This window comes from Kribbella aluminosa (assembly GCF_017876295.1).
In the GTDB taxonomy this organism is placed as follows: domain Bacteria; phylum Actinomycetota; class Actinomycetes; order Propionibacteriales; family Kribbellaceae; genus Kribbella; species Kribbella aluminosa.
On the sequence record NZ_JAGINT010000001.1, the window covers coordinates 794,553 to 849,048 of the forward strand.

Here is a 54,496-nt window from a genome sequence, read left to right on the forward strand (position 1 = left end):
CTGGTGCGCGGTCTGGGCGTCGACGACGCACTCGCCACTCTGAAGTTCGCCCCGCAGGCCGCTGCCGCGACCGTGTACAAGGTCGTCGACAGCGCCGCGGCGAACGCCGAGGGCACCGAACACCTGAGCCGGGCCGAACTGATCGTGGTCAAGGCCTACGTGGACGAGGGTCCGACGCTGAAGCGTCACCGCCCCCGTGCACAGGGCCGGGCCACCCGGATCGACAAGCGGACGAGCCACATCACCGTGGTCGTCGGCCCGCGCGAGACCGACGGGCCCGTCGAGAAGGCGTCGGCCAAGAAGGCGGCCGCCAAGAAGACCGCTGACACGGCGGACACGGCCAAGAAGGCTCCGGCGAAGAAGGCAGCCAGCAAGGCTGCCGACGCGCCGGCCAAGGAAGAGGCCGCCGAGAAGCCGGCCAAGAAGGCGCCCGCGAAGAAGGCCGCCAAGAAGGCCACCGCTGAGAAGAAGGAGTCCTGACGTGGGACAGAAGGTCAACCCGCACGGGTTCCGTCTCGGCATCAGCACCGATCACAAGAGCCGTTGGTACGCCGACAAGCTGTACAAGGACTACGTGGGCGAGGACGTCAAGATCCGTCGCCTGCTGAGCAAGGGCATGGAGCGCGCCGGCATCTCCCGCGTGGAGATCGAGCGCACCCGTGACCGGGTCCGGGTCGACATCCACACCGCCCGTCCGGGCATCGTGATCGGTCGCCGTGGCGCCGAGGCGGACCGCATCCGCGGCTCGCTGGAGGAGCTCACCGGCAAGCAGGTGCAGCTGAACATCCTCGAGGTGAAGAACGCCGAGGTCGACGCCCAGCTGGTCGCGCAGGGCGTGGCCGAGCAGCTGTCCGGCCGCGTGGCGTTCCGCCGCGCGATGCGCAAGGCGATGCAGACCACCATGCGTGGTGGCGCCCTGGGCATCCGGATCCAGTGCTCCGGCCGGCTCGGTGGCGCGGAGATGTCGCGGTCGGAGTTCTACCGCGAGGGCCGCGTCCCGCTGCACACGCTGCGGGCCGACATCGACTACGGGTTCTACGAGGCCCGGACGACCTTCGGCCGGATCGGCGTGAAGGTCTGGATCTACAAGGGCGACGTGGCCGGTACCCGCGCGGAGCGCGAAGCACAGGCTGCGGCCCGCGCCGCTACCCAGCAGCGTGGCCGTCCGGCCCGCCGTGACGGTGGCGACCGTGGTGACCGTGGCGGTCGCGGTGGCGACCGTGGTGGCCGTGGTGGTCGTGGCGGTGACCGTCGGGACGCGCGGAACGACAACAACGCGGCCGCGGCGACCGACAAGGCCGTCGAGGCGAGCGCCCCGGCTGCCGGCAAGGCCGCCGAGACGACCGGAACGGAGAGCTGAACAATGCTCATCCCCCGCAAGGTCAAGCACCGCAAGCAGCACCACCCGGGGCGCTCCGGCGCCGCCAAGGGTGGTACGACGCTGGCGTTCGGTGAGTTCGGCATCCAGGCGCTGGAGAGCCACTACGTCACCAACCGGCAGATCGAGGCCGCGCGTATCGCGATGACCCGGCACATCAAGCGTGGCGGCAAGGTGTGGATCAACATCTACCCGGACCGCCCGCTGACCAAGAAGCCGGCCGAGACCCGGATGGGTTCCGGTAAGGGTTCGCCGGAATGGTGGATCGCCAACGTGAAGGCCGGACGCGTGATGTTCGAGCTGTCCGGTGTTCCGGAGGATATCGCTCGCGAGGCGATGCGCCGCGCGATCCACAAGTTGCCGATGAAGTGCCGCTTCATCTCCCGAGAGGCAGGTGAGAACTGATGGCTACCCTGACCGCCGCCGAGCTGCGGAACCTTGGCCGGGACGAGCTGATGACCAAGCTCGGTGAAGCCAAGGAGGAGCTGTTCAACCTCCGGTTCCAGGCTGCCACGGGCCAGCTGGAGTCCCACGGCCGGCTGCGCGCCGTCCGGAAGGACATCGCCCGCATCTACACGGTGCTGTCCGAGCGTGCGCTCGGGATCACCGAGGAGGTCGACGCCCCGGTTGCCGAGGCCGAGACCGAGGCCGACGAGCCTGCGGACGACAGTGAGAAGGCGAACGCATGACCGAGAACACGAAGGACGAGACCGTGAGCACGACCCCTGCGGCGCGCAGCCACCGGAAGACCCGTGTGGGCCTGGTGCTGAGCGACAAGATGGACAAGACCGTTGTGGTCGAGGTCGAGGACCGGGTCAAGCACAAGCTGTACGGCAAGGTCATCCGGCGTACCAGCAAGCTCAAGGCGCACGACGAGCAGAACGCCGCCGGTATCGGCGACCGCGTCCTCCTGATGGAGACCCGGCCGCTGTCGGCGACCAAGCGCTGGCGCATCGTCGAGATCCTCGAGAAGGCGAAGTAGCCCTCCGGGGTCCTGACGGCCCGGCAACCAATCGAAATTATTCGTTCCGCAAGGCTCACGTAAGTGAGAACCAGCGAGACAACCAGGAGATCAACAGATGATCCAGCAGGAGTCGCGACTGAAGGTCGCCGACAACACGGGCGCGAAGGAGATCCTTTGCATCCGCGTTCTCGGTGGCTCCGGTCGGCGCTACGCCGGTGTCGGTGACACGATCGTCGCCACCGTCAAGGACGCGATCCCCGGCGGCGGTGTGAAGAAGGGTGACGTCGTCAAGGCGGTCGTCGTGCGGACCGTGAAGGAGCGCCGGCGTCCGGACGGCTCCTACATCCGCTTCGACGAGAACGCCGCGGTGATCCTGAAGGCCGACGGCGAGCCGCGCGGTACCCGTATCTTCGGCCCGGTCGGCCGGGAGCTGCGGGAGAAGCGCTTCATGAAGATCATCTCGCTCGCGCCGGAGGTGCTCTGAGATGGCTCAGCAGAAGAAGCTGCACGTGAAGAAGGGCGATCAGGTCCGCGTGATCGCCGGTAGGTCCAAGGGCCTCGAGGGCAAGATCATCCAGGTCTTCCCGGACGACGAGAAGGTCATCGTCGAGGGCGTCAACCGGGTGAAGAAGCACACCAAGGTGCAGCAGGCCCAGCGCGGCGGCACCACCGGTGGCATCGTCACCCAGGAAGCCCCGATCCACGTCTCGAACGTGATGCTTGTCGTCGAGGTCGAGAAGGACGGCAAGAAGCAGAAGCTGACCACCCGCGTCGGCTACAACCGCGTCGAGGTGCAGAAGCGCCGTCCGGACGGTTCGACGTACACCGGTTTCCGGAGCGTCCGGATCGCCCGGCGTACCGGCGAGGAGATCTGATGAGCACGGCAGTTTCCGAGACCAAGGTCCAGCCGCGGATGAAGACGAAGTACCGCGAGGAGATCGTCGGCAACCTGCAGGAGCAGTTCCAGTACGCCAACGTCATGCAGGTGCCCGGCCTCACCAAGATCGTGGTGAACATGGGTGTCGGCGAGGCGGCCCGGGACGCGAAGCTGATCGAGGGCGCGGTGAAGGACCTGGCCGCGATCACCGGCCAGAAGGCCCAGGTCACCAAGGCCCGCAAGTCGATCGCGCAGTTCAAGCTGCGTGAGGGGATGCCGATCGGCGCCCACGTGACGCTGCGCGGCGACCGGATGTGGGAGTTCCTGGACCGGCTGCTGGCGCTCGCGCTGCCCCGGATCCGCGACTTCCGCGGTCTCTCGCCCAAGCAGTTCGACGGCACCGGGAACTACACCTTCGGTCTGACCGAGCAGGTGATGTTCCACGAGATCAACCAGGACCGGATCGACCGTGTCCGGGGCATGGACATCACCGTGGTGACCACCGCGACGAACGACGACGAGGGTCGGGCCCTGCTGCGGGCGCTCGGCTTCCCGTTCAAGGAGAACTGACGTGGCGAAGACAGCACTCAAGGTCAAGCAGGCCCGGAAGCCGAAGTTCGCGGTGCGTGGCTACACGCGCTGCCAGCGCTGCGGCCGGCCGAAGGCGGTTTTCCGCAAGTTCGGCCTCTGCCGGATCTGCCTGCGGGAAATGGCGCACCGGGGCGAGCTGCCCGGTGTCACCAAGTCCAGCTGGTGACCGTCTCCACCCCCGAACTTCTCCCTATTCACCACCATCTAGTCACCGTAGGTCGCCGAACGGCGAAACCACGGCGGGAAAGAGGCCCCAGGCCATGACGATGACCGACCCGATCGCAGACATGTTGACGCGTCTGCGGAACGCCAACCAGGCGTACCACGAGTCGACCACGATGCCGTACAGCAAGATCAAGCAGGGCATCGCCGACATTCTCCAGCAGGAGGGCTACATCGCCTCCTACAAGGTCGAGGAGCCCAAGGAGGGCGCCGTCGGCAAGTCCCTGATCGTGGACCTCAAGTTCGGCCCGAGCCGGGAGCGCTCCATCGCGGGTGTTCGCCGGATCTCGAAGCCGGGCCTGCGGGTGTACGCGAAGTCGACCAACCTGCCCAAGGTCCTCGGCGGACTGGGCGTCGCGATCATCTCGACGTCCCAGGGACTGCTGACCGACAGGCAGGCCAAGAACAAGGGCGTTGGCGGGGAAGTCCTCGCCTACGTCTGGTGACGAAGAACCGGAAGGAGGACCACAGAAATGTCTCGCATCGGTAAGCTCCCGGTCACGGTCCCGTCCGGCGTCGACGTCACGATCGACGGCCAGACGGTCACCGTGAAGGGTCCGAAGGGTCAGCTGGCGCACGTCGTCGCTGAGCCGATCACGGTCGGCCGGGACGAGGACGGCGCGATCGCCGTCACCCGTCCCGACGACCTGCGCAAGAGCAAGGAACTGCACGGGCTGTCCCGCACCCTGATCGCCAACCTGGTGACCGGCGTGACGGACGGGTACGAGAAAAAGCTCGAGATCGTCGGCGTTGGTTACCGGGTGATCTCCAAGGGCCCGACCCAGCTGGAGTTCTCGCTCGGCTACAGCCACACCATCACGGTGGACGCGCCGGAAGGCATCACGTTCAACGTCGAGGCGCCGACCCGGTTCTCGGTGATCGGTATCGACAAGCAGTCGGTCGGCGAGGTCGCCGCCAACATCCGCAAGCTGCGCAAGCCCGAGCCGTACAAGGGCAAGGGTGTCCGCTACGCGGGCGAGCAGGTGCGTCGCAAGGTCGGAAAGGCTGGTAAGTAACCATGGCGATCGGACTGCGGCACAACAAGCACTCCGCCAAGAAGACGGCCTCGCGTCTGCGTCGCCAGATTCGGGTTCGGAAGAAGATCAACGGCACGGCCGACCGGCCGCGGCTGGTGGTCACCAAGTCGTCGCGGCACCTGTTCGTGCAGGTCGTCGACGACGTGGCCGGCAAGACGCTGGTGTCCGCCTCCACCATGGAGGCCGACCTGCGCGGCGCGTCGGACAACAAGACCGACAAGGCCAAGACCGTCGGTGGCTTGATCGCCGACCGCGCCAAGGCCGCCGGCATCGACTCGGTCGTCTTCGACCGGGCCGGGAACAAGTACCACGGCCGCATCGCAGCCCTGGCCGACGCCGCCCGTGAGAACGGGCTCGGCTTCTGATGGCGACGTACAAGGAAGAAGGTAACTCGAAATGAGCGGAGGCCAACAGCGTCGCGGAGGCGGCGCCGGTGGTGATCGCCGTGGCCGCGACGGGGGTCGCGGTCAGCAGGCGGACAAGACCGCCTACATCGAGAAGGTGGTAGCCATCAACCGGGTCGCCAAGGTCGTGAAGGGTGGTCGGCGCTTCAGCTTCACCGCCCTCGTGGTCGTCGGTGACGGTGACGGCACCGTCGGTGTGGGTTACGGCAAGGCCAAGGAGGTGCCCGCGGCGATCGCCAAGGGTGTCGAGGAGGCCAAGAAGTCGTTCTTCAAGGTGCCGCGGATCCAGGGCACCATCCCGCACCCGGTGCAGGGCGAGAAGGCCGCAGGCGTGGTCATGCTGCGTCCGGCCGCGCCCGGTACCGGTGTGATCGCCGGCGGTTCGGCGCGCGCCGTACTGGAGTGCGCCGGGATCCACGACATCCTCAGCAAGTCGCTGGGCTCGTCCAACTCCATCAACGTGGTGCACGCCACGGTGGCGGCGTTGCGCAGCCTGGAGACCCCGGAGGCCGTGGCCGCGCGCCGTGGGCTCACGGTCGAGCAGGTCGCTCCGGCGGCGCTGCTGAAGGCGCGGGCGGAGGCGGCTTCCTGATGGCACGCTTGAAGGTGACCCAGGTCCGTTCGGGCATCGGTGGCAAGCAGAACCAGCGCGACACGTTGCGCACCCTGGGCGTCAAGCGGATCGGCGACAGCTCGGTCCACGAGGACAAGCCCGAGGTCCGGGGCATGGTTCGTGCGGTTCGCCACCTCATCACCGTCGAGGAGGTCGACTGACATGGCGCTCAAGGTTCACCACCTGCGCCCGGCGCCCGGCGCCAAGACCGCCAAGACCCGCGTGGGTCGTGGTGAGGGCAGCAAGGGCAAGACCGCCGGCCGCGGTACCAAGGGCAGCAAGGCGCGGAACAACATCCCCGAGTGGTTCGAGGGTGGCCAGATGCCGCTGCACATGCGGCTCCCGAAGCTGAAGGGCTTCAAGAGCAGGAACCGAGTGGAGTTCCAGGTCGTTAACCTGGACAAGCTCGGACAACTGTTCCCCGAAGGTGGCGAGGTCGGCGTTGCCGAACTGGTCGCCAAGGGCGCGGTACGTCGTGGTCAGCCGGTGAAGGTGCTGGGTGACGGCGAACTGACCGTGGCACTGCAGGTCTCGGCACACAAGTTCTCCAAGTCAGCCACGGACAAGATCCAGGCGGCCGGGGGAACCACGACCGAGGTGTGACACGAGGTTCAGGGCTCGTAACGGCCGGCGCTTGATATCCTGCGCCGGTCGGACGGGCCCTGGCTCGTCTCTTGCCCAGCGGCTCAGCTAGGCCCCTGCCGTGCCCGCGGCAAGGGAAACTTGTGGGAGGACAAGGTGTTAAGCGCCTTCGCCAACGCGTTCAAGACGCCGGACCTGCGCCGGAAGATCTTGTTCGTGCTCTTCATCGTCGTGATCTTCCGGATCGGCTCTGTGGTACCGGCCCCGGGTGTGAACGTTCAGTCGCTGCACACTTGTATCAAGATCTCCCAGGGCGGCCAGAACGCCAACCTGTACAACCTGATCAACCTGTTCTCCGGTGGGGCACTGCTGCAGCTCGCGATCTTCGCGCTCGGCATCATGCCGTACATCACGGCCAGCATCATCCTGCAGCTGCTCACCGTGGTCATCCCGCGGCTGGAGTCGCTGAAGAAGGAAGGCCAGGCGGGACAGTCCAAGATCACCCAGTACACCCGGTTCCTGACCGTGGGGCTGGCGATCCTGCAGTCGACCGCGTTCGTGGCGCTGGCCCGGACTCCCGGCCGGCTGTTCCAGGGCTGCACCGAGCCGCTGCTCTACAAGGACGACTGGTTCACGATCACCGTCATGGTGCTGACCATGACCGCCGGCACCGGCGTGATCATGTGGCTGGGCGAGCTGATCACCGACCGTGGTGTCGGTAACGGTATGTCGATCCTGATCTTCACCCAGATCGTCGCGACCTTCCCGACCCAGCTCTGGAGCATCCGCAAGCAGAAGGGTGTCAGCACCTTCGTCGTGGTGATCGCGATCGGTCTGGTCATCATGGCCGCGGTCATCTTCATCGAGCAGGCGCAGCGCCGGATCCCGGTGCAGTACGCCAAGCGGATGGTCGGCCGGAAGATGTTCGGCGGTACGTCGACCTACATTCCGCTGAAGGTGAACCAGGCCGGTGTCATCCCGGTCATCTTCGCCTCCAGCCTGCTGTACCTTCCCGTCCTGGTCAGTCAGTTCCAGCAGGGCAAGAGCTGGTCCAACTGGATCCAGGGCAACCTGGTCAAGGGCGACCACCCGATCTACATGGTGACCTACGTCGCCCTGATCATCTTCTTCACGTACTTCTACGTCTCGATCACCTTCAACCCGAAGGAAGTCGCGGACAACATGAAGAAGTACGGCGGCTTCATCCCGGGCATCCGGGCGGGGCGGCCGACCGAGGAATACCTGAAGTACGTGTTGGACCGCATCACGCTGCCGGGCGCGATCTACCTCGCGGCGATCTCGATGATCCCGCTGGTGGCTCTCGTCCTGCTGAACGCGAGCCAGAACTTCCCGTTCGGTGGTACGTCGATCCTGATCATGGTCGGCGTCGGGCTCGACACGGTGAAGCAGATCGAGAGTCAGCTGCAGCAGCGTAACTACGAAGGGTTCCTGCGCTGATGAGAATGTTGCTGATGGGTCCGCCCGGGGCGGGCAAGGGTACGCAGGCAAAGGTGCTTGCCGATCGCCTGAATATCCCGGCCGTGTCCACCGGCGACATCTTCCGTGCGAACGTGAAGGACGAGACGCCGCTCGGTGTCGAGGCGAAGCGCTACATGGACGCCGGCGACTACGTCCCGGACGAGATCACGAACGCGATGGTGCGCGACCGGCTGTCCGAGGCCGACGCCGGCGAGGGCTTCCTGCTCGACGGGTACCCGCGGACGCTGGCCCAGGTCGGCACGCTGGACGAGATCATCGCCGACCACGGCCACAAGCTGGACGCCGTGGTGGCGCTGGTCGCGGACACCGACGTCCTGGTCGGCCGGATGCTCAAGCGGGCCCAGTCGGAGGGTCGCTCGGACGACTCCGAAGAGGTCATCCGGCACCGGCAGGACGTGTACGCCGCCGAGACCAAGCCGCTGCTCGCGGTGTACGGCGAGCGCGGCCTGCTGGTCGAGGTCGACGGCGTCGGCGAGATCGACGAGGTCAGCGAACGTGTCCTGGCCGCGCTGAAGTCGATCACGGAGTAACGAACGCACGTGATCTTCAAGGACCGCGGTATCGAGATCAAGACCCGCGAGCAGATTCTGGCGATGCGCACGGCCGGCCTGGTGGTCGGCCGCACGCTGGAGCTGCTCCGTGGTGCGGTGCAGGCCGGCATCACCACCGGCGAGCTGGACGCGATCGCGGAGGACAACATCCGGTCGTCCGGCGCGACGCCGTCGTTCAAGGGGTACCACGGGTTCACCGGGTCGATCTGCGCGTCGGTGAACGACGAGATCGTGCACGGCATCCCGGGCGACCGGGTGCTGGCCGACGGCGACCTGATCTCGATCGACTGCGGTGCGATCGTCGACGGCTGGCACGGCGACGCCGCGATCACGGTCCCGGTCGGCGGTCCGGACGCGGTGGCCGACGAGCTGCTCGACCTGGCCCGGATCTGCGAGGAGTCGATGTGGCGCGGGTTCGCGGCCGCACGGCTCGGTGGACGGCTGTCCGACATCTCGGCGGCCGTCGAGGCGCACGTCCGCGCGAACTCGCCGTACGGGATCGTCGAGGACTTCGTCGGGCACGGGATCGGCTCGGCCATGCACCAGCCGCCGAACGTGCCGAACTTCGGCCGTCCCGGCAAGGGGCCGAAGCTGGTCGAGGGACTGGCGCTCGCCGTCGAGCCGATGCTCACCCTCGGCAAGCAGGAGAACCACACGCTCGAGGACGACTGGACCGTGGTCACCGACGACGGCGAGCCCGCCGCACACACCGAGCACACGTTTACTCTCACTCCGCAAGGACCGTGGGTGCTGACTGCCCTGGACGGCGGCGAGGCAAAACTCGCGGAGCTCGGCGTCACGTTCGGCCCGCTCGCCGACTGACAGGCCCAGTGCGTCCACCCGTTGGGGGACGCGGAGCGGACCGGGGCTGAGGCACACTTGAGGCATGCCCCAGTACCAGCCGCATCAGCGATTCACCGAAGCCGACCGCGACAAGATCGCCGGGCGGTTGCGGGACGCGTTCGCGGACGGGCGGCTGGACCAGCCGGAGTTCTCGTCGCGTCTCGACCAGCTGTACGCGGTCCAGACGTACGGCGAGCTCGAGCCGCTGGTGCGTGACCTGCCGCCGGTACGGACGTACCAGACACCCGAGGTGGTCAAGGACACCAAGCCCGCGCCGGAGCCGGGCAGCTTCCCGGAGCGGAAGAAGGAGAACCACCCCGGTCGTCGTGGCGGCGCGATCGGCGGTTTCACCGGTGTGGTGGCGATCAACGTCGTGATCTGGTTCGTGATCGGGCTCGGCAACGGCGGGCACTGGCCGCACTTCTGGCCGGTCTGGCTGCTGATCCCGTGGGCGATCATCGCCCTCGGCGGCCTCGGCAGACGCCGTTGACAGCAAGGGCACCTCTCCCGATCCCGCGGCTGCGGCCGGTGTGGGCGTGGCAGCTGCATCAGGGGGGCCGCCGTCGTCTATGTGGTCTGGTTCGTGGTCGCCGTACCGCTGGCGATCGTCGGACTGTTGCTGGAGCCGCGCTGGGTCGGGTGGTTCGTACTGGTCTGGTTCCTGGCCCTGGTCGGGCTCACGCTCGGCCTGCGGATCGGGGAGAACCGCCGGCGGCACGCGTGGGCCGACGCCGCGGGGCAGCTCGGCTGGCGGCTCAGTGCGTCCGGCGACGAGCTGCTGGATCGTTGGCCGTTCCCACCGTTTGACGTTGACCGGGAGGCCGAGGTCACGGAGGTGACGTCCGGCCGGCATCGCGGGCGGGAGTTCTGGACGGGGCGGTTCCGGTACAAGGTACGGCGGCGTGAGCTCGGCTTCGACTTCCTTGATCTGCAGGTGGATCGGCCGCTGCCGCCGTTGCAGGTGCTACCCGCGCAGCTGGCTCCGGTCGCGGCGGCGAGCCTGTTGCCGTTGCCGATCACCGTCGACGGGCTGTCCACACAGTACCGGTTGTTCAACGGGCGTGAGGATCATGCGCTGGCGGTCCTGCATCCGCGGGCGGCCGAGGCGCTGGCCGGCGTACCGGAGTTCGGCTTCAGCTGTGAGGGGCGGCGGTTCGTCGCGATCCTTCCGGCGTACCGCGATTCCGGCACCGCCCTCGCCCAGCTCGACGCGGCCTGCGATCTGCTCGACCTGATGCCCGAGCAGCTCTGGCGCGCCGGCGAACAGTGGGCCGCTACGCGCTCCTGAGCAGTCCCACGAGCGCGGACAATCCCTCGTCCCCATGCCCGGCAGCAACCGCCTCGGCCAGCAATTCACCCATCGGAACCAGGAGCCTGGGATCGACGCCTTGTGTTTGTGCTGCGGTGACCAGGTTCTCGTAGGCAGCTGCCTGCATCGCGAGATTCGACCCGGCCGTATCCACAGGGCCGTTGTCGAGTTCCCCGGCCATGCGAGGGATGCTGGCCAGCATTGCCGTCAGCCACGGGGACAGGAACTGCTCGGTGAAGGCAGTCGCAGGCACGCCCGCGTTGGCCATCAGGGCGAGTGCGTGCTGGGCGCCGCCGAACATCCCGTACATCGCGCTCAGCAACGCGATGTCGTACAGCGCCGCCAGCCCCGGATCCTCCCCGACGTACGCCGGTCGGGCAAGCACCGACAGCTCCGCGCGGTACTTCTCGAACGCTTCCGGTACGCCGCTGTAGAAGATGAACGCCCCGGGCGTGCCGATCATCGCGGGGACGGCCATGATGCCGCCGTCGAGGTACGAAGCGCCGAACCGTTCCGCGGTGGTCCTGGACTGTTCCGGGGTGCTGTTGGTCAGGTTGACGACCGTCCGGCCGGTGAGATCGACGCCGTCCAAGGTCGCGCGGACCGTCGCGTCGACGAGCAGGCAGACGATGACCAGCGGACTGGCGGCGACGGCGTCCGCCGGAGTGCCGGCGCGGGTGGCGCCGAGCTCGTCGAGTTCGGGGGAGCGGCCGGGGGTGCGGTTCCAGACGGTGGTCGGGTGGCCGGCGGCCAGCAAGGCGCGGGCGAGGGCGGTTCCCATCGCGCCGAGCCCCAGGACGGTGACAGGTGTCTTCATGCCGTCCACCCTGGCGTCAACGCTTTAAGATGGACAAGTACCCACTAAATAGTCAGGTACTGACAGAAAGGTAAGTATGCGCCCGTACACCTGTGGCCTGGACGCCGCGGCCGACGTGATCGGCGGGAAGTGGAAGCCGCGCATCCTGTGGGCGCTGCACCACGGGCCGATGCGGTTCGGGGAGCTGCGCCGGGAGATCTCCGGGGTGACCGAGAAGATGCTGATCCAGCAGTTGCGGGAGCTGGAGTCGCGGGCCATCGTGCACCGCGAGGTCTTCCACCAGGTGCCACCCAAGGTCGAGTACTCACTCACCGGACTCGGAGTGTCACTCAATGCGGCGTTGATGCCGCTGGACTACTGGGGCGCCGAGCACATGGCGGAGCTGGAGAGTACCCGCTGAGGGCTCAATTGGGCTCAATCGCGCGCGTGGCGTAGACTCTTTCCTTGGCTCTTTGTAGCCATAGCCAGTCACGTCTACAGAAGTGCGAGGACATGCCCAAAAAAGAGGGAGTTATCGAACTCGAGGGCACCATCGTCGAGGCCCTGCCGAACGCGATGTTCCGTGTTGAGCTGTCCAACGGGCACAAGGTGCTCGCGCACATCAGCGGCAAGATGAGGCAGCACTACATTCGGATCCTCCCCGAGGACCGGGTCGTCGTGGAGCTGTCGCCGTACGACCTCACCAGGGGTCGGATCGTCTATCGGTACAAGTAACACCCACCAACACCTGTCGAAGAAAGTAGCTCGATGAAGGTCAATCCGAGCGTCAAGAAGATCTGCGACAAGTGCAAGGTGATCCGCCGGCACGGCCGGGTCATGGTGATCTGCGAGAACCCGCGGCACAAGCAGCGGCAGGGCTGACAAAGCCTCTCGCAGTAACACGGCACTTTCGCACCACAGCGCGCATGCTCGTCCGGGATCCGTTCTGGACGTCGCCCCCGGAACAGAGGCCGGGGCCCTGCCGGTGAATCGTCACAGAGACACCGAGGCGGGCGGGGACGCAGCGCGCCGCCACACCTCTGCCGACGAAAGGAACACCGCCACATGGCACGCCTCGTAGGAGTGGACCTGCCGCGCGACAAGCGCATCGAGGTCGCTCTGACGTACATCTTCGGTGTGGGCCGCACGCGCGCCCTGGAAACGCTGAAGAACACCGGGGTCTCCCCGGACAAGCGCGTCCACGAGCTGGGCGACGACGAGCTGGTCAAGCTCCGGGACTGGATCGAAGGCAACTACAAGATCGAAGGTGACCTCCGTCGCGAGGTGACCGCGGACATCCGCCGCAAGATCGAGATCGGGTCGTACCAGGGTCGCCGGCACCGCAGCGGGCTTCCGGTGCGCGGTCAGCGCACGCGGACCAACGCCCGTAGCCGCAAGGGCCGCCGTAAGGCGATCGCCGGCAAGAAGAAGAAGTGACCCGGATGACTTTCGACCACCCCAGGAGCAACTGAATGCCTCCCAAGAGCCGCACGGCGGCCGGCGCGAAGAAGGTGCGCCGCAAGGAGAAGAAGAACGTGGCCGCCGGCCACGCGCACATCAAGAGCACGTTCAACAACACGATCGTGACGATCACCGACCCGACCGGCGCGGTCATCTCGTGGGCCTCCGCGGGCACCGTCGGCTTCAAGGGTTCGCGCAAGTCGACCCCGTTCGCCGCGCAGATGGCCGCCGAGGCCGCTGGGCGCCGGGCGATGGAGCACGGCATGCGCAAGATCGACGTGTTCGTCAAGGGTCCCGGCTCCGGCCGTGAGACCGCGATTCGTTCGCTGGGTGCGGTCGGCCTCGAGGTCGGCACCATCCAGGACGTCACCCCAGTCGCCCACAACGGTTGCCGCCCGCCGAAGCGGCGCCGGGTCTGATCCAGAGAGGTAGGTAGCGAACCATGGCCCGTTACACCGGACCTATGACCAAGAAGTCGCGCCGTCTCGGGGTCGACCTCGTCGGTGGCGACAAGGCGTTCGAGCGTCGTCCGTACCCGCCGGGTATGCACGGCCGCGGCCGCCCGAAGGAGAGCGAGTACCTGCTCCAGCTGCGCGAGAAGCAGAAGGCGCGTTACTCGTACGGCGTTCTCGAGAAGCAGTTCCGCCGGTACTACGAGGAGGCCTCGCGGCGCTCCGGCAAGACCGGTGACAACCTGCTGCAGATCCTGGAGTCCCGGCTGGACAACGTGGTGTACCGCTCCGGTCTCGCCCGTACCCGCCGCCAGGCCCGCCAGCTCGTCGTGCACGGTCACTTCACCGTGAACGGCGTCAAGGTGAACATCCCGTCGTACCGTGTCTCCGCCCACGACATCATCGATGTCAAGGGGAAGTCGGTCGAGACGACGCCGTTCATCATCGCCCGCGAGACGCACGCCGAGCGTGTCGTCCCGGCGTGGCTCGAGGTGATGCCCGAGCGGCTGCGGATCCTCGTCCACCAGCTGCCGACCCGGCAGCAGATCGACACCCAGGTCGCCGAGCACCTGATCGTCGAGCTCTACTCGAAGAACTGACCCGGTGCCGGCCGGCGGTCCACGGACCGCCGGCCGGTCCGGTGCGTTCTTCACCACTCGCGGCCTCAAATAGTGGTCGTCGCGACGAAAGAAGGAACCAGAAGTGCTTATCGCACAGCGCCCATCCCTGACCGAAGAGGTCGTCGACGAGTACCGCTCGCGGTTCGTGATCGAGCCGCTGGAGCCGGGCTTCGGTTACACCCTCGGTAACTCGATCCGCCGGACCCTGCTGTCCTCCATCCCGGGGGCGGCGGTCACCAGCATCAAGATCGACGGTGTCCTGCACGAGTTCTCCACCGTGGCCGGGGTGAAGGAAGACGCCACCCAGCTGATCCTGAACCTGAAGGACCTGGTGGTCTCCTCCGAGCACGACGAGCCGGTCACCATGTACCTGCGCAAGCAGGGCCCCGGTGACGTCACCGCCGCCGACATCGCGCCGCCGGCCGGTGTCGAGGTGCACAACCCGGACCTGAAGATCGCCACCCTGAACGAGAAGGGCCGGCTCGAGATGGAGCTGGTCGTCGAGCGCGGCCGCGGCTACGTGTCCGCCGTACAGAACAAGTCCGCGGACGCCGAGATCGGCCGGATGCCGGTCGACTCGATCTACTCGCCGGTCCTCAAGGTCACCTACAAGGTCGAGGCCACCCGGGTCGAGCAGCGCACCGACTTCGACCGCCTGGTGGTCGACGTCGAGACCAAGCCGTCGATGCTGCCCCGCGACGCCGTCGCGTCGGCCGGTAAGACCCTGGTCGAGCTGTTCGGGCTGGCCCGCGAGCTGAACGTCGAGGCCGAGGGCATCGACATCGGCCCGTCGCCGGTCGACGAGCAGATGGCCGCCGATCTGGCGCTGCCGGTCGAGGACCTGCAGCTGACCGTCCGGTCGTACAACTGCCTGAAGCGCGAGGGCATCCACACCGTGGGTGAGCTGATCTCGCGCAGCGAGCAGGACCTGCTGGACATCCGGAACTTCGGCTCCAAGTCCATCGACGAGGTCAAGCTGAAGCTGGCCGAGATGGGCCTGTCGCTGAAGGACTCCCCGCCCGGGTTCGACCTCCGCGCCGCGTCCGGTGCCTACGGCAACGAGGCGGACGACGAGGACGAGAGCTTCGCCGAGACCGAGCAGTACTGAGCCGACCTTGCACCCGTCGGGCCCTACATCCCTTCGGCCCGACGGGCCTTAGATTCCTGGAGTTACGAGATGCCAACCCCCACCAAGGGTGCCCGCCTGGGCGGCAGCCCGGCGCACGAGAAGCTGATCCTCAGCAACCTCGCGACGTCGCTGTTCGAGCACGGCGCGATCACCACCACCGCGGCCAAGGCCAAGCGCCTGCAGCCGCTGGCGGAGCAGATGATCACCAAGGCCAAGCGCGGTGACCTGAACTCGCGCCGCCAGGTGATGAAGCGGATCAAGGACAAGAGCATCGTGCACGTGCTCTTCACCGAGATCGGCGAGCGGTACGCCGACCGTCCGGGCGGCTACACCCGGATCACCAAGCTGGGCCCGCGCAAGGGCGACAACGCCCCGATGGTGAAGATCGAGCTGGTCGAGGCGCTGTCCGACTCGCCGAAGGCGAAGAAGACCGACGCCAAGAAGGCCCCGGCGAAGAAGGCCGCCGCTGCCGAGACCAAGGTCGAGGACAAGGTCGAGGACGCTCCGGCGGAGGACGCCAAGGTCCAGGACGTCGTGGCCGGCAAGTACGACAACTCCGCTGCCCCGAACGCCGACGGCTCCGCGCCGGAGGGCTACACGGTCAAGGGCAACGAGGACTCGATGAAGTACCACACCACCGAGTCGCCGTGGTACGACAAGACCGTCGCCGAGGTCTGGTTCAAGACCGCCGAGGACGCCGAGGCGGCTGGTTTCGCCAAGGCCGGCGGTTCGGACGCCGACGACAAGTAAGTCTGCTGACGAGGCCCCCGCACCGGACGGTGCGGGGGCCTCGTTGCGTTAGATTGGCGTGTGCGCTGGCGGATTGATCTTCGGTACGACGGAGCGGCCTTTCACGGGTGGGCCCGTCAGGAGGATCTCCGTACCGTGCAGGGCGAGCTGGAGGAGGCGCTGCGCGTCGTACTGCGCTTGCCGGAGTCGCCGACCGTGACCTGTGCCGGGCGGACGGACACCGGCGTACACGCGCGCGGGCAGGTCACTCACGTGGACCTGGAAGGCCCTGTGGATCCGCTACGGCTCCTCAGGGGGCTGAACGGCGTACTCCCCGCGGACGTGGCTGTTACAGCCCTGACGGCGGCTCCAGAGGGTTTTGACGCCCGGTTCTCGGCGCTGGCCAGGCGGTACGTGTACCGGCTGTGCGACGACCCTGCCGGCTGGGACCCGCTGACGCGGGGTCATGTGCTGCGGGTGGGACGGCCGATGGACGTGGACCGTATGAACGCTGCCGCGACCAGGCTGCTCGGAGAGCACGACTTTGCCGCGTTCTGCAAGAAGCGGGAGGGCGCCAGCACCGTCCGGGCGTTGCTGGAGTTCTCGTGGCGGCGGACGGGTCCTGGGCTGCTGGAGGGCACTGTGATCGCGGACGCGTTCTGCCACTCGATGGTGCGCGCACTTGTGGGTTCCATGCTCCCCGTGGGGGACGGGCGGCGGGAGGTGGCGTGGCCGGGCGCAGTACTGGCCGGCAAGGTGCGGGACTCCGCTGTGTCCGTGCTGCCGGCGCACGGGTTGACGCTGGAGGAAGTGCGTTACCCGGCGGACGACGAGCTGGCCGCGCGGGCGTTGCAGGCGCGGCAGGTGCGAGGAGAGGTACATCAGCGTGGGTGACCACTTCTTTTCGGCGGAGCCCCAGTCGGCCGACGTACGGCGTACCGTCGAGGCCAGGATCTGGGACAAGCCGTATGTGTTCACAACGGCGACCGGGGTGTTCTCCCGGGACCGGTTGGACATCGGTACGTCGGTTCTGTTGCGTTCGGTGGACGCGCCTACGGGGCCGGGGACGTTCCTGGACCTGGGGTGTGGGTACGGGCCGATCGCTTGTGCGCTGGCGGTGGAGGCACCGGAGGCGACCGTGTGGGCGGTCGACGTGAACAACCGCGCGCTGGAGCTCGCCGAGCTGAACGCGAAGGCCGCTGGGGTCGGGGACCGGGTACGTGCCGCGTTGCCGGACGACGTACCCGATGACGTGCGGTTCGACCAGCTCTGGTCGAATCCGGCGATCCACATCGGCAAGGCCGAGCTGCACAAAATGCTGCTGCACTGGCTCGGCCGGCTTGCCCCCGGCGGCGTGGGATGGTTCGTCGTCGGCAAGAACCTGGGCGGCGACTCCCTGCAACGCTGGATGACCGATCAGGGCTACCCGTGCACCCGGGTCGCCAGCGCCAAGGGTTTCCGGGTCCTGCGTGCAACGAACGCGGGTCCGGCACCGTCCTGAGGACATGGAGGCAGCCTTGGCGGCAGCGGAGGTGCGGGTCGAACCGGTCGACTTCGAGGTGTGGGTCACCGCCAAGGCCGACGCGTTGCTGCGGTTCGCCTATGTGCTGACCGGAGACGCCAACCTGGCCGAGGATGCCGTACAGGATGCGCTGACGACCGCCTGCGCGCGCTGGGGGCGGGTGAGTCGTGCGGACGACCCCGAGGCGTACGTGAAGCGGATGGTGGTGAACGCGCACATCTCCTGGTGGCGGCGGTTCCGGCGGCGGGAGGCTCCTGTCGACGACCCGGTGCGGACGGCCCGTGCGGTTCCGGACGGTACGGCGCAGCGGGCGGAGGCGGACGCCATCTGGGACCTGTGTGCGACCTTGCCGGACAAGCAGCGGGCTGCCGTCGTACTGCGGTTCTACGAGGAGCTGTCGTACGCCGAGATCGCCCAGCTGCTGCACTGTGCGGAAGCAACGGCACGGTCGCACGTACATCGAGCCCTGGCCGCTCTGAAGACCACACTGGGCCAGCAGGAGAGCACGGAAGGAGCCGAGGATGCCTGAGCACGACCCTGAGCAAGAGCTCGGCCCCAAGATCACTTCGGCGCTACAGGACCACGCTGGTCTCACAGGCACCCAGAAGACCGGGCTGGCACGTGAGGCGCGTCGCCGCGTGCACAGGCGTCGGCAGACGTGGTCGGTGGCCGCTGGTGCGGTGCTGGTTGCTGCGGTGGCAGGTGGTGTGTGGGGGGTCGTGGGTAACGAGTCCCCGGTTTCTTCCAGTCACAGCGATGCTGGCTTGGCTCCTGCTGCCGGTACGGCGCAGGGCAGCAACGGAATCGCCGAGCCGAAGGTAGCCGGCGTCGGCTGCCCGTCGGTGCCTGCCATCCAGCGGGCTGGCGGGCCGAACGCGTTGCCGGCTGGTACCGGTCTTGACGTGAGTACGCCGGTCACGGGCTTGAAGGCATGCCGCTACAAGATGTCCGACGGCACATTGCTCGGGCAGCAGGTGTTTGACGCCACCGTGGCGCAGCAGGTGGTCGACGCGATCAAGGTCCTCCCGGAGCGCAACCCGGCGCTCCCGGTCTTCAAGTGCGCCCCCCAGACCGCGAAGCCGGCCGAGGCGATCGTCCTGCGCTTCGACACGGCGGACGGCGTACGAGAGATCTGGGTCGAGTACGACGGCTGCATGTCACCCGGCTTCTTCACCGGCACGCACACGTACGGCCTGTACGCCGCTCCCTTGAAGCTGTTCATGACCGGCGAGGTCCGCCCGTCCGGCAGCACCTACCTGAACGCCCTGCAAGGCTGGTAGTCAGTCGAGCTCGTTGGTGGTCCTGTCCGGCCGAGCCAGCGGCCGGACATTGTCGGGCCGCTCGCCCGTCCCCTTGTACACACCAGGACGGTCGGCGTCGGTGTGAACGCCCAGGAACTCCCGGAGCTTGGCGATCTCCGCGGCGGTCGGCGCATTCGCCTGTCTCATGGCACCGTCCGCCTGCTGCCCGTCCATCCGCACCTGTTCCTCACCTAGGCCCGCCCCGATCATAGGGACACCTCAGGTCCGCAACCCCCACCTACCGCGCAGGCGCACCACCCGTACGTCGACTCCCGGCCCGCCATCCCTCCCGAGCCGCGGCCGAACCCCGCCCACCCACACCAACCCCCGAAGTACGCGCCGACAATAACGGTTCGCCCGGATCAGGGCGGGCCGTCAGACTGGGGGAATGGGTCACGTGGATGTCGCCGGGGTCGGGTACGAGTTGCCGGACGGGCGGGTGTTGCTGGACGACATCACGTTTCGGGTGGGGGACGGGGCGAAGGTCGCGCTGGTCGGGGCGAACGGGTCGGGCAAGACCACGCTCACGCGGATCATCGCTGGTGACCTGAAACCGCACAGTGGCAGCATCGCGCGGTCCGGTGGGCTGGGGGTGATGCGGCAGTTCGTCGGCTCCGTGCGGGACGAGTCGACGGTTCGGGACCTGTTGCTGGGGGTCGCGCCGCAGGCGATTCGGGAGGCGGCGGCCAAGCTGGACAAGGCCGAGCTGGCGATGATGGAGGCCGACGACGAGAAGACCCAGCTCAGGTACGCGCAGGCGGTGGCGGACTGGGGGGAGGTCGGTGGGTACGACGCCGAGGTGCTCTGGGACGTCTGTACGACGGCCGCGCTGGGTATCCCGTTCGACCGGTGCCGCTGGCGTGCGGTGAAGACGTTGTCCGGTGGTGAGCAGAAGCGCCTGGTCCTGGAGGCGTTGCTGCGCGGGCCGGAGCAGGTGCTGATGCTGGACGAGCCGGACAACTACCTCGACGTACCAGGGAAGCGGTGGCTGGAAGAGCAGCTGCGTACCTCTGACAAGACCGTGCTGTTCATCAGCCACGACCGGGAGCTGCTGGCCAACACCGCTACCCGCATCGTGACGGTGGAGCTCGGCGCGGCCGGCAACAACGCGTGGACGCACGGTGGGGGCTTCGCGACGTACCACGAGGCTCGGCAGCACCGGTTCGAGCGCTTCGAGGAGCTACGGAAGCGCTGGGACGAGGAGCACGCGAAGCTGCGCGCACAGATGCTGATGTACAAGCAGAAGGCGGCGTACAACTCCGACATGGCGTCGCGGTACCGGGCCTCGCAGACACGGCTGCGCAAGTTCGAAGAGGCTGGTCCGCCGCAGGCGCTGCCGCGCGAGCAGAAGGTCAGCATGCGCCTCACCGGCGGCCGTACCGGTAAGCGGGCGGTCGTGTGCACAGCACTCGAGCTGACCGGGCTGATGAAGCCCTTCGACCTGGAGGTCTGGTACGGCGAGCGTGTGGCCGTGCTGGGGTCGAACGGCTCCGGGAAGTCGCACTTCCTCCGGCTGCTCGCTACTGGCGGCTCTGACCCGGACGTGGAGCACCAGCCGATCGGCGCCACCCAAGAATTGCAGAGCCCGATCGCGCCTGTGGCGCACGCGGGCAAGGCGAAGCTCGGTGCGCGCGTAAGGCCCGGCTGGTTCGCGCAGACGCACGAGCACCCGGAGCTCCTCGGTAGGACCTTGCTGGAGATCCTGCACCGTGGCGACGACCACCGTGACGGCATGGGGCGCGAGTTAGCCTCACGGAAGCTGGACAGGTACGAGCTGGCGCATGCGGCCGAGCAGACCTTCGACAGCCTGTCAGGTGGTCAGCAGGCCCGTTTCCAGATCCTCATGCTCGAGCTGTCCGGTGCAACCCTGCTCCTGCTCGACGAGCCCACCGACAACCTGGACGTCGAGTCCGCCGAGGCCCTGGAGGAGGGCCTGGACTCTTTTGACGGCACGGTCCTCGCCGTCACCCACGACCGCTGGTTCGCCCGCGGCTTCGACCGCTACCTCGTCTTCGGCGCCGACGGCTCCGTCTACGAACCGGCCGAGCCCGTCTGGGACGAAGGCCGCGTCGACCGGGCCCGCTAGGGCTGGAGGCACCAGCCGTCGCGGTAGGCGGCCCCAGTGGGCGGCGTTGTTCTCCCAGTACGCCGGGAGTCCCATCAGCAGGTCCGTGTCGGCGGAGTGATCTCCAGCGCCAGCTGGGTACGACATCACGGCGAGCTGGTTGACGCGCTCGGCGACCTGGCGGAAGTAGTCCTCCCGAGCGGTACGACGACCAGCAGGACGACCGTGAGCCGGCGCCGGCGGGACCAGGATCGCCGGCGGCGTCTCACCCGCGCGGCTTCAGACCGTCGTACACGATCCCCAGCATCCGGTCCCGTACGTCGGGTTCGAGGCCGGCCGCGGTGGCACCGCGGGACGCGCCGATCAGCAGCGCGTAGACCTCGGCGAACCGGACGTCCGGACGGACCGCGCCGGTCTTCTGCGCCGCGGTGAGCAGCCCGTCGAACGCCTCCCGCATCCCGCGCCCGGCCGCCCGCGCCTCCTCGCCGGCTGCCGCCCCGGACGCGGTCAGCGCCTCGGCGATCGCCAGCTTCGACGCCGACTCCGAGACCACCTGGGTGAAGAACTCGTAGAACGCCGCGCCCGGATCCGCGCTGCCGGCCAGCTGCAGCGCCCGGTCCCGGAGCCGCTCCAGGCGCAGCGTCAGGACCGCCTCGAGCAGCTCGGTCTTGGTCGCGAAGTGCCGGAACACGGTGGCGATCCCGACCCCGGCCAGCTTCGCCACGTCGTCCGTGGACGCTCCCGGCGACCGCCCGAAGACGTCGTCCGCCGCCGTCATGATCCTGGCCCGGTTGTCCCGCGCGTCTGCCCGCACCCCAGCTCCCCTCCGTCGCCCCTCCGAAGCCATCAGCCTAGAAGACGCCGGGAACCCTGATCCGGTTGTAAACGAAGTTACAACTCCATATATTCGATAGTCAGTACTCCGTTTAACTCCTGTGAGGATTCCGATGACTCCTGAAGAGGTCTTCCTGAAGCTGGTCCAAGGCGTCGCCGACCGCGACTTCGCCGCACTGCCGGAGCTGTACGCCGAGCAGACCGACGTCCGGCACCCGATGCACCCGTACGGCGACCGCCCGCTGCTCAGCCGGGACGCGCTCCGCGAGCACTTCGGCGGCGTCGGTCCGCGGGTCACCGAGGTGGTGCGCTTCCAGCCGGACAACATCCGCGTGCACCGGACGACCGACCCGGAGGTGATCGTCGCCGAGTTCGAGTACGCCGGGACGATTCTCGCCACCGGCGAGCCGTTCCGGGTGCCGGCGATCTTCGTCCTCCGGGTCCGCGACGGGCTCATCGTGGAGTCCCGGGACTACATCGACCACCTGGCGATGATCCGCGCCCGCGGCCAGGTCGACGAACTGGTCGCCCAGCTGATGGAACCGGCGGGCGCCGAGGCCGCGTCCTAGTCCGCAGAGGCGCCGGATGGCCCCGGACCGAGGCACCAAACCCCGCCCGGGGCCATCTCCAATTTCAGTACTCCAACCGCCGGCGCCCAGCCTCACCCGCGCCCGGCGAGTGCAGTGGGGGAGCGGGTCAGCGGTCGCCCATCGGGACGTACTGGGCGCCGCGTTCGCCGGTGTAGATCTGCTTCGGGCGGGCGATCTTCTGGTCGCTGTCGCCGAGCATCTCCAGCCATTGTGCCAGCCAGCCGGACGTCCGCGGGATCGCGAACAGCACGGTGAACATCTCCGGCGGGAACTGCAGCGCCTCGTAGATCAGGCCCGAGTAGAAGTCGACGTTCGGGTAGAGCTTGCGGGACACGAAGTACTCGTCCTCCAGCGCGATCTTCTCCAGCTCGACGGCGATCTTCAGCAGCGGGTTGATCCCGGTCACCTCGAACACGTCGTCGGCGGCCCTTCTTGATGATCTTCGCCCGCGGGTCGTAGTTCTTGTAGACCCGGTGGCCGAAGCCCATCAGCCGCTCTTCGCCGTTCTTCACGCCCTCGATGAACGCCGGCACGTTGTCGACGGTGCCGATCCGGCGGAGCATCTTCAGCACCGCCTCGTTGGCGCCGCCGTGCAGCGGTCCGTAAAGGGCGGCGATGCCGCCGGTGACCGCGCTGTACGGGTCGACCTGCGTCGAGCCGATCGCGCGAACCGCGTTGGTGGACGCGTTCTGCTCGTGGTCGGCGTGCAGGATGAACAGGATCTCCAGGGCCCGCACCAGCCGGTCGTCGGCGGCGTACTTCGGCTCGCTCATCTTGAACAGCATCGACAAGAAGTTGGCCGCGTAGCTGAGCTCGTTGTCCGGGTAGACGTACGGCTTGCCCTGCGCGTGCCGGAACGCGAACGCGCCCAGCGTCGGCATCTTCGCGATCAGCCGGCGGATCTGCAGCGCCCGCGACTCCTCGTTGAAGATCTCCCGCGACTCCGGGTAGAACGTGGACAGCGCGCCCACCGAGGCGAGCAGCATGCCCATCGGGTGCGCGTCGTACCGGAAGCCCTGCATGAAGGTCTTCAGGTTCTCGTGCACGAACGTGTGATACGTCACGTCGTGCGCCCAGGCCTCGTACTCCGCCTTGTTCGGCAGCGAGCCGTTCACCAGCAGGTACGCGACCTCGAGGTAGTTCGACTGCTCGGCGAGCTGCTCGATCGGGTACCCGCGGTACTCGAGGATGCCCTTGTCGCCGTCGATGAACGTGACGGAGGAACGGGTGGAGGCGGTGTTGACGAACCCCGGGTCGTAGGTGGCCAGGCCACCGTCGCCGTCGGTTGCACTGATCTGCTTGAGATCTGCGGCACGGATGGTGCCATCGGTGATGGCAAGGTCGAAGTCCTTGCCGGTCCGGTTGTCCCGGACGGTGAGCGACTGTTCGGTCACGATGCCCTCTTCGGAAGCTGGCGTCATCGCCTGGTTGAATGAGGGTAGATCAGCCGGCGGGACGCGGGTCTGGACTGCAATCTTCACCGCTAAACTAGTGCGGTCCTCAGCTCGTTCCAAGCCGGGGTCGGTTCGGCGGCGTTGGCTCACTTTGACCGCTGCGTGCCGTCGCCGGTATTCTGGGCTGCTGTTGTGCGTTTCAGGTCCAGTACAGGCTCATGTCTTGTCGGCCGACCGCTCGCCGACGTCCAGTTCTGTTCAACCTCTGAGAAACGAAGGTCAACGACCGTGCGCACGTACAGCCCGAAGCCTGCTGACGTCACCCGTGAGTGGCACGTGATCGACGCCACCGACGTCACGCTCGGTCGGCTCGCCGTCCAGATCGCAACCCTGCTGCGCGGCAAGCACAAGCCGACGTTCGCCCCGCATGTGGACGGTGGGGACTTCGTCGTCGTCGTCAACGCCTCCAAGGTGGCGCTGTCCGGCACCAAGCGGACCGACAAGCTTGCCTACCGCCACTCGGGTCACCCGGGTGGTCTGACCGCCACGCCGATCGGCGAGATCCTCGACAAGGACCCGCGCAAGGCCGTGGAGAAGGCCGTCTGGGGCATGCTCCCGAAGAACCGCCTGAGCCGGAAGCTGCTCACCAAGCTGAAGGTGTACGCCGGCCCGGAGCACCCGCACACGGCCCAGCAGCCGAAGCCGTTCGAGATCACCCAGATCGCCCAGTAAGCGATCGACGAACCAGGTAAACGAGGATTCACAGCGTGAGCGACATCACCACCGAGACCGAAGAGCTCGACACCGAGGTCCCCATCGACACCGAGGGCCCGGTCGCCTACACCTCCGAGACCAACCCGGCTCCGGAGCAGCGCGCCGAGACGGGTCGGGTCGCGGTCATCAACCCGGCCGGCGCCACTGGTCGCCGCAAGGAGGCCGTCGCCCGCGTGCGGATCGTCCCGGGCACCGGCAAGTGGAAGATCAACGGCAAGGACCTTGACGTCTACTTCCCGAACAAGGTGCACCAGCAGCACGTGAACGAGCCGTTCGTCGTCGCAGGCCTCGAGGGCTCGTACGACGTGATCGCCCGGATCAACGGCGGCGGCATCACCGGCCAGGCCGGTGCGCTGCAGCTCGGCGTGGCCCGCTGCCTGAACGCGGCGGACCTCGAGGCCAACCGCCCGGGTCTGAAGAAGGCCGGTCTGCTCACCCGCGACGCGCGGATCAAGGAGCGCAAGAAGGCCGGTCTCAAGAAGGCCCGTAAGGCGCCTCAGTACAGCAAGCGCTGATCACCTGATGGGGCGTTTGTTCGGCACGGACGGATTCCGTGGCCTGGCGAACGTGGACCTGACCGCGGAGCTGGCGCTCGACCTCTCGGTCGCGGCAGCTCACGTACTCGGCGAGGCCGGTGCCTTCGAAGGGCACCGGCCACGCGCCGTTGTGGGCCGGGATCCGCGTGCCAGTGGTGAGTTCCTGGAAGCCGCCGTGGTGGCCGGTCTGGCCAGCGCCGGCGTCGACGTCGTCCGGCTCGGCGTGCTGCCGACCCCGGCCGTCGCGTACCTGACCGGCTCGACCGGCGCCGACCTCGGCGTGATGCTGTCCGCCAGCCACAACCCGATGCCGGACAACGGCATCAAGTTCCTGGCCCGCGGTGGGATCAAGCTCGACGACGCGATCGAGGACGCCATCGAGGCCCAGATGGGCGAGGAGTGGCAGCGCCCGACCGGCGCGGACGTCGGCCGGGTGAACGACGACGGCCAGGGCTTCGGGACGTACGTCGCGCACCTGGTCCGCTCGGCGCCGAACCGGTTCGACGGGCTGAAGGTCGTCATCGACTGCGCGAACGGCGCCGCCTCGGAGACCGCTCCGGAGGCGCTCCGCCGGCTGGGCGCCGAGGTGATCACGGTCGGCGCCGCGCCGGACGGCCTGAACATCAACCTGAACTGCGGATCCACGCACATCGAGGGTCTGCAGCGCGAGGTGGTCGGGCACCGCGCCGACGTCGGCATCGCGCTCGACGGCGACGCCGACCGCTGCCTGGCGGTGGACGCGAACGGCGAGCTCGTCGACGGCGACCAGATCCTCGCCGTCCTGGCGCTGGCGATGCGGGACAGCGGCCGGCTGTCGAACGACACCGTGGTCGCGACCGTGATGAGCAACCTGGGCTTCGTCCAGGCGATGGTCCGGGAGCGGATCGCGGTCGAGCAGACCAAGGTCGGCGACCGGTACGTCCTGGAGGCGATGAAGGCCGGCGGCCACAAGCTCGGCGGCGAACAGTCCGGCCACGTCATCCTCTCCGACCACGCCACCACCGGCGACGGCACCCTCACGGCGATCAACCTGCTCGCCCGAGTAGCCCAAACCGGCAAGAGCCTGGCGGACCTGGCCGGGGCCATGACCCGCCTCCCCCAGGTCCTCGTCAACGTCAAGAACGTCGACAAAACCCGCGCCGGCACCGACCCGGCCGTCCAGATCGCCGTCACCGAGGCAACCACCCGCCTGGGAGACACCGGCCGAGTCCTGCTCCGCCCCTCCGGCACCGAGCCACTCGTCCGGGTCATGGTCGAAGCCGAGTCCTCGGACACCGCCCACGAAATCGCCCACACCCTGGCCGACGTGGTCGCCTCTTCCCTGAAGCTCTGAAATACACCAAGTGCGCCGGATCTCACCGGCGCACTTGCTGTTACGGCTGGCAGAGAGCCCGGGACTCAGGCCGCCTTTGCGGAATTTCTTCGTCGCCGGTTGCAGGATTTGTTCCGGTGAACCGCCCCTCCGGCTGGCGTTTTGCTCACGGCCGGAGTTCGGCGAGCCGCCGCTCAGGTGCTGGCGCGGCTTCGGCGAGCAGCTTCGTGTACTCGTGCTGAGGGTTCAGGATCACGGCGTCGGCGGGGCCTTGTTCGACCACCTGGCCGTCGTACAGGACCATGATTTCGTCGCTGAAGTGGCGGGCGGTGGCCAGGTCGTGGGTGATGTACAGGACGCCTAGGTTTTCCTCGCGTTGGAGGTTCGCGAGGAGGTTGAGGACTCCTAGGCGGATGGATACGTCCAGCATCGAGACCGGTTCGTCGGCGACGAGGATTGCTGGTTCCGGGGCGAGGGCTCGTGCGATTGCTACTCGTTGGCGTTGGCCGCCGGAGAGTTCGTGGGGCTTGCGGTGGGCGTAGTCCTCGTCGAGGCGGACTCGGCGGAGTAGTTCGAGGACGCGCTCGCCGACCTGGTCCTGGTTGAAGCCGGGGTGGTGGAGCTTCACGGGCCGGGCGAGGTGGTGGGCGATCGAGTGGTACGGGTTCAGCGAGGCGAAGGGGTCCTGGAAGACCATCTGGACGGCTTTGCGGTACGTCGCTGCCGCCGCGCCGCGGTACCGCATCGGCTTGCCGTCGACCAGGATCTGGCCGGAAGTCGGCCGCTCGAGCTGGAGGAGGAGCTTGGCGATCGTGGACTTGCCGGAGCCGGACTGGCCGACCAGCGCGATCGTCCGGCCGGGCTGCAGTTCGAAGCTGACCTGGTCGACCGCGCGCAGGCGTGTTGTCCGCAGCCCGTTGCGCAGCCGGTACTCCTTCACCACCTCACGCATCTCGAGCACACTCACACCTGCACCTCGCTTCGCTCGGCTCCGGTGCCGGCTGTTGATCGCTCGCTCACAGCGCCTCCTGGTCGGTCTCGTCCAGAGCGAGCTCGCCGCTGCGGACGAAGCTGCCGCGTTCGCCGGTGAGGCTGGGGAACGACGACAGCAATCGCTTCGTGTACGGGTGTTTGGGCTTCGTGTAGAGCGTGAGCGCGTCGTCGAGCTCGACGATCAGGCCGGCCCGCATCACCGCGATCCGGTCGCTGATCTCCAGCAGCAGCGGAAGGTCGTGGGTGATGAAGACGACCGCGAACCCGAGCTCGGACCGCAGCCGGGTGATCTCGCGGAGGATCTCCCGCTGTACGACGACGTCCAGGGCGGTGGTCGGCTCATCCATGATCAGTACCTGCGGTTCGAGCGCGAGCGCCATCGCGATCATCACGCGTTGCCGCATGCCGCCGGACAGCTCGTGCGGGTACGCGCGGAGCCGGTCGCGGTCGACGCCGACCAGTTCGAGGAGTTCGCCGCAGCGCTCCCGGCGGTCGGCCTTGCCGAGCTCCGGCCGGTGTGTGATGAAGACGTCCTCGAGCTGTTCGGAGATCCGCAGTACCGGGTTGAGCGAGTTCATCGCGCCCTGGAAGACCATCGCGATCTTGTCCCAGCGGAACGCGCGCAGGTCGTCGCCGGTCAGCGCCGACAGGTCGATGTCGTACCCCTCCCGGGACGAGAACAGCACCCGTCCGCCGGTGATCCGCGCCGGCGGCTTGAGCAGCCGGGTGATCGCGTACGCGAGGGTCGACTTTCCGCAACCGCTTTCCCCCGCGAGGCCGAGGATCTCGCCGCGCTCCAGGGTCAGCGACACGTCCCGGACGGCGTGCACGGTGGTCTCGGCCAGGTAGTCGATGCTCAGGTCCTCGATACTCAGGACCGCGTTCATGCCGGCACGCTCCACTGGTTGCGTTCGGCCCGGGTCTGCGAGCGCAGTTTCGGGTTGATGATCTCGTCGATCGAGAAGTTGATCAGCGACAGCGCCGCGCCGAACAGCGCGATCGCCAGCCCCGGCGGCGCGAACCACCACCAGGCGCCGAGCCGGAGCGCCAGCCCGTTCTGGGCGTAGAACAGCATCGTGCCCCAGGTGAACGAGCCGGACGCGCCGAGCCCGAGGAAGGACAGCCCGGCCTCGCCGAGGATGGCGAAGATCACCGCGAACACCACCTGTGAGGCGAGCAGCGGGACCAGGTTCGGCAGGATCTCGACCAGCAGGATCCGCCAGCGTTTCTCGCCGCCGATCCGTGCCGCCAGCACGTAGTCGCGGCTGCGCACGCTGAGCGTGAACCCGCGCAGTACCCGGGCGGACCCGGCCCAGCTGGTGATCGCGAGTACGGCGGCCACCAGCCAGATCGACTTGTTCGGTACGTAGCTGGAGATCACGATCACCAGCGGCAGCCCGGGGATCACCAGCATGATGTTGGTGAGCAGCGAGAACGCCTCGTCCGTCCAGCCGCCGACGAACGCGCCGACGACGCCGAAGAACGAGGACAGCAGCAGCGTGATCGCACCGACCACGACGCCGATGATCAGCGAGCCGCGGGTGGCGTACGCGAGCTGGGCGAAGACGTCCTGCCCGCTCTGCGTCGTACCGAGCAGGAAACCGTTCCCCGGCCCGGTCAGCCCGATGTCGCGGACCGTCGACGGATTGCCGACCAGCAGCGGGCCGAGCACGCCGAACAGGATGATCAGCCCGGCGATGCCCAGACCGACCGCCAGCTTGAGGGTCATCGGAGGCAGCCGGCGCCGGGACGGGGTCGCGACGGCGACCGCCCCTTCAGTAGTGACAGTCATGGAGCCCTTCCTCAGGACCGCGCACGCGTGCGGGGGTCGATGACGCCGTACAGGAGGTCGACGAGCAGGTTCGCGCCGAGGACGGCGAGCGTGATGATCAGGAAGACGCCCTGCATCAGCGCGTAGTCGTTGTTGCCGACGGCAAGCAGCAGCGCGGACCCGATCCCCGGGTAGGAGAACACCGCCTCGGTCACGATCGACCCGGCGACCACGAACCCGAGCGAGATCGCGAATCCGGAAACCGACGGCAGAATCGCGTTCCGGGCGACGTACCGGGACCGGATCCGGCGAGGCGTCAGGCCCTTCGCCTCCGCGGTCACGACGAAGTCCTCGGACAACGTCGAGACCATCATGTTCCGCATCCCGAGCATCCAGCCGCCGATCGACGAGATGACGATCGTCAGCGCGGGCAGCGCGCCGTGGTAGAGCACCGACTGCAGGAACGGCAGGCTCCAGCTGGGCGTCACGGAGTACACGTCGTACCCGCCGCTCAGCGGGAAGACCGGCCAGGTGCTGGCGAGCAGGAAGAGCAGTAACAGCGCCAGCCAGAAGTACGGGACCGACTGCAGCATCGTGGTGAACGGGATCAGGTTGTCGATCCAGGATCCGCGCCGCCAGCCGGCCGCGCGGCCGAGCAGGATCCCGATCGCGAACGAGATCACGGTCGCGATCCCGATCAGCCCGACGGTCCAGGGCAGCGTCTGCCCGATCACCTGGGAGACCGGCGCCGGGAAGTACGCGATCGACGTACCGAGGTCGCCGGTGACCAGGTGGTGCAGATAACGCCAGTACTGCGTCCAGAGGGACGAGCTGGTGTCCGTGCCGAGCAGCGCCTGGATCGCCGCCCGGGTCGTCGGCGTGACCGGGCCTTTCGTCGCGAGCTTGGACAGCATCAGGTCGACCGGATTCCCCGGCATCAGCCGGGGAATCAGGAAGTTCAGCGTCAGCGCCGCCCACAGCGCGACCACGTAGAAGGCGAGTTTCCGCAGCAGATAGCGCACGGCCGCGCCTCAGCCGGCGGCGGGCTTGATCGTCTTGAGGACGATGCCGGCGTCCCACGCCTTCCAGGCCGCGGGCAGAACGTACAGGTTGTCCTTGGTCGGCCAGCCGGTCGCGCGGGAGGTGTTGAACTCGGTGAGCATCGAGTTCACGTACACCGGGATGTACGGCAGCTGATCCGCGACGATGCCCTGGATCTTCGCGTACGCCGCCTTCTGCGCGGCCTGGTCCGTGGTCCCCGCGGCCGCCGTGAGAGCGGCGTCGACGGCCGGGTTCGAGAACCGGGACTGGTTACCGGCCGAGGCGCTCTTGCCGACCGGCGCGGTGTTCGTGGTGGCGAGCTTGCTGTCGTAGGTGAAGTACGGGTTCGTGGACGCACCGAGGCCGACCGAGTCCAGCGACAGCTGGAACTTGCCGTTGGTCTGCGCGGCGTTCCACTCGTTCCAGGACACCTGGCTGGGCTTGAGCTCGATGCCGATCGCGGCGAGCTGCTGCTTGAGGGTGTCGTTGATCAGGATGTAGTCGCTCCACCCGGTGACGGTCTGCACGGTCAGCGAGAGGCGTTTTCCGTCCTTCGTCCGTACGCCGTCACCGCCCTTCGTCCAGCCGGCCGCGTCGAGGGCCTTGTTCGCCGCGTCGGTGTCGGCGCTCTGCGGGAGCTTCGCCGTACCGGCGTCCGCGATCCAGTTGTCGTCGCGGCCCGGGAGCAGCATCGTCGGCGACCCGACACCCGCGACACCACCGCCGGCCAGCTTCGCCAGCTGCTCGCGGTTCATCGCCAGCGAGATCGCCTTGCGTACGGCGGGATCCGTCTGCGGGCCGGTGCAGCCGAGGGCGGGGTTCGAGCAGGTCACGATGACGGTCGTCATCACGGGCGTGTTCACGTAGGTCAGGTTCTTGCCGGACTTCATGATGTTGTCGATGCCCGGCAGGTACGCGCTAGCCCAGTCGACCTTGCCCGCGACGAGTGCGGCGCTCGCGGCGTCCGCGGACGTGACCGGGAGGTACCGCACCTCCTTGATGGTCGGCTTGCCCGCTTCCCAGTACTGGTCGTTCTTGGTCAGTACGAAGCTCTGCGGCGTGTAGGACTTCACCTTGAACGGGCCGGTGCCCACCGGGTCCTTGTTGAGGTTCGTCGTCGGGTCCAAGATGTCCTTCCAGATGTGCTCGGGCACGATCGCCTGGTTGGCGAGCACGGCCGGCTCCTGCATCAGGGACTTGGACTTGAAGGTCAGTACGGCGGTGTCGTCGGAGGTCGCCTTCGCGATGGCGGCGAGCCCGGACGGGTTCAGGGCGGGCGTCTTCGCGACCAGGTTGAACGTGAAAGCTACATCCTTCGCGGTGAACGGCTGGCCGTCGTTCCACTTCACGTCGTGCCGGGTCTTGATGGTGAGCTCGGTACCGGCGGCGTTCCAGGAGAAGCCCGACGCGAGGACGGGCGTCGGCTCCGACTGCTTCGCGAAGTTGTACCAGTACAGGGGCTCGTAGATGACGCCTAGCGTCGGCTGCAGCGCCGTACTGCTGAACGGGTTGAAGTTCTCGGTAGTGATGTCGCCGGCCGCGACCGTGATCGAGGCGTCCTTGGCGGCGCCCTGGTTGCCGGTGGCGGCGCCGTTGCAGGCGGCGAGCAGCAGGGCGGCGACGGTCGCGACGGCAGCGGCGCTCACCAGGCGCCGTCCGCGGGTACCTCTCGTCGGGTTCCGGAGCATTGATCGATTCCTTTCCAACGCGGTCTTCGAACGCGTCACCCGGCACCCGCCAGGGAAGCTGGCCGTAACTTAGTTCGCCTAACAAAGAAGGCGCAAGAGGTCAGTGCGGTAACGATTCGGACAGCCCGGGCTGCGGAAGGTGACCGGCTACGCGGAGATCGCGCGCCCGGAGCGGAGCATCATCAGCGCGGCGCCGATCGCGGCCGCGTCGTGACCGCGCTCGTCCAGCACCACCTCGGTGTTCACGGCCCGCCCGAACGCGGAGCTCATGATCCGGTCCTGGATGATCGGCAGGTAGATCGTCCCGGCGACGGCGAACGCCGGCCCGGTCAGCACCAGCAGCTGGACGTCGTACATGTTGGTGATCGTCTGCGCGCCGAGCGCCAGCCAGGACGCCGAGTCCTTGAGGATCGCCTCGGCCCGCGAGTCCCCGGTCAGCGCCAGCCGGGCGATGGCGGCGAACGCCGCGACCCCGGTACGTCGCTGTGAGCCGAGGTCGAGGCCTGCGGCCCGCGCCTTCGCGACGACCGTGGCGGGACCGGCGATCGCCTCCAGGCAGCCGGTACTCCCGCACCAGCACCGCGGGCCGCCGATCTGCACGCAGACGTGGCCGACCTCGCCGGCGTTGCCGTGCGCGCCCTGGTAGACGTGGCCGTTCAGCCGCAGACCCGAGCCGATGCCCTCGCTCATGAACAGCCCGGCCATCACCGACACGTCGTGGCTGGTGGTGAGCCGGGTGCCCGCGGCGGCCGCGGTCGCGTCGTTCTCGAGCAGCGCCGGCAGACCGAGCCGTTCCTCGAGGCGCTGGTGGATCGGGAAGCCGATCCAGTTCGCCATGCTCGGCGGGGCCGAGGTGACGCCGAGGTTGCGGATCAGCGGGCCGGGGCAGACGAACCCGAGCCCGAGGATCAGGCCCGGGTCGACGCCCGCGCGCTCGATCAGCTCGGTGGTCTCGGTGCCGATCCGTTCCACCACCTGCGCCGGGTCGCTCTCGTCGCCGGGCCCGTCCCGCCGCCAGCGCGCCAGTACCCCGCCGGCGTAGTCGACCAGCACGTACGTCAGGCTGTCCGGGCTCAGGTGGACGCCGACGACGTACCGGGCGGCGGCGCGGATCCGCAGCAGCGTGCGAGGCTTGCCGCCGGTGGACGAGCCGCGGCCGGCCTCGTCGACCAGGCCGTCGTCGATCAGCCGCCGGACCAGCGTGGTGACCGAAGGGGCGGTGAGGCCGGTGATCTGGGTGAGTTCCACCCTGCTGACCGTGCCCGCGGAGCGGATGCTGTCCACGATGAGGGCACGGCTGTTCGTCGGTGCCGGGTCGTAGCCCGGCGATCGCGACGCGTCGCTGACCTGCTGCATCGGAACATCCGCAATCTGTCGAGTTTGTTAGGTCTGTGAATATAGTGGCTTCGGTCTTGGAGGGCAGTGTATGCAGCAGCAGACGGCGCGCGAGCGGATCGCGGGGCTGGTACTGGCGCGTCCCGGGCGGTTGCTCGGGATGGAGCCGTTCATGGCCGACGTCGTCCAGGGGATCGAGGAGGTCTTCGCCGGACGCGGCTGCAGCCTGCTGATCGAGTTCGCCGCGGACATTACCGCCGAGCTCGAGATCTGGCGGCGCTGGGTGCCGAACCGGCACGTCGACGGCATCGTGATGGTCGACCTGCGGGCCACCGACCCGCGGCTGGACGAGCTGCAGCGGCTAGGCGTACCGGCGGTGCTGCTCGGCGGCCCGGAGCTGAAGGTGCCGATCACGAACGTACTGGTCGACAACGCCGAGGGCGCCCGCGCCGCGGTCCGGGCGCTGGCAGACCTCGGGCATCGTGACATCGCCCGGGTGAGCGGCCCGCGGGACATGCTGCACTGCCAGGCGCGCGACGACGCGTTCATGGCGACCTGCGCGGAGCGGGACGTGCGGGGGCGGGTGATCGAGGGGGACTACTCGGAGGACTCCGGGCGGGACGCCATGCACCAGCTGCTCACCGGCAGCCGGGTCCCGACGGGCGTCGTCTACGACAACGACCTGATGGCGATCGGCGGCCTGGCGGCGGCGAAGGAGCTGGGGGTGGCGGTTCCCGAGCGGCTCTCGGTGATCGCCTGGGACGACACCGCGGTGGCGCGGCTGGCCACGCCACCGCTCAGCGTCGTGACAGTCGACGTCCACGGACTGGGCACGATCGTGGGTGAAGCGATCCTCAACGTGATGCAGGGAGCGGCGCCGACGACGTACCAGCTCCCCAAGCCGACGATCCGCCTGGATCGCTCCACCGCGAGATCAGTCCAGGCCGACCGCCGCTAGCGGGTTGGTCCAGGACTTCAGGGCTGCCAGTAGGTCGGGGTTCTGGGTCGTCGAGAGCGCCTCGGTGTGGGCCTCGCTGATGATGTCGGTGATGCGGATCGGTACGCCGGTGTTCGCCGAGCGTACGGCGGCTTCGACCATCGCGATGCTGACCACGTTCGAGTGGACCTCGGACTGGGGTGTGGTCGACGTACGGACAGCGTTGACGAACTCCGCGAGGGAGCCGGCGATCTCCTCGGGTTCTTCCCCGAGGGAAGCCGGTACGTCGGGTTCCGCGACCGGGGGGTTGTCGCCGTCCCAGGTCGCCGTACCGCCTGGGGTGCTGGCGCGCCAGAGGCCGTTCCAGGACGTCTCGAGGCCGGGGGCGCACCAGCTGCCGACGAAGGTGAAGCGGGTGCCGTCGGCGTACGTGAAGATCGCGGACGCGGCGGCGTTGCCGTCGAACCAGCTCCAGGACGGGTTGTACGAGTCGCAGTACACCGACACCGGTTCGGACCCGATCAGCTTGCGGGACAGGTCGAACTGGTGGATCGCCATGTCGACGAGCAGCGGCTCGGCCATCCGCTCGCGGAAGCCGCTGAAGTGCGGGGCCTTGTAGAACTCGCAGGACAGCGTGCCGATCGGTCCGAGCTCGGCGAGCTGCCGCTGGAACGCCTCGACGGCGCGGAAGTACCGCCGGGACTGCGACACCATCAGCAGCTGGCCGCTCACCTCGGACGCGGCCGCCATCTGCAGACACTCGCGGACAGTTTCCGCCAGCGGTTTCTCGCACAGCACCGGAAGTCCGCGCAGCAAGGCATCCACGCTGACCTTCGGATGCGCCACCGGGACGGTCACGTCGATCACCGCGTCCGCCCGATCGGTCAGCTCGTCGATCGAGGCCGCGACCGGCACGTCGGGGTGGCCGTTCTCGGCGGCTGCCGTGCGGGCCACGTCGACGTCGAGGTCGACCAGGCCCACCAGTACGACGTCGGGGTTGGCGGCGATGGTGCGCAGCCAGGCGCGGCCCATCCCGCCGGCTCCGACCTGCAGCAGGCGTAGGGGTTCAGGCATCGGCAGGCTCCTCGATGGGTCCGGTGTACCCGTGTCCGTTGAAGAAATCGTCGGTCTCGTAGCGCAGCAGCGTCGGCAGTTCACGCTTCGGCAGGTCCGTGCGGGCCCAGGCGACGCCGTTCGCGATCACCTTACGGATGTCCTTGTGGTGGTACACCGGGTAGTCCTGGTCGCCGGGGGAGAAGTAGAAGATCTTGCCGTGCCCGCGGCGGAACGTGCAGCCGGAGCGGAACACCTCGCCGCCGGAGAACGAGGACACGAAGACCAGCTCGTCCGGCACCGGGATGTCGAAGAACTCGCCGTACATCTCCTGCTGCTCGATCTCGATCGGGTGCGGTACGCCCTGGGCGATCGGGTGCGTGGGGTTGACCGTCCAGACCAGTTCGCGGTCCCGCTCGCTGCGCCAGCGGAGCGTGCAGGTGGTGCCCATCAGCTTGCCGAAGATCTTCGACCAGTGGCCGGAGTGCAGCACCACGAGGCCCATCCCGGCCAGCACGTGCTGGTACACGCGCTCGACCACCTTGTCGTCGACCTCGCCGTGTGCGGCGTGGCCCCACCAGACCAGGACGTCGGACTGGGCCAGCACCTCTTCGGTGAGGCCGTGCTCGGGTTCGTCGAGGGTAGTGGTGGAGACCTTGACGTCGGGCAGGTTCTCGGCGATCCCGGCCGCGATGGCCGAGTGCATGCCGTCGGGATAGATCTCCCGGACGTGCGGCTCGACCTGCTCGTGCCGGTTCTCGCCCCAGACAAGTACGTTCATTTGTTGGTATCCCCAATGGTCATTTGACGGCGCCGCCGATCGCACCGGCGGCGATGTACTTCTGCGCGGCGATCAGCAGCACGACGGCCGGGATCGCCGAGAGCACCGCGGTCGCCATCACCGCGTTCCAGTTCTGCACCTGGGTGCCGAGGTACTGGTAGATCCCGAGCGTCACCGGCCGGACGCCGCCCTTCGTGGTCAGCGTCAGCGCGAACAGGAAATCGCTCCAGGAAAACAGGAAACTGAACAGTCCGGCGGTGATCAGCGAGTTCCTGCTGATCGGCAGCACGATCGCCACGAACGCCCGGAACAGGCCGGCCCCGTCCACCCGCGCGGCCTCCACCAGCGACGGCGGCAGCGAGAGCATGAACGACCGCAGGATCAGGATCGCGAACGGGATCCCGCTGGCGCAGTTCGCGATGATCAGGCCCGGGATCGAGTTCAGCAGCCCGATCCGCTCGTACGCCGTGTAGAGCGCGTTCGCGATCACGATGCCGGGGATCATCTGCGAGATCAGGATCGCGAGCAGCCCGACCGACACCCAGCGGGACCGGAACTGGGAGAGCGCGTACGCACACGGCGTCGCGATCGCCAGGCTCAGGACCACGGTGCCGGCCGCGATGATCATGCTGGTGACGAGGTTCCCGCCCTGCTCGTCGAGCGCCCGTTTGTAGCCGGAAAACGTTGGATGCAACGGCAGGAAACCGGCCGTCAGCGTGTTTCCGGACGGCTGCAGCGAGGCGTTCAGCATCCAGTAGACCGGGAACAGCATCACGCACAGGATCAGCACCCCGATGACGGTGTACGCCGTACGTCGCATCGTGCCCCTCCTACTCGTCTGTTATTCGTCGACAGCGCGACGGCTGCCGCGCAGGTAGAAGATCGCGAACACGAACGAGATCGCGATCAGGATGTTGGACAGCGCCGCGCCCTGGCCGAACCGGAAGTCCACGAACGACTTCTCGTAGGACTGGGTGGCCAGCGTCTGGGTCGCGTTCGCCGGGCCGCCGCCGGTGAGGCCGAGGATGATGTCCAGGACCTTGATCGTGTAGACGACGCCGAGCATCAGCAGCACGCTCGCCACCGAGCGCAGGTTCGGCCAGGTGATGTACCAGAACGAGCGCCACCCGGTCGCGCCGTCCAGCTGGCCGGCCTCGTAGAGCTCGTCCGGGATCTCCGAGAGACCGGAGTACAGCAGCGTCACGTTGAACGGGATGCCGATCCAGATGTTCACGCCGATCACCGCGATCAGCGCGACCGACGGCGAGTTCAGCCACGGCACCGGGTCGTTGACGACGTGCAGCCCGATCAGCGTCCGGTTCAGGATGCCGCTGTCCTGCTCGAGGATCGACCGCCAGGTCGCGCTGGACACGATCAGCGGCAGCAGCCACGGCAGCAGCAACAGCGACCGGAGCAGGCCGCTCAACGGAAAACGGTTTCGGAAAAACAGCGCGAGCCCGAGCCCGATCGCGAACTGGAAGGCGATCGAGCCGATCGTGAACAGCGCGGTGTTCAGCATCGCGTCCGAGAACAGCTTGTCGGTCACGACCGTGCGGTAGTTCTGCAGCCCGACCCACGGCGCGACGCCGGTGAAGAACGTCTTCAGCCCGTAGTCCTGCAGGCTCATCAGCAGGTTCTTCACCACCGGATAGCCGAACAGTCCGAGCATCGCCACCGCGGCCGGCAGCACGAACAGCACCTTGGTGAGGCTTTCGCCCCGGTGGTGCCGGCCGCGCACCCGCGCGCGGCCGGCCGTACTGGTACGCGTCGTACGTGTGAGTGTCGCCATCGCCGATCAGCCGCCGGAGGCCTGCTTGAAGGCGTCCTGGGCAGTGGCCTTACCGGTCAGCGCCAGCTGGATCGCCTGATAGATCACCTTGGCGGCGTCCGGCCACTTGTCGCCGAGCTTGCCGGTCCGCGAGCGGGCGGTCTTGACCTGCTCCGTGAAGGCCTTCATCGACGGGACCTGCTTCACGTACTCGTCGAGCAGCGCGGTCTTGGTCGGGATGGTGTACCGGGCCTTCGCCCAGGCCAGCTCGTTCGCGTCCGAGTTCAGGCACTTCACGAAGTCGGCGGCCTTCTGCTGCTTGGCCTGGTCCTTGTTCAGCGGGACCGTCCAGGCCTCTCCACCCAGCGGCGCGACCGGCGTCTGATCCGGCTTGTTCAGCGGGAACGTGACCACGTCCCACTTGATCTTGGGATTCTTCTCCAGCGCCGGGATCTGCCACGGGCCGTTGACCATCATCGCGGTCTTGCCGGCGATGAACTGGTCGTTGACGTCGCCCTGGGTCCAGTTGATGACGCTCTTCGACGCCGACCCCGACTTCACCAGGTCGACCCACAACTGCAGCGCATCGGCCACCTGCGGGCTGTTCAGGTTGGTCTCGTCGCCGCCGTTGGTCCACATCGCCGGCAGGAACTGCCAAGACCCTTCGTACGTCGCGTTCGCGTTGAACGCCATCCCGTACCGACCGGGCTTGGTGAGCTTCTTGGCCGCTGCCTTCAGCTCGTCCCAGGTCTTCGGCGGTTGGACGCCGGCCTCGGCCAGCATGTCCTTGTTGTAGAACAGCGCGATCGTGTTCGTCACCGGCGCCAGCCCGTAGAGCTTGCCCTGGTACGACGTCGCGTCGACCATGCCCTTGATGACGCCGTCCCCGTTCAGACCCAGGTCGTTCAGCGGTGCCAGCGCACCGGTCGCCGCGATCTGCTGGACGTCGGGGTTGTCCAGCATCAGCACGTCGGGAAGCGTTTTCGACGACGCCTGCTGCAGCACTTTCTGGATCAAGGTGTCACCAGGCACCGTCTCCCGCTGGATCGTGATGCCGAGCTTCGACGCGCAGCCGTCGAGTCCCTTCTGTACAAGGGATTTGTCCGGCTCGTTGTTGTAGTAGTCCAGGATCGTGAGGCTCTTGACACTGTCGCCGGAGCTGGACGACTGGCCGCCGCCGTTGCTGCCGCAGGCGCCCAGCAGGAGCGACACCGTCGTCGCACCCGCCAGCGCGGCGGCGATCCGCTTGCTGATCATGACATCGGACTCCTTCAAAGCGTTTAACCGATGGACGAGGGGCGGGGAGAGTTCCTTGTGGATTTGGCGGTAAACCGCTTAACTGAGGTGTTGAAGGACTATGTTCCCTACGTCACACACCTGTCAAGGGCTCAGAGGGGGTCGATCGATGGTCACGATGAAGGACGTCGCTCAGCGTGCCGGTGTCTCGATCGCGACTGTCTCGTTCCTGCTGAACGACACCAAGCCCGTGACCGCCGCGACCCGGGCCCGGATCGAGCAGGCGATGCTCGACCTCGGGTACCGCCGCAACATGGTCGCCCGTGCGCTGGCGTCCCGGCGGACGCACATCATCGCGATGGCGTACCCGGCACTCGAGCACAAGTTCGGGATGTCGACCGCGGAGTTCTTCACCAGCGCGGCCGAGGCCGCGCGCAAGGAGGACTACCACCTGGTGCTGTGGCCGGTCGGCAACGACGGCGTCGAGCTCCGGGAGCTGCTCGGGCAAGGTCTGGTGGACGGCGTCGTACTGATGGAGGTGCAGCTCGACGACCCGCGGATCGACGTACTGCGGAAGTCCGCGACGCCGTTCGCGCTGATCGGGCGGACGACCGAGCTCGACGGGTTGTCGCACGTGGACATCGACTTCGACACGACGGTCGAGGACGCGGTCCGGCACCTGTACGAGCTCGGGCATCGGCAACTCGCCTTGATTTCGGGCGATCTGGACGACCCGCGGTTCCACGCGTACGGGCCGTGGGTGCGGGTCGAGGCGGCGTACCGGCGGGTCGCGGCGGCGTACGACCTGCCGGTCGTGGTGCTGCCGTGCTCGGACACGACCTCGGCGGGGAAGGCCGCGGTGGCGCGGTTGCTCGCGGACTACCCGGAAACGACGGCAGTGCTGGTGCTGAACGAGTACGCCGCGCTCGGGGTGGTGTCGGGGCTCAAGCGCGCGGGGTACGACGTACCGGGGGAGGTGTCGGTGCTGTCGCTGCTGATGGTTCCGGAGACCGCGGCGATGGCGGATCCGGAGCTGACGATGATGCGGACGCCCGGTCCGGAGCTGGGGCAGCTCGGCACCGAGGCGTTGATCCGGCAGCTCGAGGGCGCCGATCCGCTGCCGCCGCAACTCGTCCCCGCGAAGCTGTCGCCGGGCGCTACGGTCGCAGCGCCCAGAGCGCCGCGACCAAAGGCCGGTGCAGGTCGGCGCGGCGCGCGCAAAGCCCGATCGTGAGCGGCTCGAGGTCGGCCGGTAGTTCTTCCAGCTGATCGCGGACGACGGACGAGTCGAGCACCAGCCGCGGTACGACGCCGACGCCGCAACCCAGCGCCACCAGCGCGAGCAGCGCCTCGTGCCCGTCGGGCTCTGCGGCAATCGTTGGCCTCACCCCCGTTCTCCGAAACCACCGAAACGCCGCTTCCCGAACCAGCCCCCGCGCAGGCACAACGTACGGCCCGTCACTAGGCAGACCGGGCGGAGTTGCGGGCAGACCGGCGGCCGGCTTGGCGGACGGACCGTCGGGTCGATTGGCGGGTGGGTTGTTGGTGGCGCGGACGAGGACCAGATCGGTGACGGCCACCGTGCGGGTGACCAGGGTCTGCGGGAGGCGCTTCGGGATGCCGGCCACCGCGGCGTCGACCTCGCCCTCGTCGAGCCGAGCCAACGCGGCCGCGGCGTCACCCGTACGGATGTCCAGGCGGATCTGCGGGTGCTCGTCACGCAACGGCCGGAGAAGGTCCGGCAGCAGGGTCTGGCAGGCGGTCACCGTCGCAAAGATCCGCAGCTCACCGGCCAGACCGGTCGGCTCTTCCGAGGCAGCTCTGTAGTCGGCCCACAGCTCCAGGGCCTTCTCCGCGTACGCCGTGAACCGCCGCCCCTCCGCCGTCAGCATCACGCCCCGCGGCCCCCGGTCCAGCAACCGCGCTCCGACCCGCACCTCGAGGCGCTGAATCGTCCGCGTCAACGTCGCCGCACTGACATGACACTCCAGACTCGTCCGCCCGTAGTTCAACGTCCGCCCCAGATGCAAAAACAGCTCCAGCTCCCGCTGCTCCACCCCAACCTCCGCTCGTCTTCCCCGTACCGAACAACGGGCAGTGGTACGCCTCCCGCCCGGCGACCCGCCGTCCTCACACCTACCCGGCACGCCGCCCGGCCACCACTACCCGTCCGTCGGTACGCAACCCCACGCCGCGCCGACCCACGCCCACGCCGCGCCGGCCCCAGCCCCACGCCGCGCCGGCCCCAGCCCCACGCCGCGCCGGCCCCAGCCCCGCGCCGGCCCCAGCCCCGCGCCGGCCCCACGCCGCGCCGGCCCTGCGCCGCGCCGGCCCTGCGCAGGCGCCGCGTGCTGCCGGTGCCTGGGGATGTGGACACTTCGTGGGGTCTGGCGACAGGTAATTGCTTGTTCACGGGCACCGCCGTTTGTCGTTAGAGCCCCAGTGTTGCAGATTGTGGAGCGGCGCGGTGCGGAGGTTGCGCTTGCTGCAATGGGTGGGGCCGCCGTTGACTGGAGGCATGGAGAGTTCGGTGTTTCGGGTCGAGGCGATGGACGTGCCGGGTGGGACCGAGGCGATCGTGCGGGGTGGGCGGGATCTGTTTCCGCTGCTGCCGGATGCGTTGTACGGGGTGGAGCGCATCGGGGTGCTCGGCTGGGGACCGCAGGGCCGGGCACAGGCGCTGAACCTGCGGGACTCACTCGCCGGGACCGGGATCGGCGTCGCGGTGGGGCTCCGGCCGGGATCGCGGTCCGCGGAGAACGCGCGGCAGAACGGGTTCAGCGAGGACGACGGGACGCTGGGCGACTGGCTCGAGGTGGCGGCGAGTGCCGACCTGGTGATCCTGCTGATCGCGGACGCGGCGCTGGCGGCGCATCACGAGGAGATCTTCGCGGTCCTCAAGCCCGGCGCGACCATTGGCCTGTCCCACGGTTTCCTGCTCGGCCACCTGCGCGAACTCGGCAGCGCGTTCCCGGACGGCCACCCGGTGATCGCCGTCTGCCCGAAGGGGATGGGAGACTCGGTACGCCGCCTGTACCAGCAGGGCGCCACCGTCAACGGCGCCGGCATCAACGCGAGTGTCGCCGTCCACGCCGACCCGGACGGCCGCGCGTGGGACCGGGCGCTGGCGTGGTCGATCGCGCTCGGGTCGCCGTACACGTTCGCGACCACCCTCGCCGCCGAGTACCACTCGGACATCGTCGGCGAGCGGGCGATCCTGCTCGGCGCGGTGCACGGCCTGGTCGAGGCGCTGTACCGGTACTTCCGGATCGACGGCGCGGACCCGGTGACGGCGTACGAACGATCGACCGAGGCGATCACCGGCCCGATCGCGCGGACCATCTCGAACGACGGCCTCGTGGCGGTACGGGCGGCGTCCGGTGACGAGGACCTGTTCGACCGGGCGTACTGCGCGACGTACGGACCGGCGCGGGACCTGGTCGCGGAGATCTACGACGAGGTTGCCGACGGCACCGAACTGCGCAGCGTCGTCCTCGCCGAGCAGCGGCTCGTGGACCGCCCGATGACCGTGATCGGCGGCAGCCCGATGTGGTCGCACAGCGCCGAGGTGCACGCCCGCCGCGGGACACCGGACCATACCGTACGGTCTGCCCGGGACGGCGGCGTCGATGCGGTGACCGCGGGACTGTTCGTCGCGACGATGATGGCGCAGGTGGACGAGTTCGCCGCCCGCGGGCACGCCTGGTCGGAGATCGTCAACGAGTCGGTGATCGAGGCGGTCGACTCGCTGCTGCCGTACATGCACGCCCGCGATGTCGCGTACATGGTCGACAACTGCTCCCGGACGGCACGACTCGGCACCCGTCGGTGGGGCCCGCGCTTCCAGGCGGCGTACGAACAGATCGCCCTGCCCCACCTCGACCAGCCCGCGGATCCGTCCCACATCAAGGGCTTCCTCGCCAACCCGGCCCACGAAGCCCTCGCCGCGGCCGCCGAGCTCCGACCATCGGTGGACATCTCCGTTTAGCCTATGGGCCATGACGCCCGAGACGACGACTCGCTCCCGGCTGGTTCCGATGCGGCCGCGGGATCCGCACGAGACCGGCCGGGTCGCGTCGTCGCTGGAGCTGTTCTTCGACCTGGTCTTCGTGATCGCGGTCAGTGTCGCGGGCGCGCAGTTGCACCATGCGCTCTCCGAGCAGCACATCGGCGGCGGCGTGCTGTCGTACGCGATGGTGTTCTTCGCGATCTGGTGGGCCTGGATGAACTTCACCTGGTTCGCCACCTCGTTCGCCACCGACGACTGGCTGTACCGGCTGCTCACGATCGTGCAGATGAGCGGCGTCCTGGTGCTCGCCGCGGGGATCGAGAAGATCTTCAGCGACCACGACTTCACCGTCGGGGTGCTGGGGTACGTCGTGATGCGCGTCGCGATGATCGCGCAGTGGTTGCGGGCCTCCCGGTCGGCCGGCTCGAGCCGCCGCGCCACGCAGTTCTATGCGGCTGGCATCGCGATCGTCCAGGTGCTCTGGCTGACCACGCTCGTGCTGCCGCAGACGGTGCTGCTGGTCGTGTTCCCGGTGTTCGCGGCCGCCGAGCTCGCGGTACCGGTGGTCGCCGAGCGGCGCGGGATCACGCCGTGGCACCCGCACCACATCACCGAGCGGTACAGCCTGTTCACGCTGATCCTGCTCGGCGAGAGCCTGCTCGCGTCCGCGAACGCGATCATCGAGGCGGTGCACGTCCACGAGTCGCTCGGCCCACTGGTCGCGCTGTCGGTGCTGACGCTGGTGGTCACCGCGGCGCTGTGGTGGATCTACTTCTGGCCGCCGCACCACACCGCGATCACGACGCTGTGGCGGTCGCTGCGGTACGGGTACGTGCACTACTTCGTGTTCGCCGCCGCCGGTGCGTTCTCGGCGGGTATCGAGGTGGAGATCGACAGCATCACCCACCACACCGAGCTGAGCGAGGTGGCCGCGTCCTACACGGTGACGATCCCGATCGCGATCTTCGTCCTCGGCATCTGGTGGATCGCGATCCGGGAGAACGCCGACCGGGTGGTCAACCTCGTCGTACCGCTGGGCGCGGTGCTGGTGCTCCTGGACCCGCTGATCCCGGTCCCGTTCGCGCTGACCGCGGTGTTCATGGCGGCGATCGTCGCGACACTCGTCCTCCGCCCGCCGGTGGAACGCGCGCCGAGCTGACGGGGCTGGTGTCAGGCGGGGTTGCCGAGTTCGGCCAGGGCGGTGGCTACCCGGCCGTGGGCTGCTTCGAGGGCGGCTCGTGCAGCCGGGATCGGGGTGCCGGTCAGGAGGTGGACCAGGGCGGGCTTGAGCTCGCCGTCGGCCCCGGCCAGGGCGGTCTCGCAGGCGGCCTCGTCGGCGCCGGTCGCCTCGGCGAGGATCCGGAGCATCCGTCCGCGGAGCTTCTTGTTGGTCGCGACCAGGTCGACCATCAGGTTCGACCAGGTGCGGCCGAGCTTGATCATCAGCGTGGTGGAAAACGCGTTCAGAATCATTTTCTGCGCGGTTCCGGCCTTCAGCCGGGTCGAGCCCGCGATCACCTCGGGGCCGGTGTCCGCGGCGACCACGATGTCGGCCAGCGGGGCCAGCGGGGCGTCCGGGTTCGAGGTCACCAGCACGGTGGTCGCCCCGGCGGCACGGGCCGCCTTCAGTGCACCGGCGACGTACGGCGTACTCCCGGAAGCAGCGAGGCCGACGACGAGGTCCTGGCCGGTGACGGCGGTCGCGTCGGAGGCGCCGCCCTCCTCGGAGTCCTCGACGTTCTCGACCGCGCGGAGCAGCGCCTGCATGCCGCCGGCGTGGTGGGCGACCACCAGCCCGTCGGGGACGTGGAACGTGGGCAGCAGTTCGGCCGCGTCCAGGACCGCGAGGCGTCCCGACGTACCGGCGCCGAAGTAGTGCACCCGGCCGCCGCCGCGGATCGCTTCGACCGCGGCGTCCACGGCCTTGGTCAGCTCGGGGATCACAGCGCTGACGGCCCTGGCGACCAGGGCGTCCTCGTTGTTCACCAGTTGCAGGATCTCGGACGTGCCCACCGCGTCGATGGCGAGCGTCCGGGGGTTGCGCTGCTCGGTCGGTGAGGTCACGGGATCGATGTTAGTTTTCTACTGAAGGTTTTTCAATTCCGTTCATCGTTGACGGAAACGGTTGACGTCACTCGGAACCTTTGAGCCGGTGCCCGCGGACCGACGTGGCGGTCTCCTCGAGCGCCTTCCGGGCGTCCGGCAGCACCTGCTGCGCGACCCCGATGAACAGGCAGTCGATCACCGTCAGTTGCGCGATCCGGCTCGACATCGCGCCCGAGCGGTACGTCGTCTCGCGCGCGGCCGTGGTCAGTACCAGGTCGGCCGTCTTCGCCAGCGGGGACCGCGGGAAGTTGGTCACCGCGACCGTCGTGGCGCCGTGCTTGGCCGCCTCCTCGAGGGCCTCGACGACCTCGACCGTCGTACCGGTGTGCGAGATCCCGATCGCGACGTCACCGTCGCCGAGCAGGGCCGCGCTCGGCAGCGCCACGTGGACGTCGTTCCAGGCGAAGGCGACGCGGCGGATCCGGTGCAGCTTCTGCTGCAGGTCCATCGCCACGAACGCGCTCGCGCCGAAACCGTACAGGTCGACCCGCGGCGCCTTCGCCACCGCGTCCACGACCTTCGCCAGTGCGTCCACGTCGATCTGCTGCGCGGTCTCCCGGACCGCGCGCTCGTCCGCGAACGACACCTTGCTGACCACGTCCGCCAGCGAGTCGCCGGGCTCGATGTCCCCGCCGACCTCCGGTCGCATGCTCTCCTGCGCCGACTGGGCCGCCAGCTGCAGGCGGAGCTGCGGATAGCCAGGGACGCCGATCTGCTTGCAGAACCGGATGACCGTGGTCTCCGACGTGGATGCCACCTCGGCCAGTTCGGAGATCGTCATCGCCGCCACTCCGCCCGGGTCCGCGAGGACCGCGTTCGCCACCCGCTGCTCGGCCGGCGCCAGCGCGGGCATCACCGCGCGGACCCGGACCAGCAGCGGCCCCGTGGGTTCTGGAGAGGTTGTTGAATTCATGACAGCCACGGTACGGCGCCCATGCACGAGATGGGGTCACCGACGCGAAAGTCTCCAACCTGTTGCGGTAAATGATTCAGGCGTTCGTTCACCGTCGAGAAGAAGACCACTCTTGCTCGTGATCTTCACACCGTCGACGTACACCCCGCGACCCTGGTACAGCGGGTCGCTCGTGTAGCGCCAGCGGATCGTCTGCGGTCCTGCCGCCAGCTCGGCGGTGACCTGATGCCAGTGCCGATCGCCGGAACCGCTGATCGAGCCGTCGGTATCGGTCACCGAACCGCGATCCCGTACGGCGAACGGCACCTTGGTCCAGGTCGTGCCGTCCGTGGACGTCTCCAGATACAGCAGATCCGAGTCCTCCGTGTCCACGAACAGGTCGAACGCGAGCTTCGCACCGCCCGCCGGTACGTCGACCTTGGTGGCGAGCGTGGACGTCGCGTTGTCCGTCGTACCGGAGAACCAGGCGTCCTTGCCGTGCCGCGGGCCGACGCCGAGCGCCAGTGCGAGCCCCTGGGCGACAGCGCGCCGGGCCGGGTTGTTGCTGCCCCAGTCGCGGCTCGGGTGCACGCGGTTCGTGAGCAGGATCGCGAACGAGCGGGAGTCGAAGTCGATCACGATCGACGTACCGGTGTAGCCGGTGTGGCCGGCCGTGCGCGGGCCGGACAGGCCGCCCATGTACCACCGCTGGTTGAGCTCGAAGCCGAGGCCGTGGTCGTTGCCCGGGAACGCCTGGTTGAAGTTCGTGATCATCGCGGTGACCGAGGATTCCTTCAGGATCCGGGCACCGCGGTAGCTGCCGCCGTTCAGGAAGGTCTGGGCCAGTACTGCCATGTCGTCCGCAGTACTGAAAACGCCCGCGTGGCCGGCGACACCGCCGAGCGACCAGGCGTTCTCGTCGTGCACCTCGCCCCACACCATCCCGCGCGGCGGGGAGGACTGGTACTCCGTCGCAGCGATCCTCGGCTTCTTGCGAGGGTCCGGGTTGTAGCCGGTGTCGCGCATCCGCAGCGGTTTGGTGATCCCGTCCGCCACCAGCTTGTCGAGCGTCTTGCCGGGGACCCGGTGCGCGAGCTCGCCGAGCGCGATCAGGTTCAGGTCGCTGTAGAGGTACTTCGTGCCCGGCGGATCCTGCAGCTTCGCCGTCAGCGCCATGTGCAAGCGGGACGCCGGATCCGGCTGCGAGCTCCACAGCGGCAGCCAGGACGGAAAGCCGCTCGTGTGCGTGAGTGCCATCCGGACGGTAACGTTTTCCTTGCCGTTTTCCGCGAATTCCGGGATGTACGTCGCGATCGGCGCGTCGAGGTCGACCTTGCCCTTCTCGACCAGCTGGAGGATCACGATCGACGTGAACAGCTTCGACACCGACGCCATGTCGAAGATCGTGTCGGTGCGCATCGGGATCTGCTGGTCCGGCGGCAGCTCGGTGCCGGCGCCGTCGGCGTACTTCAGCGCGAGACCGGTGGCGGTCCTGGTGACGATCTTCCCGTCGTGGCCGAGCAGCGTGACCGCCCCGGCGTACAACGGTTTCGTCGTAGCGCTGGGCTGTGTCCAGCCGGCGACCTGGGCCAGCGCGGCGTCGATCGGCGCCGGGTCCAGGCCGGCCTTTGCCGGGGTCTCGTCGCGGAGCAGCGTGCTCTTCGGCGCGTACCCGTCGTACGGGTGGTCGAACCGGCCGGAGTCGTTGCCGCTAGCAACTGCAGGGGTGGCCATCGTGAGTATCACCGCAGAGATCGTCGTGACCGTGCATATTGTCAGGGAGGCCCACCGCTTCATCGGTGAGCTCCCTTGTACAGCAGGTACTTCGCCCGCCGGGCCGTCCAGGCCGCGGTTTCGGACCTCCAGGCTGCCACGATCTCCGCGGCGGTCGCATCCGCCGAAAGCATGGTCCGGAACCGATCGGATCCGGTCAGCAGGTCGATCCACCGGCCGGGTGGGGTCTCCGCCCGCCAGGTGAAGTCCGGGTAGAGCTTACGGGCCTCGACGATCATGTGCGTCGCCGCGGTGATCGCCTCGACCCGGTGCGGGTCGGTGATCTGTACCTGGACGCCGCCGCACAGGACTCCTCCGTTCTTGCTGATCGACGGCGTGAAGTACGCCTCGCGGAACGCGACGCCCGGGATGTCCTTGGTCTGCAGCGCCTGCGCCCAGCGGTAGTCGACGTACGGCGCGCCGATCAGCTCGAACGGGCGCGTGGTGCCGCGGCCCTCGGACATGTTGGTGGCCTCGAACAGGCACAGGCCCGGATAGAGCAGGGCGGTGTCCGGGGTCGGCATGTTGGGGCTCGGCATCACCCAGGTGAGATCGGTGCCGGAGTACAGCTGGTCGCGTTTCCAGTTCTTCGCCTCGATGACGGTGAGTTGCCGGAGACGCCCACCGTTCGGTTCCAGCGGGAGATACTCGGCGTCGAACATCCGGGCCAGCTCGCCGACCGTCATGCCGTGCTGCTGGACGATCTCCTTCTTGCCGACGCCGGACGTGTAGCCGGGCTTCAGCATCGGGCCGCGGGCGTACCCGCCGACCGGGTTCGGGCGGTCCAGGACGACGAACCGTGCACCGGTCCGGACGGCGGCCAGCATCGCCTCGAACATCGTCCAGATGTAGGTGTAGAACCGGGCGCCGACGTCCTGGATGTCGAAGACCACGGTTTCCACGCCGGACTTCGTGTAGAGCGCGGCCAGCTTGTCCGCGTTCGCGCCGTACGCGTCGTACACCATGATCCCGGTCCGCGGGTCGACGTGGTCGCCCTCCGAACCGCCGGCCTGTGCCGTGCCGCGGAAACCGTGTTCTGGACCGAACACCGCGACCACGTCGACCGCGCCGGACGCGTGCATGGTGTCGACGATGTGCTGCAGGTCGGGCAGGATCCCGGTCGGGTTGCTGATCACGCCGACCTTCTGCCCGGACAGCGCCCGCCAGCCGTCGATCGCCAGTACCTCGGCGCCGGTCAGCACCTTCCGGTTCGAGACGGCCTGCGCGGCCGGTACGTCGATCAGTGGGGCGGCGGCCAGTGCCCCGGCGCCGGCCAGCAAACTGCGTCGCTTCATGAACTCTCCTCGGGACGGGGACGGGGACGGGGACGGGGACGGGTCAGCGGCCGGCCGGTCAGTGGCCGGCGGGTCAGCGGCGGAAGGACAGCTGGGCGATCAACGCCCGGTGGTCGCTGGCGGCCTCGGCCAGTGGAACCTCGGCCGGCACGGCGGCGCTCCGCACGCTCAGCCCGGCGCCGACGGTGACGAAGTCGATCCGCTTGTTCGCCGCCACCGCCGGATAGGTGAACGGCCCACCGGTGGTCTTGGCAGCCGCAGTCCACGAATCGGTCAGCCGCGTCCACAACCCTGCCAGTTCCGGCGCTCCTGCCTCGGCATTGAAATCTCCCACCAGGATCTGCAGGTCACTTGATCGGTCCTGCGCAAGTATCCCGAGAGTGTCCGCGACCTGCATCCGCCGCACCGTCGGGTCGCCGCGATAGTCAAGGTGCGTGCAGTAGACGTGCAACCGCCGCCCCCGCACCTCGACCTGCACCTCGAGGAAGCCAGGCGCCGGCGCAGGTACCGGGTTGGGATCCTGCGTGGAAAGCCGGGTGATCGCATGGTTCTCGACGCTCACCAACGGGAAGCGGGAGAGTACGCCGACGCCGTACTGCCGCCGCGGCTGCCCGGCCGCCGGCGGATCGAAGTCGTAGATCGGCGCGAACGCCGGGTACATCCCGAGCTTCGCCGCCAGCTCCGCGATCGTGTCCAGCCAGTCACTGCGCTTGTCCCAGTGGACGTCGACCTCCTGCAACCCGATGATGTCCGCGTCCAGCGCTTTCAGCGCCTGCGCGGTCCGGTCCAGGTCGAAGACGTTGTCCTCACCGGCACCCGCATGAATGTTGTACGAGGCAACGGTCAGCCGGGTGTCCCGCGGATCGAACGTCAGCCCGTGCCCGAACGGAAACAGCGTTTCCCCGGTTTCCGAATGCGCTGGAATCGCCACCGGCAACTTGCCGGCCGGCGCGATCTCGCCGTACAGCACCTTCGCAAGCGCCTCCATCGACACCACGGTGCTGCCGTAGGTGACGAGCGCGGTCGGCGGCGCGTCGAAGTACGCGACGTCGTACGGATCCCGGACCGGAACGACGATCACCGGGCGTCCGGTCGCGAGCAGGCCGTTGACGAGCTTCTGCTGCTTGGCCAGCTTGTCGGTGACCGCGGTGTCCCACGCTTTGTTGGTCAGCACAACGGTCAGGTCGACGGTCCCGGCGGCGACCAGCGCGTCGGTGATCTTGGCGTCGGTCGGTGTGGTGCCGGTGTCCTTCACGACCGTCGTCGCGCCACGGCTCTGCAGCGCGGTCGCGAGCGCGGCCGGGCTGTACCCGGTGACGAGGACCTTGCGCGGTGCGGGGGACAGCGGCAGCAGCTCGGCGTCGTTGCGGAGGAGCGTCGTACTGCGGTCCGCGATCCGCTGGGCCTCCGCGTAGTTGGCCGGCGTACCGACGATCTTCCCGATCCGGGACACGTCGACGTACGGGCGCCCGACCAGCCCGGTGTCGTACTTCAGTTTCAGAACACGTGTGACGCTTTCGTCGATCCGCGCCTCGCTGATCCGGCCGCCGCGGACGGCGTTCAGCACCGAGTTGTACGCCAGACCGGGATCGACCGGCATCAGCAGCTGGTCGACGCCCGCCTCGATCGCGCGCAACGGGATCTCCGCGTCGCCGTACTTGTCCCGGACGCCCTGCATGCCGAGCGAGTCGGTGATCACCACACCGTCGAACCGGAGCTGCCGGCGGAGCACCCCGGTCAGGATCGGCCGGCTCAGCGTCGCCGGGTCGCCGGACGGATCCAGCGCCGGGACCACGATGTGCGCGGTCATGATCGACCGGATCCCGGCCCGGATCGCGGCCTGGAACGGCGGCAGGTCGATCCGGGTCCACTCCTCGCGCGTGTGGTCGATGACCGGGATACCGGTGTGGCTGTCGGTCGCGGTGTCGCCGTGACCGGGGAAGTGCTTCGCGGTCGAGACCATCCCGCCGTCGCGCTGGTACCCCTTGACCTGGGCGCTGACCAGTTGCGCGACCAGCGCCGGGTCGGAGGAGACCGACCGGACGCCGATCACCGGGTTCAGCGGGTTCACGTTGACGTCCGCGTCCGGCGCGAAGTCGGTGGTGATGCCGAGCGCCTTCAGCTCGCGGCCGGCGATCGCACCCGCGGACCGCGCGAACGCGGGGGAGCGGGTCGCGCCGAGCGCCATCCCGCCGGGGAACTGCGTGGCCGGCGGCCCGACCCGGACCACCGAGCCGTACTCCTGGTCGGTGCCGATCTGCAGCGGTACGCCGGTGCTCGCCAGCGCGGCTGCCTGCAGGCCGTTGGACAGCCCGGCGATCTGCGCCGGGTCGCGGACCGAGTCGGTCCAGGTGAAGTAGATGACGCCGCCGAGGTGGTACTTCGCCACCACCTCGGCCGGCGTGGCGACGCCGTACAGGCTGGTGTTGCGGGCGTCGGCGGTGGCGGCCGTCGGCCCGTAGGCGTAGCACACGAACAGCTGGCCGATCTTCTGCTCGAGGGTCATCCGGCGCAGCGTGTCGCGGACCCAGCGATCGGGGTGCGCGGCTGCGGCCGTGGCGGCGGAGGTTCCGGCGACCGTCGTTCCGGCGACGGCGGCCGCCGCGAGTCCGAGAGTCTGGCGTCGGGTCAGTTCCATCGGTGTCACCAACTCAGTCCGGGCGGGCAAGGGCGAACGCCAAGGTAATTGAATTACTTATACTCCCCCGAAACGGGAAAGTTACCCACGTGCGCACGGTGGGTCAAGAGTCAGTGACGCGCCGCGGGCCGGTGTCGTGAGTGGCGAGCGCGACCGCAAGCACCGCGGGCTCGGTTGTCGGCAGGTGGACCACGGTGAGTCCGGGCGGTGTCCGGCGACGAAGGCCGCCGTTCGCCAGGCCTCGGCCGAGGGCTTTTCCTACTGCTTCCTTGGCTGTCCACAACTGCAGGAACGCCAGTAGCCGGTCCGGCTGGCGCTCCATCCACTCCAGCTCTTGTGGGGCGAACCAACGGTTGGCGAGCGGGTCCACCTCGCGCAGGCGGATCTCCTCGAGGTCGATGCCGAGCGGACCGTCGTGCGACGCGGCGACGGCGACGAGTTGGTGGCTGTAGCTGATGCTCACGGCGAGACCGGGGATCTGCGGGCGGCCGCTGTCGTCGTGGGTCAGTACCGGGTCGTCCACGAGGGTGCTCGCGAGCTCGAGCAGCAGAGCGTGGGCTGTCGGTCGGGGCTTGGTGCCGCCCGGTGCCAGTCGGAGGTGTACCTGGCCAGCCACCCCAAGAAGATAACTTGTCGACAAATATCCTCGGGAACTGGTCCCCTGCGCCGCTCCGCGACTGGACCTGTAGCGCGTACCGGTTGAGCTCTAGCTTCGAGCTATGACCGCCGCTTGCGAGATCCCCACCGTCCGACTCGTCGACACCAGCTTCGCCAGGTTGCTGGCGATGGTGTTCGGCTCGGGGCTCAGCATGTACCTGCTGACCTCCGTCGTACCGCTGTACCTCGCGGCCAGCAGTGCAGACAGACACGGTGCCGGCGGGATCGGCGCCGGGCTCTCCACCGCCGCGATGATGTTCTCCGCGGTCGCCGTCGAGCTGCTCGTACCGCGGATGCTCGCCCGCTGGGGTTACCGGGTCGTCCTCGGCCTCGGACTGGTCCTGCTCGGCGCCCCGGCGCTCGTGCTGCTCGCCACCGCGTCGCTCCCGATCGTGCTCGCGGTCTGTGCCGTCCGCGGCGCCGGACTCGCGATCCTGGTCGTCGGCGCGGTCGCGCTGGTCGCGGACCTGACCCCGGCCGCCCGCCGCGGCGAGGCGCTCGGGGTGTACGGCGTGGCGGTCGGTGTTCCCGCGGTGATCGGTCTGCCGCTCGGCGTGTACCTGACCCACGTGGTCGGGTTCGCCGCGCTCTTCGTACTCGCGGCGGTGAGCTCGCTCGCCGGGCTCGTCGCGCTCGTCGGTCTGCCCGCCAAGGTCGGCGCCGAGGAGCAGCACGTGCGGGTGCTCGGCGGCGTACGGCGGAACGGGCTGCTGATGCCGTCGCTGGTGTTCGCTGCGGTCACGGTCGCGGCCGGGATCAGCGTCACCTTCCTGCCGTTGGCGGTTGCCGTCGGCAAGCAGTCGATGGTGGCGACAGCCCTTCTGCTGCAGGCGATCGCGGCACCGCTCGCCCGCTGGGTGGCCGGGCGGTACGCCGACCGGGTCGGTCCCGCGAAGCTGCTCGGGCCCGCGCTGATGTTCGCCGCCGCCGGCGCCGCCGCGCTCGTCCTCCTGCCCAGCGCGGTCGCGGTCCTGATCGGCTCGACCTGCTTCGGCATCGGCTTCGGCGCGGCCCAGAACCTGACGCTGACGCTCATGTACAACCGCGTCGACCGGAGCCGCTACGGTCAGGTCAGCGCCCTCTGGAACCTCGCGTACGACGGCGGCTGGGGACTGGGCGCGCTGATCTTCGGCGCGGTCGTCGCAGGCATCGGCTACCCGACGGCCTTCGCTCTCACCGCAGCGGTCGTCGCGCTGGCCGTCGTACCGGCGGTCAGAGCTTCCGTAGCCTGACCCAGCGGACTGCGTGGTCGGGGCCTTTGCGGAGGACCAGGGTGGCGCGGGGGCGGGTGGGGAGGATGTTCTCGCGGAGGTTCGGGCCGTTGATGCCGTCCCAGAGGGACTCGGCCTTCTTGACGGCCTCTTCGCGGCTCAGCTCGCCGTACCGGACGAAGTACGACTCGGGATTGCGGAACGCCGTTTCCCACAGTTTCAGAAAACGTGCGACGTACCAGGAGCGGATGTCGTCCGCGGCCGCGTCGACGTACACCGAGAAGTCGAAGAAGTCGCTCACCGCGAGGCCGCTTTTGCCGTCCGCGTGCCGGGGCGCCGGCTGCAGGACGTTGAGACCCTCGAGCAGCAGGATGTCGGGCTGCTCGACGGTGGTCCGGACGCCGGACATCCGGTCGTAGTGCAGGTGTGAGTAGACCGGCGCCTCGACCGTGTCCATCCCGGACTTCACCTCGACCACGAAGCGCAGCAGCCCCTTGCGGTCGTACGACTCCGGGAAGCCCTTGCGTTGCATCAGGTTGCGGCGCTCGAGCTCGGCGTTCGGCCAGAGGAAACCGTCGGTGGTGACCAGCGCGACCCGCGGGTGCTCGGGCCAGCGGGCCAGCAGTTCGCGCAGCAGCCGGGCGGTGGTGGACTTGCCGACGGCAACGGATCCGCCGATGCCGATCACGAACGGGGTCCGGGTGGCGGCCGGTTTGCCGAGGAAATCCTCGGTGTCGGCGTGCAGCGCGCGGGCGTGCCGGACGTACAGCGACAGGATCCGGGACAGCGGCAGGTACACCTCGCGGACCTCGTCCATGTCGATCTCGTCGCCGAGGCCGCGCAGTCGTTCCACCTCGTCCGCCGTCAGCGGGGAGATCGTGGTCTCGGCCAACTGCGCCCAGGTGGCCCGGTCGAGCTCGGTATAG

63 protein-coding genes and 2 pseudogenes (2 of these 65 only partly in view) are annotated in these 54,496 nt (G+C 68.4%); 42 read left to right on the forward strand and 23 right to left on the reverse strand.

The annotated features are described in order from the left end of the window. The 20 genes and pseudogenes from rplV to JOF29_RS03970 form a co-directional block, all read left to right on the forward strand. Positions 1–330: pseudogene (gene rplV / locus JOF29_RS45150) on the forward strand (50S ribosomal protein L22) (its annotated part extends 126 nt beyond the left edge of the window); the annotation flags it as partial. Between the two features lie 151 nt (positions 331–481). Continuing rightward, on the forward strand, positions 482–1,360 hold the full coding sequence (gene rpsC / locus JOF29_RS03880; protein WP_209692843.1) for a 30S ribosomal protein S3: 879 nt from the start codon (positions 482–484) through the stop codon (positions 1,358–1,360). 3 nt (positions 1,361–1,363) lie between these two features. After that, positions 1,364–1,783, forward strand: a complete 420-nt coding sequence (gene rplP, locus JOF29_RS03885) for a 50S ribosomal protein L16 (protein ID WP_209692844.1) — start codon at positions 1,364–1,366, stop codon at positions 1,781–1,783. Continuing rightward, positions 1,783–2,067, forward strand: a complete 285-nt coding sequence (gene rpmC, locus JOF29_RS03890; protein ID WP_209692845.1) for a 50S ribosomal protein L29 — start codon at positions 1,783–1,785, stop codon at positions 2,065–2,067. Before rplP ends, rpmC begins: the two co-directional genes overlap by 1 nt. Further along, positions 2,064–2,360 carry a 30S ribosomal protein S17 gene (gene rpsQ / locus JOF29_RS03895; protein ID WP_209692846.1) on the forward strand — a complete coding sequence of 99 codons (297 nt, stop codon included), beginning with the start codon at positions 2,064–2,066 and terminating at the stop codon, positions 2,358–2,360. Before rpmC ends, rpsQ begins: the two co-directional genes overlap by 4 nt. Positions 2,361–2,457: 97 nt before the next feature. Continuing rightward, the gene (gene rplN, locus JOF29_RS03900) at positions 2,458–2,826 is read left to right on the forward strand and encodes a 50S ribosomal protein L14 (protein ID WP_012923677.1); all 369 of its coding nucleotides are present in this window, start codon (positions 2,458–2,460) and stop codon (positions 2,824–2,826) included. 1 nt (position 2,827) lies between these two features. After that, positions 2,828–3,217, forward strand: coding sequence for a 50S ribosomal protein L24 (rplX, locus tag JOF29_RS03905; RefSeq protein ID WP_209692847.1), 390 nt, complete (start codon positions 2,828–2,830; stop codon positions 3,215–3,217). After that, the gene (rplE, locus tag JOF29_RS03910) at positions 3,217–3,789 is read left to right on the forward strand and encodes a 50S ribosomal protein L5 (protein WP_209692848.1); all 573 of its coding nucleotides are present in this window, start codon (positions 3,217–3,219) and stop codon (positions 3,787–3,789) included. Before rplX ends, rplE begins: the two co-directional genes overlap by 1 nt. 1 nt (position 3,790) lies before the next feature. Next, positions 3,791–3,976 (forward strand): type Z 30S ribosomal protein S14, encoded by a 186-nt coding sequence (locus tag JOF29_RS03915; RefSeq protein ID WP_012923674.1) that lies wholly within the window; start codon positions 3,791–3,793, stop codon positions 3,974–3,976. A 94-nt stretch (positions 3,977–4,070) separates the two neighbouring features. Further along, positions 4,071–4,478: a 30S ribosomal protein S8 gene (rpsH, locus tag JOF29_RS03920; protein WP_209692849.1), complete on the forward strand. Its 408-nt coding sequence runs from the start codon at positions 4,071–4,073 to the stop codon at positions 4,476–4,478. A 27-nt stretch (positions 4,479–4,505) separates the two neighbouring features. Beyond that, positions 4,506–5,048, forward strand: coding sequence for a 50S ribosomal protein L6 (gene rplF / locus JOF29_RS03925; protein WP_209692850.1), 543 nt, complete (start codon positions 4,506–4,508; stop codon positions 5,046–5,048). 2 nt (positions 5,049–5,050) lie between these two features. After that, entirely contained in the window at positions 5,051–5,434 is a 384-nt protein-coding gene (rplR, locus tag JOF29_RS03930; protein WP_209692851.1) for a 50S ribosomal protein L18, read from the forward strand. A gap of 31 nt (positions 5,435–5,465) precedes the next feature. Continuing rightward, positions 5,466–6,065, forward strand: coding sequence for a 30S ribosomal protein S5 (rpsE, locus tag JOF29_RS03935; protein WP_209692852.1), 600 nt, complete (start codon positions 5,466–5,468; stop codon positions 6,063–6,065). Beyond that, the gene (gene rpmD, locus JOF29_RS03940; RefSeq protein WP_209692853.1) at positions 6,065–6,247 is read left to right on the forward strand and encodes a 50S ribosomal protein L30; all 183 of its coding nucleotides are present in this window, start codon (positions 6,065–6,067) and stop codon (positions 6,245–6,247) included. The genes rpsE and rpmD overlap by 1 nt, the downstream gene beginning before the upstream one ends. Position 6,248: 1 nt before the next feature. Beyond that, positions 6,249–6,689 (forward strand): 50S ribosomal protein L15, encoded by a 441-nt coding sequence (rplO, locus tag JOF29_RS03945; protein ID WP_130441472.1) that lies wholly within the window; start codon positions 6,249–6,251, stop codon positions 6,687–6,689. Positions 6,690–6,824: 135 nt separating this feature from the next. After that, positions 6,825–8,126 (forward strand): preprotein translocase subunit SecY, encoded by a 1,302-nt coding sequence (secY, locus tag JOF29_RS03950; RefSeq protein WP_209692854.1) that lies wholly within the window; start codon positions 6,825–6,827, stop codon positions 8,124–8,126. After that, positions 8,126–8,698 carry an adenylate kinase gene (locus JOF29_RS03955; RefSeq protein WP_209692855.1) on the forward strand — a complete coding sequence of 191 codons (573 nt, stop codon included), beginning with the start codon at positions 8,126–8,128 and terminating at the stop codon, positions 8,696–8,698. The genes secY and JOF29_RS03955 overlap by 1 nt, the downstream gene beginning before the upstream one ends. A 9-nt stretch (positions 8,699–8,707) precedes the next feature. Continuing rightward, on the forward strand, positions 8,708–9,541 hold the full coding sequence (gene map, locus JOF29_RS03960; protein ID WP_209692856.1) for a type I methionyl aminopeptidase: 834 nt from the start codon (positions 8,708–8,710) through the stop codon (positions 9,539–9,541). A gap of 64 nt (positions 9,542–9,605) precedes the next feature. Then, positions 9,606–10,052, forward strand: a complete 447-nt coding sequence (locus JOF29_RS03965) for a DUF1707 SHOCT-like domain-containing protein (protein WP_209692857.1) — start codon at positions 9,606–9,608, stop codon at positions 10,050–10,052. 81 nt (positions 10,053–10,133) lie between these two features. After that, positions 10,134–10,850 carry a hypothetical protein gene (locus JOF29_RS03970; RefSeq protein WP_307863134.1) on the forward strand — a complete coding sequence of 239 codons (717 nt, stop codon included), beginning with the start codon at positions 10,134–10,136 and terminating at the stop codon, positions 10,848–10,850. On the opposite strand, the gene JOF29_RS03975 is transcribed toward JOF29_RS03970, so the two are convergent. Beyond that, entirely contained in the window at positions 10,837–11,688 is an 852-nt protein-coding gene (locus JOF29_RS03975; protein ID WP_209692858.1) for an NAD(P)-dependent oxidoreductase, read from the reverse strand. The two genes, JOF29_RS03970 and JOF29_RS03975, sit on opposite strands and share 14 nt — an antisense overlap. Positions 11,689–11,764: 76 nt before the next feature. Between JOF29_RS03975 and JOF29_RS03980 the strand changes: the two genes are divergently transcribed. The 12 genes from JOF29_RS03980 (at position 11,765) to JOF29_RS04035 (ending at position 18,860) form a co-directional block, all read left to right on the forward strand. Continuing rightward, positions 11,765–12,088, forward strand: a complete 324-nt coding sequence (locus tag JOF29_RS03980; RefSeq protein WP_209692859.1) for a winged helix-turn-helix transcriptional regulator — start codon at positions 11,765–11,767, stop codon at positions 12,086–12,088. Positions 12,089–12,180: 92 nt separating this feature from the next. Next, positions 12,181–12,402 carry a translation initiation factor IF-1 gene (gene infA, locus JOF29_RS03985; protein WP_012923661.1) on the forward strand — a complete coding sequence of 74 codons (222 nt, stop codon included), beginning with the start codon at positions 12,181–12,183 and terminating at the stop codon, positions 12,400–12,402. Between the two features lie 33 nt (positions 12,403–12,435). Continuing rightward, complete coding sequence (gene rpmJ / locus JOF29_RS03990) at positions 12,436–12,549, forward strand: 50S ribosomal protein L36 (RefSeq protein WP_008361054.1); 114 nt, start codon at positions 12,436–12,438, stop codon at positions 12,547–12,549. A 183-nt stretch (positions 12,550–12,732) separates the two neighbouring features. Beyond that, positions 12,733–13,104 (forward strand): 30S ribosomal protein S13, encoded by a 372-nt coding sequence (gene rpsM / locus JOF29_RS03995; protein WP_133789395.1) that lies wholly within the window; start codon positions 12,733–12,735, stop codon positions 13,102–13,104. A gap of 35 nt (positions 13,105–13,139) precedes the next feature. Next, positions 13,140–13,547 (forward strand): 30S ribosomal protein S11, encoded by a 408-nt coding sequence (rpsK, locus tag JOF29_RS04000; protein WP_131286332.1) that lies wholly within the window; start codon positions 13,140–13,142, stop codon positions 13,545–13,547. Positions 13,548–13,570: 23 nt separating this feature from the next. After that, the gene (gene rpsD, locus JOF29_RS04005) at positions 13,571–14,179 is read left to right on the forward strand and encodes a 30S ribosomal protein S4 (protein WP_209692860.1); all 609 of its coding nucleotides are present in this window, start codon (positions 13,571–13,573) and stop codon (positions 14,177–14,179) included. A gap of 103 nt (positions 14,180–14,282) precedes the next feature. After that, positions 14,283–15,308: a DNA-directed RNA polymerase subunit alpha gene (locus JOF29_RS04010; protein WP_209692861.1), complete on the forward strand. Its 1,026-nt coding sequence runs from the start codon at positions 14,283–14,285 to the stop codon at positions 15,306–15,308. 69 nt (positions 15,309–15,377) lie between these two features. Next, positions 15,378–16,079 carry a 50S ribosomal protein L17, sunset domain variant gene (gene rplQ, locus JOF29_RS45875; RefSeq protein ID WP_209692862.1) on the forward strand — a complete coding sequence of 234 codons (702 nt, stop codon included), beginning with the start codon at positions 15,378–15,380 and terminating at the stop codon, positions 16,077–16,079. 60 nt (positions 16,080–16,139) lie between these two features. Continuing rightward, positions 16,140–16,952, forward strand: a complete 813-nt coding sequence (gene truA, locus JOF29_RS04020) for a tRNA pseudouridine(38-40) synthase TruA (protein ID WP_209692863.1) — start codon at positions 16,140–16,142, stop codon at positions 16,950–16,952. Continuing rightward, positions 16,945–17,559 (forward strand): class I SAM-dependent methyltransferase, encoded by a 615-nt coding sequence (locus tag JOF29_RS04025; RefSeq protein WP_209692864.1) that lies wholly within the window; start codon positions 16,945–16,947, stop codon positions 17,557–17,559. Before truA ends, JOF29_RS04025 begins: the two co-directional genes overlap by 8 nt. A 16-nt stretch (positions 17,560–17,575) precedes the next feature. Further along, the gene (locus tag JOF29_RS04030) at positions 17,576–18,109 is read left to right on the forward strand and encodes a SigE family RNA polymerase sigma factor (RefSeq protein WP_245357434.1); all 534 of its coding nucleotides are present in this window, start codon (positions 17,576–17,578) and stop codon (positions 18,107–18,109) included. Between the two features lie 235 nt (positions 18,110–18,344). Further along, the gene (locus JOF29_RS04035) at positions 18,345–18,860 is read left to right on the forward strand and encodes a hypothetical protein (protein WP_245357435.1); all 516 of its coding nucleotides are present in this window, start codon (positions 18,345–18,347) and stop codon (positions 18,858–18,860) included. Here JOF29_RS04035 and JOF29_RS04040 read toward each other — a convergent pair whose 3' ends face one another. Next, positions 18,861–19,091 (reverse strand): hypothetical protein, encoded by a 231-nt coding sequence (locus JOF29_RS04040; RefSeq protein ID WP_209692867.1) that lies wholly within the window; start codon positions 19,089–19,091, stop codon positions 18,861–18,863. It abuts the gene before it with no gap. A 178-nt stretch (positions 19,092–19,269) separates the two neighbouring features. On the opposite strand from JOF29_RS04040, the gene JOF29_RS04045 reads away from it, so the two are divergent. Then, a complete protein-coding gene (locus tag JOF29_RS04045) occupies positions 19,270–20,967 on the forward strand; it encodes an ABC-F family ATP-binding cassette domain-containing protein (RefSeq protein WP_209692868.1) in 1,698 nt (565 codons plus the stop codon). A 244-nt stretch (positions 20,968–21,211) separates the two neighbouring features. Here the strand turns inward: JOF29_RS04045 and JOF29_RS04050 are convergent, their stop codons facing one another. Next, on the reverse strand, positions 21,212–21,760 hold the full coding sequence (locus tag JOF29_RS04050; protein ID WP_307863135.1) for a TetR/AcrR family transcriptional regulator: 549 nt from the start codon (positions 21,758–21,760) through the stop codon (positions 21,212–21,214). Between the two features lie 133 nt (positions 21,761–21,893). Here JOF29_RS04050 and JOF29_RS04055 point away from each other — a divergent pair, with 133 nt between their 5' ends. Continuing rightward, complete coding sequence (locus JOF29_RS04055) at positions 21,894–22,349, forward strand: nuclear transport factor 2 family protein (RefSeq protein ID WP_209692870.1); 456 nt, start codon at positions 21,894–21,896, stop codon at positions 22,347–22,349. 127 nt (positions 22,350–22,476) lie between these two features. Here JOF29_RS04055 and JOF29_RS04060 read toward each other — a convergent pair. Continuing rightward, positions 22,477–23,791 (reverse strand): annotated as a pseudogene (locus JOF29_RS04060) (citrate synthase). Positions 23,792–24,052: 261 nt separating this feature from the next. Here JOF29_RS04060 and rplM point away from each other — a divergent pair. From rplM to glmM, 3 genes are read left to right on the forward strand one after another with little or no spacing between them, the layout of a single operon-like run. Next, the gene (rplM, locus tag JOF29_RS04065) at positions 24,053–24,496 is read left to right on the forward strand and encodes a 50S ribosomal protein L13 (protein WP_131286311.1); all 444 of its coding nucleotides are present in this window, start codon (positions 24,053–24,055) and stop codon (positions 24,494–24,496) included. Positions 24,497–24,531: 35 nt separating this feature from the next. Then, the gene (rpsI, locus tag JOF29_RS04070) at positions 24,532–25,053 is read left to right on the forward strand and encodes a 30S ribosomal protein S9 (RefSeq protein WP_209692871.1); all 522 of its coding nucleotides are present in this window, start codon (positions 24,532–24,534) and stop codon (positions 25,051–25,053) included. A gap of 7 nt (positions 25,054–25,060) precedes the next feature. Next, a complete protein-coding gene (gene glmM / locus JOF29_RS04075) occupies positions 25,061–26,407 on the forward strand; it encodes a phosphoglucosamine mutase (RefSeq protein WP_209692872.1) in 1,347 nt (448 codons plus the stop codon). Positions 26,408–26,552: 145 nt separating this feature from the next. On the opposite strand, the gene JOF29_RS04080 is transcribed toward glmM, so the two are convergent. The 6 genes from JOF29_RS04080 to JOF29_RS04105 form a co-directional block, all read right to left on the reverse strand. Next, the gene (locus JOF29_RS04080) at positions 26,553–27,353 is read right to left on the reverse strand and encodes an ABC transporter ATP-binding protein (protein WP_209692873.1); all 801 of its coding nucleotides are present in this window, start codon (positions 27,351–27,353) and stop codon (positions 26,553–26,555) included. A 49-nt stretch (positions 27,354–27,402) separates the two neighbouring features. Beyond that, positions 27,403–28,266 carry an ABC transporter ATP-binding protein gene (locus JOF29_RS04085; protein WP_209692874.1) on the reverse strand — a complete coding sequence of 288 codons (864 nt, stop codon included), beginning with the start codon at positions 28,264–28,266 and terminating at the stop codon, positions 27,403–27,405. Beyond that, positions 28,263–29,171 (reverse strand): ABC transporter permease, encoded by a 909-nt coding sequence (locus tag JOF29_RS04090; protein ID WP_245357436.1) that lies wholly within the window; start codon positions 29,169–29,171, stop codon positions 28,263–28,265. Before JOF29_RS04090 ends, JOF29_RS04085 begins: the two co-directional genes overlap by 4 nt. An 11-nt stretch (positions 29,172–29,182) precedes the next feature. After that, a complete protein-coding gene (locus JOF29_RS04095; RefSeq protein WP_209692875.1) occupies positions 29,183–30,172 on the reverse strand; it encodes an ABC transporter permease in 990 nt (329 codons plus the stop codon). A gap of 9 nt (positions 30,173–30,181) precedes the next feature. Continuing rightward, positions 30,182–31,837, reverse strand: a complete 1,656-nt coding sequence (locus JOF29_RS04100) for an ABC transporter substrate-binding protein (RefSeq protein ID WP_307863138.1) — start codon at positions 31,835–31,837, stop codon at positions 30,182–30,184. 189 nt (positions 31,838–32,026) lie between these two features. Next, entirely contained in the window at positions 32,027–33,235 is a 1,209-nt protein-coding gene (locus tag JOF29_RS04105) for an ROK family transcriptional regulator (protein WP_209692877.1), read from the reverse strand. Between the two features lie 70 nt (positions 33,236–33,305). On the opposite strand from JOF29_RS04105, the gene JOF29_RS04110 reads away from it, so the two are divergent. Beyond that, positions 33,306–34,172, forward strand: coding sequence for a LacI family DNA-binding transcriptional regulator (locus JOF29_RS04110; protein WP_209692878.1), 867 nt, complete (start codon positions 33,306–33,308; stop codon positions 34,170–34,172). Here the strand turns inward: JOF29_RS04110 and JOF29_RS04115 are convergent. Genes JOF29_RS04115 through JOF29_RS04135 form a run of 5 tightly spaced genes read right to left on the reverse strand, consistent with a single transcriptional unit; the run spans position 34,149 to position 39,010 of the window. Then, complete coding sequence (locus JOF29_RS04115) at positions 34,149–35,225, reverse strand: Gfo/Idh/MocA family protein (RefSeq protein WP_209692879.1); 1,077 nt, start codon at positions 35,223–35,225, stop codon at positions 34,149–34,151. The genes JOF29_RS04110 and JOF29_RS04115 overlap by 24 nt on opposite strands. Then, entirely contained in the window at positions 35,218–35,985 is a 768-nt protein-coding gene (locus JOF29_RS04120) for a ThuA domain-containing protein (protein WP_209692880.1), read from the reverse strand. The genes JOF29_RS04115 and JOF29_RS04120 overlap by 8 nt, the downstream gene beginning before the upstream one ends. A gap of 19 nt (positions 35,986–36,004) precedes the next feature. Further along, complete coding sequence (locus tag JOF29_RS04125; protein WP_209692881.1) at positions 36,005–36,805, reverse strand: carbohydrate ABC transporter permease; 801 nt, start codon at positions 36,803–36,805, stop codon at positions 36,005–36,007. A gap of 21 nt (positions 36,806–36,826) precedes the next feature. Continuing rightward, positions 36,827–37,774, reverse strand: coding sequence for a carbohydrate ABC transporter permease (locus JOF29_RS04130; RefSeq protein ID WP_209692882.1), 948 nt, complete (start codon positions 37,772–37,774; stop codon positions 36,827–36,829). Positions 37,775–37,780: 6 nt separating this feature from the next. Then, complete coding sequence (locus JOF29_RS04135) at positions 37,781–39,010, reverse strand: sugar ABC transporter substrate-binding protein (protein ID WP_209692883.1); 1,230 nt, start codon at positions 39,008–39,010, stop codon at positions 37,781–37,783. 148 nt (positions 39,011–39,158) lie between these two features. Here JOF29_RS04135 and JOF29_RS04140 point away from each other — a divergent pair, with 148 nt between their 5' ends. Further along, a complete protein-coding gene (locus JOF29_RS04140) occupies positions 39,159–40,223 on the forward strand; it encodes a LacI family DNA-binding transcriptional regulator (protein WP_209692884.1) in 1,065 nt (354 codons plus the stop codon). On the opposite strand, the gene ilvY is transcribed toward JOF29_RS04140, so the two are convergent. Next, positions 40,147–41,046: an HTH-type transcriptional activator IlvY gene (gene ilvY / locus JOF29_RS04145; protein WP_209692885.1), complete on the reverse strand. Its 900-nt coding sequence runs from the start codon at positions 41,044–41,046 to the stop codon at positions 40,147–40,149. The two genes, JOF29_RS04140 and ilvY, sit on opposite strands and share 77 nt — an antisense overlap. Before the next feature lie 461 nt (positions 41,047–41,507). On the opposite strand from ilvY, the gene JOF29_RS04150 reads away from it, so the two are divergent. Together JOF29_RS04150 and JOF29_RS04155 are read left to right on the forward strand one after the other, a co-directional pair. After that, complete coding sequence (locus JOF29_RS04150) at positions 41,508–42,977, forward strand: ketol-acid reductoisomerase (protein WP_209692886.1); 1,470 nt, start codon at positions 41,508–41,510, stop codon at positions 42,975–42,977. 10 nt (positions 42,978–42,987) lie between these two features. Continuing rightward, positions 42,988–44,157, forward strand: a complete 1,170-nt coding sequence (locus tag JOF29_RS04155; protein ID WP_209692887.1) for a low temperature requirement protein A — start codon at positions 42,988–42,990, stop codon at positions 44,155–44,157. An 11-nt stretch (positions 44,158–44,168) separates the two neighbouring features. Here JOF29_RS04155 and murQ read toward each other — a convergent pair whose 3' ends face one another. The 6 genes from murQ to JOF29_RS04185 form a co-directional block, all read right to left on the reverse strand. Beyond that, positions 44,169–45,062 carry an N-acetylmuramic acid 6-phosphate etherase gene (gene murQ / locus JOF29_RS04160; RefSeq protein ID WP_209692888.1) on the reverse strand — a complete coding sequence of 298 codons (894 nt, stop codon included), beginning with the start codon at positions 45,060–45,062 and terminating at the stop codon, positions 44,169–44,171. Positions 45,063–45,129: 67 nt separating this feature from the next. Then, positions 45,130–46,017, reverse strand: coding sequence for a MurR/RpiR family transcriptional regulator (locus tag JOF29_RS04165; RefSeq protein WP_209692889.1), 888 nt, complete (start codon positions 46,015–46,017; stop codon positions 45,130–45,132). Positions 46,018–46,053: 36 nt separating this feature from the next. Further along, the gene (locus JOF29_RS04170) at positions 46,054–47,793 is read right to left on the reverse strand and encodes a serine hydrolase domain-containing protein (RefSeq protein ID WP_209692890.1); all 1,740 of its coding nucleotides are present in this window, start codon (positions 47,791–47,793) and stop codon (positions 46,054–46,056) included. After that, positions 47,790–49,064 (reverse strand): exo-beta-N-acetylmuramidase NamZ family protein, encoded by a 1,275-nt coding sequence (locus JOF29_RS04175; RefSeq protein WP_209692891.1) that lies wholly within the window; start codon positions 49,062–49,064, stop codon positions 47,790–47,792. Before JOF29_RS04175 ends, JOF29_RS04170 begins: the two co-directional genes overlap by 4 nt. 73 nt (positions 49,065–49,137) lie before the next feature. Continuing rightward, positions 49,138–51,702 carry a glycoside hydrolase family 3 N-terminal domain-containing protein gene (locus JOF29_RS04180; protein ID WP_209692892.1) on the reverse strand — a complete coding sequence of 855 codons (2,565 nt, stop codon included), beginning with the start codon at positions 51,700–51,702 and terminating at the stop codon, positions 49,138–49,140. Between the two features lie 103 nt (positions 51,703–51,805). Then, complete coding sequence (locus JOF29_RS04185; RefSeq protein ID WP_209692893.1) at positions 51,806–52,318, reverse strand: 4'-phosphopantetheinyl transferase family protein; 513 nt, start codon at positions 52,316–52,318, stop codon at positions 51,806–51,808. Between the two features lie 103 nt (positions 52,319–52,421). On the opposite strand from JOF29_RS04185, the gene JOF29_RS04190 reads away from it, so the two are divergent. Then, positions 52,422–53,591, forward strand: coding sequence for an MFS transporter (locus tag JOF29_RS04190; protein ID WP_209692894.1), 1,170 nt, complete (start codon positions 52,422–52,424; stop codon positions 53,589–53,591). Here the strand turns inward: JOF29_RS04190 and coaA are convergent. Next, positions 53,572–54,496: the 3' portion of a type I pantothenate kinase gene (gene coaA, locus JOF29_RS04195; protein WP_209692896.1), read on the reverse strand. The gene runs 29 nt beyond the window's last position; only the last 925 of its 954 coding nucleotides appear in the window; the start codon falls outside the window, past its right edge — the gene reads right to left on this strand; its stop codon occupies positions 53,572–53,574. The two genes, JOF29_RS04190 and coaA, sit on opposite strands and share 20 nt — an antisense overlap.

What these genes read in the sequence shown, in the direction of transcription:
- rplP (WP_209692844.1), top strand. Translation starts at nt 1,364, where the DNA reads ATGCTCATCCCCCGCAAGGTCAAGCACCGCAAGCAGCACCACCCGGGG.
- rpmC (WP_209692845.1), top strand. Translation starts at nt 1,783, where the DNA reads ATGGCTACCCTGACCGCCGCCGAGCTGCGGAACCTTGGCCGGGACGAG.
- rpsQ (WP_209692846.1), top strand. Translation starts at nt 2,064, where the DNA reads ATGACCGAGAACACGAAGGACGAGACCGTGAGCACGACCCCTGCGGCG.
- rplN (WP_012923677.1), top strand. Translation starts at nt 2,458, where the DNA reads ATGATCCAGCAGGAGTCGCGACTGAAGGTCGCCGACAACACGGGCGCG.
- rplX (WP_209692847.1), top strand. Translation starts at nt 2,828, where the DNA reads ATGGCTCAGCAGAAGAAGCTGCACGTGAAGAAGGGCGATCAGGTCCGC.
- rplE (WP_209692848.1), top strand. Translation starts at nt 3,217, where the DNA reads ATGAGCACGGCAGTTTCCGAGACCAAGGTCCAGCCGCGGATGAAGACG.
- rpsH (WP_209692849.1), top strand. Translation starts at nt 4,071, where the DNA reads ATGACGATGACCGACCCGATCGCAGACATGTTGACGCGTCTGCGGAAC.
- rplF (WP_209692850.1), top strand. Translation starts at nt 4,506, where the DNA reads ATGTCTCGCATCGGTAAGCTCCCGGTCACGGTCCCGTCCGGCGTCGAC.
- rplR (WP_209692851.1), top strand. Translation starts at nt 5,051, where the DNA reads ATGGCGATCGGACTGCGGCACAACAAGCACTCCGCCAAGAAGACGGCC.
- rpsE (WP_209692852.1), top strand. Translation starts at nt 5,466, where the DNA reads ATGAGCGGAGGCCAACAGCGTCGCGGAGGCGGCGCCGGTGGTGATCGC.
- rpmD (WP_209692853.1), top strand. Translation starts at nt 6,065, where the DNA reads ATGGCACGCTTGAAGGTGACCCAGGTCCGTTCGGGCATCGGTGGCAAG.
- rplO (WP_130441472.1), top strand. Translation starts at nt 6,249, where the DNA reads ATGGCGCTCAAGGTTCACCACCTGCGCCCGGCGCCCGGCGCCAAGACC.
- JOF29_RS03955 (WP_209692855.1), top strand. Translation starts at nt 8,126, where the DNA reads ATGAGAATGTTGCTGATGGGTCCGCCCGGGGCGGGCAAGGGTACGCAG.
- JOF29_RS03965 (WP_209692857.1), top strand. Translation starts at nt 9,606, where the DNA reads ATGCCCCAGTACCAGCCGCATCAGCGATTCACCGAAGCCGACCGCGAC.
- JOF29_RS03975 (WP_209692858.1), bottom strand. Translation starts at nt 11,688, where the DNA reads ATGAAGACACCTGTCACCGTCCTGGGGCTCGGCGCGATGGGAACCGCC.
- JOF29_RS03980 (WP_209692859.1), top strand. Translation starts at nt 11,765, where the DNA reads ATGCGCCCGTACACCTGTGGCCTGGACGCCGCGGCCGACGTGATCGGC.
- infA (WP_012923661.1), top strand. Translation starts at nt 12,181, where the DNA reads ATGCCCAAAAAAGAGGGAGTTATCGAACTCGAGGGCACCATCGTCGAG.
- rpmJ (WP_008361054.1), top strand. Translation starts at nt 12,436, where the DNA reads ATGAAGGTCAATCCGAGCGTCAAGAAGATCTGCGACAAGTGCAAGGTG.
- rpsM (WP_133789395.1), top strand. Translation starts at nt 12,733, where the DNA reads ATGGCACGCCTCGTAGGAGTGGACCTGCCGCGCGACAAGCGCATCGAG.
- rpsK (WP_131286332.1), top strand. Translation starts at nt 13,140, where the DNA reads ATGCCTCCCAAGAGCCGCACGGCGGCCGGCGCGAAGAAGGTGCGCCGC.
- rpsD (WP_209692860.1), top strand. Translation starts at nt 13,571, where the DNA reads ATGGCCCGTTACACCGGACCTATGACCAAGAAGTCGCGCCGTCTCGGG.
- rplQ (WP_209692862.1), top strand. Translation starts at nt 15,378, where the DNA reads ATGCCAACCCCCACCAAGGGTGCCCGCCTGGGCGGCAGCCCGGCGCAC.
- JOF29_RS04040 (WP_209692867.1), bottom strand. Translation starts at nt 19,091, where the DNA reads ATGATCGGGGCGGGCCTAGGTGAGGAACAGGTGCGGATGGACGGGCAG.
- JOF29_RS04045 (WP_209692868.1), top strand. Translation starts at nt 19,270, where the DNA reads ATGGGTCACGTGGATGTCGCCGGGGTCGGGTACGAGTTGCCGGACGGG.
- JOF29_RS04055 (WP_209692870.1), top strand. Translation starts at nt 21,894, where the DNA reads ATGACTCCTGAAGAGGTCTTCCTGAAGCTGGTCCAAGGCGTCGCCGAC.
- glmM (WP_209692872.1), top strand. Translation starts at nt 25,061, where the DNA reads ATGGGGCGTTTGTTCGGCACGGACGGATTCCGTGGCCTGGCGAACGTG.
- JOF29_RS04085 (WP_209692874.1), bottom strand. Translation starts at nt 28,266, where the DNA reads ATGAACGCGGTCCTGAGTATCGAGGACCTGAGCATCGACTACCTGGCC.
- JOF29_RS04090 (WP_245357436.1), bottom strand. Translation starts at nt 29,171, where the DNA reads ATGACTGTCACTACTGAAGGGGCGGTCGCCGTCGCGACCCCGTCCCGG.
- JOF29_RS04105 (WP_209692877.1), bottom strand. Translation starts at nt 33,235, where the DNA reads ATGCAGCAGGTCAGCGACGCGTCGCGATCGCCGGGCTACGACCCGGCA.
- JOF29_RS04110 (WP_209692878.1), top strand. Translation starts at nt 33,306, where the DNA reads ATGCAGCAGCAGACGGCGCGCGAGCGGATCGCGGGGCTGGTACTGGCG.
- JOF29_RS04115 (WP_209692879.1), bottom strand. Translation starts at nt 35,225, where the DNA reads ATGCCTGAACCCCTACGCCTGCTGCAGGTCGGAGCCGGCGGGATGGGC.
- JOF29_RS04120 (WP_209692880.1), bottom strand. Translation starts at nt 35,985, where the DNA reads ATGAACGTACTTGTCTGGGGCGAGAACCGGCACGAGCAGGTCGAGCCG.
- JOF29_RS04125 (WP_209692881.1), bottom strand. Translation starts at nt 36,805, where the DNA reads ATGCGACGTACGGCGTACACCGTCATCGGGGTGCTGATCCTGTGCGTG.
- JOF29_RS04130 (WP_209692882.1), bottom strand. Translation starts at nt 37,774, where the DNA reads ATGGCGACACTCACACGTACGACGCGTACCAGTACGGCCGGCCGCGCG.
- JOF29_RS04135 (WP_209692883.1), bottom strand. Translation starts at nt 39,010, where the DNA reads ATGATCAGCAAGCGGATCGCCGCCGCGCTGGCGGGTGCGACGACGGTG.
- JOF29_RS04140 (WP_209692884.1), top strand. Translation starts at nt 39,159, where the DNA reads ATGGTCACGATGAAGGACGTCGCTCAGCGTGCCGGTGTCTCGATCGCG.
- JOF29_RS04150 (WP_209692886.1), top strand. Translation starts at nt 41,508, where the DNA reads ATGGAGAGTTCGGTGTTTCGGGTCGAGGCGATGGACGTGCCGGGTGGG.
- JOF29_RS04155 (WP_209692887.1), top strand. Translation starts at nt 42,988, where the DNA reads ATGACGCCCGAGACGACGACTCGCTCCCGGCTGGTTCCGATGCGGCCG.
- JOF29_RS04165 (WP_209692889.1), bottom strand. Translation starts at nt 46,017, where the DNA reads ATGAATTCAACAACCTCTCCAGAACCCACGGGGCCGCTGCTGGTCCGG.
- JOF29_RS04170 (WP_209692890.1), bottom strand. Translation starts at nt 47,793, where the DNA reads ATGAAGCGGTGGGCCTCCCTGACAATATGCACGGTCACGACGATCTCT.
- JOF29_RS04175 (WP_209692891.1), bottom strand. Translation starts at nt 49,064, where the DNA reads ATGAAGCGACGCAGTTTGCTGGCCGGCGCCGGGGCACTGGCCGCCGCC.
- JOF29_RS04180 (WP_209692892.1), bottom strand. Translation starts at nt 51,702, where the DNA reads ATGGAACTGACCCGACGCCAGACTCTCGGACTCGCGGCGGCCGCCGTC.
- JOF29_RS04190 (WP_209692894.1), top strand. Translation starts at nt 52,422, where the DNA reads ATGACCGCCGCTTGCGAGATCCCCACCGTCCGACTCGTCGACACCAGC.